Annotated in this window: 35 protein-coding genes and 1 pseudogene (1 of these 36 running past the window's edge); 16 read left to right on the top strand and 20 right to left on the bottom strand. The window is 76.0% G+C overall.

Annotated features, from left to right (window positions below):
• Positions 1-303: 303 nt before the first annotated feature.
• The 4 genes from Q0789_RS11245 to Q0789_RS11230 all read left to right on the top strand — a co-directional run bounded on the left by Q0789_RS11245 (position 304) and on the right by Q0789_RS11230 (position 5,166).
• Positions 304-2,676, top strand: coding sequence for a TIM-barrel domain-containing protein (locus Q0789_RS11245; RefSeq protein WP_298805177.1), 2,373 nt, complete (start codon positions 304-306; stop codon positions 2,674-2,676).
• Positions 2,677-2,794: 118 nt separating this feature from the next.
• Positions 2,795-4,213, top strand: coding sequence for a four-carbon acid sugar kinase family protein (locus Q0789_RS11240; RefSeq protein ID WP_298805175.1), 1,419 nt, complete (start codon positions 2,795-2,797; stop codon positions 4,211-4,213).
• 142 nt (positions 4,214-4,355) lie between these two features.
• A complete protein-coding gene (locus Q0789_RS11235; RefSeq protein ID WP_298805173.1) occupies positions 4,356-4,757 on the top strand; it encodes a nucleotidyltransferase domain-containing protein in 402 nt (133 codons plus the stop codon).
• Complete coding sequence (locus Q0789_RS11230) at positions 4,747-5,166, top strand: DUF86 domain-containing protein (RefSeq protein ID WP_298805171.1); 420 nt, start codon at positions 4,747-4,749, stop codon at positions 5,164-5,166. The genes Q0789_RS11235 and Q0789_RS11230 overlap by 11 nt, the downstream gene beginning before the upstream one ends.
• A 176-nt stretch (positions 5,167-5,342) precedes the next feature.
• On the opposite strand, the gene Q0789_RS11225 is transcribed toward Q0789_RS11230, so the two are convergent.
• From Q0789_RS11225 to Q0789_RS11200, 6 genes and pseudogenes are all read right to left on the bottom strand, one after another.
• Entirely contained in the window at positions 5,343-6,230 is an 888-nt protein-coding gene (locus tag Q0789_RS11225; protein WP_298805170.1) for a hypothetical protein, read from the bottom strand.
• A 105-nt stretch (positions 6,231-6,335) separates the two neighbouring features.
• Positions 6,336-9,392 carry a DUF3427 domain-containing protein gene (locus Q0789_RS11220; RefSeq protein WP_366917726.1) on the bottom strand — a complete coding sequence of 1,019 codons (3,057 nt, stop codon included), beginning with the start codon at positions 9,390-9,392 and terminating at the stop codon, positions 6,336-6,338.
• A 162-nt stretch (positions 9,393-9,554) separates the two neighbouring features.
• The gene (locus tag Q0789_RS11215) at positions 9,555-10,442 is read right to left on the bottom strand and encodes an HNH endonuclease (protein ID WP_298805166.1); all 888 of its coding nucleotides are present in this window, start codon (positions 10,440-10,442) and stop codon (positions 9,555-9,557) included.
• Positions 10,443-10,554: 112 nt separating this feature from the next.
• Positions 10,555-11,178, bottom strand: a pseudogene (locus tag Q0789_RS11210) (HNH endonuclease family protein); the annotation flags it as partial.
• 142 nt (positions 11,179-11,320) lie between these two features.
• A complete protein-coding gene (locus Q0789_RS11205) occupies positions 11,321-12,436 on the bottom strand; it encodes a DUF1524 domain-containing protein (RefSeq protein WP_298805163.1) in 1,116 nt (371 codons plus the stop codon).
• Between the two features lie 71 nt (positions 12,437-12,507).
• Positions 12,508-14,154, bottom strand: coding sequence for a methyl-accepting chemotaxis protein (locus Q0789_RS11200; RefSeq protein WP_298805161.1), 1,647 nt, complete (start codon positions 14,152-14,154; stop codon positions 12,508-12,510).
• Positions 14,155-14,534: 380 nt separating this feature from the next.
• On the opposite strand from Q0789_RS11200, the gene Q0789_RS11195 reads away from it, so the two are divergent.
• On the top strand, positions 14,535-14,882 hold the full coding sequence (locus Q0789_RS11195; protein ID WP_298805159.1) for a DoxX family protein: 348 nt from the start codon (positions 14,535-14,537) through the stop codon (positions 14,880-14,882).
• A gap of 40 nt (positions 14,883-14,922) precedes the next feature.
• Here Q0789_RS11195 and Q0789_RS11190 read toward each other — a convergent pair whose 3' ends face one another.
• From Q0789_RS11190 to Q0789_RS11160, 7 genes are all read right to left on the bottom strand, one after another.
• Complete coding sequence (locus Q0789_RS11190; protein ID WP_298805157.1) at positions 14,923-15,771, bottom strand: TSUP family transporter; 849 nt, start codon at positions 15,769-15,771, stop codon at positions 14,923-14,925.
• A gap of 89 nt (positions 15,772-15,860) precedes the next feature.
• Positions 15,861-16,607 carry a sulfite exporter TauE/SafE family protein gene (locus Q0789_RS11185; RefSeq protein WP_298805156.1) on the bottom strand — a complete coding sequence of 249 codons (747 nt, stop codon included), beginning with the start codon at positions 16,605-16,607 and terminating at the stop codon, positions 15,861-15,863.
• Positions 16,608-16,800: 193 nt separating this feature from the next.
• Positions 16,801-17,412, bottom strand: coding sequence for a hypothetical protein (locus Q0789_RS11180; RefSeq protein ID WP_298805154.1), 612 nt, complete (start codon positions 17,410-17,412; stop codon positions 16,801-16,803).
• A 103-nt stretch (positions 17,413-17,515) separates the two neighbouring features.
• Complete coding sequence (locus tag Q0789_RS11175; protein WP_298805152.1) at positions 17,516-18,562, bottom strand: sugar phosphate isomerase/epimerase; 1,047 nt, start codon at positions 18,560-18,562, stop codon at positions 17,516-17,518.
• Complete coding sequence (locus Q0789_RS11170) at positions 18,559-19,740, bottom strand: Gfo/Idh/MocA family oxidoreductase (protein ID WP_298805150.1); 1,182 nt, start codon at positions 19,738-19,740, stop codon at positions 18,559-18,561. The genes Q0789_RS11175 and Q0789_RS11170 overlap by 4 nt, the downstream gene beginning before the upstream one ends.
• Positions 19,737-20,864 carry a Gfo/Idh/MocA family oxidoreductase gene (locus Q0789_RS11165; protein WP_298805148.1) on the bottom strand — a complete coding sequence of 376 codons (1,128 nt, stop codon included), beginning with the start codon at positions 20,862-20,864 and terminating at the stop codon, positions 19,737-19,739. The genes Q0789_RS11170 and Q0789_RS11165 overlap by 4 nt, the downstream gene beginning before the upstream one ends.
• Positions 20,861-21,637: a sugar phosphate isomerase/epimerase gene (locus Q0789_RS11160; protein ID WP_298805146.1), complete on the bottom strand. Its 777-nt coding sequence runs from the start codon at positions 21,635-21,637 to the stop codon at positions 20,861-20,863. Before Q0789_RS11160 ends, Q0789_RS11165 begins: the two co-directional genes overlap by 4 nt.
• 106 nt (positions 21,638-21,743) lie before the next feature.
• On the opposite strand from Q0789_RS11160, the gene Q0789_RS11155 reads away from it, so the two are divergent.
• Positions 21,744-22,982 carry an ROK family transcriptional regulator gene (locus tag Q0789_RS11155; protein WP_298805144.1) on the top strand — a complete coding sequence of 413 codons (1,239 nt, stop codon included), beginning with the start codon at positions 21,744-21,746 and terminating at the stop codon, positions 22,980-22,982.
• Between the two features lie 63 nt (positions 22,983-23,045).
• On the opposite strand, the gene Q0789_RS11150 is transcribed toward Q0789_RS11155, so the two are convergent.
• Complete coding sequence (locus Q0789_RS11150) at positions 23,046-25,277, bottom strand: glycoside hydrolase family 3 C-terminal domain-containing protein (RefSeq protein WP_366917725.1); 2,232 nt, start codon at positions 25,275-25,277, stop codon at positions 23,046-23,048.
• Positions 25,278-25,434: 157 nt separating this feature from the next.
• On the opposite strand from Q0789_RS11150, the gene Q0789_RS11145 reads away from it, so the two are divergent.
• Positions 25,435-25,653 (top strand): hypothetical protein, encoded by a 219-nt coding sequence (locus Q0789_RS11145; RefSeq protein ID WP_298805140.1) that lies wholly within the window; start codon positions 25,435-25,437, stop codon positions 25,651-25,653.
• 20 nt (positions 25,654-25,673) lie between these two features.
• Here Q0789_RS11145 and Q0789_RS11140 read toward each other — a convergent pair whose 3' ends face one another.
• From Q0789_RS11140 to Q0789_RS11125, 4 genes are all read right to left on the bottom strand, one after another.
• Positions 25,674-26,672 carry a formylglycine-generating enzyme family protein gene (locus Q0789_RS11140; protein WP_298805138.1) on the bottom strand — a complete coding sequence of 333 codons (999 nt, stop codon included), beginning with the start codon at positions 26,670-26,672 and terminating at the stop codon, positions 25,674-25,676.
• Between the two features lie 74 nt (positions 26,673-26,746).
• Positions 26,747-27,106, bottom strand: a complete 360-nt coding sequence (locus tag Q0789_RS11135) for a DUF202 domain-containing protein (RefSeq protein WP_298805136.1) — start codon at positions 27,104-27,106, stop codon at positions 26,747-26,749.
• A complete protein-coding gene (locus Q0789_RS11130; protein ID WP_298805133.1) occupies positions 27,103-27,465 on the bottom strand; it encodes a DUF202 domain-containing protein in 363 nt (120 codons plus the stop codon). Before Q0789_RS11130 ends, Q0789_RS11135 begins: the two co-directional genes overlap by 4 nt.
• Positions 27,466-27,558: 93 nt before the next feature.
• Entirely contained in the window at positions 27,559-28,764 is a 1,206-nt protein-coding gene (locus Q0789_RS11125; protein ID WP_298805131.1) for a cation:proton antiporter, read from the bottom strand.
• Positions 28,765-28,920: 156 nt separating this feature from the next.
• Between Q0789_RS11125 and Q0789_RS11120 the strand changes: the two genes are divergently transcribed.
• The gene (locus Q0789_RS11120) at positions 28,921-29,871 is read left to right on the top strand and encodes an ABC transporter ATP-binding protein (RefSeq protein ID WP_298805129.1); all 951 of its coding nucleotides are present in this window, start codon (positions 28,921-28,923) and stop codon (positions 29,869-29,871) included.
• Positions 29,868-30,752, top strand: a complete 885-nt coding sequence (locus Q0789_RS11115; RefSeq protein WP_298805125.1) for an ABC transporter permease subunit — start codon at positions 29,868-29,870, stop codon at positions 30,750-30,752. The genes Q0789_RS11120 and Q0789_RS11115 overlap by 4 nt, the downstream gene beginning before the upstream one ends.
• A gap of 207 nt (positions 30,753-30,959) precedes the next feature.
• On the opposite strand, the gene Q0789_RS11110 is transcribed toward Q0789_RS11115, so the two are convergent.
• Positions 30,960-31,967 (bottom strand): EamA family transporter, encoded by a 1,008-nt coding sequence (locus Q0789_RS11110; RefSeq protein ID WP_298805123.1) that lies wholly within the window; start codon positions 31,965-31,967, stop codon positions 30,960-30,962.
• A 93-nt stretch (positions 31,968-32,060) separates the two neighbouring features.
• On the opposite strand from Q0789_RS11110, the gene Q0789_RS11105 reads away from it, so the two are divergent.
• The 6 genes from Q0789_RS11105 (at position 32,061) to Q0789_RS11080 (ending at position 39,740) form a co-directional block, all read left to right on the top strand.
• A complete protein-coding gene (locus tag Q0789_RS11105) occupies positions 32,061-32,627 on the top strand; it encodes a CGNR zinc finger domain-containing protein (RefSeq protein ID WP_298805121.1) in 567 nt (188 codons plus the stop codon).
• Positions 32,628-32,715: 88 nt separating this feature from the next.
• Positions 32,716-34,068, top strand: a complete 1,353-nt coding sequence (locus Q0789_RS11100) for an extracellular solute-binding protein (RefSeq protein WP_298805119.1) — start codon at positions 32,716-32,718, stop codon at positions 34,066-34,068.
• 125 nt (positions 34,069-34,193) lie between these two features.
• Positions 34,194-35,045: a sugar ABC transporter permease gene (locus Q0789_RS11095; RefSeq protein ID WP_366917724.1), complete on the top strand. Its 852-nt coding sequence runs from the start codon at positions 34,194-34,196 to the stop codon at positions 35,043-35,045.
• Positions 35,042-36,031, top strand: coding sequence for a carbohydrate ABC transporter permease (locus Q0789_RS11090; RefSeq protein WP_298805114.1), 990 nt, complete (start codon positions 35,042-35,044; stop codon positions 36,029-36,031). The genes Q0789_RS11095 and Q0789_RS11090 overlap by 4 nt, the downstream gene beginning before the upstream one ends.
• Entirely contained in the window at positions 36,028-39,150 is a 3,123-nt protein-coding gene (locus Q0789_RS11085; RefSeq protein ID WP_298805112.1) for a glycoside hydrolase family 2 TIM barrel-domain containing protein, read from the top strand. Before Q0789_RS11090 ends, Q0789_RS11085 begins: the two co-directional genes overlap by 4 nt.
• A 233-nt stretch (positions 39,151-39,383) precedes the next feature.
• Positions 39,384-39,740: a VOC family protein gene (locus Q0789_RS11080; protein WP_171203360.1), complete on the top strand. Its 357-nt coding sequence runs from the start codon at positions 39,384-39,386 to the stop codon at positions 39,738-39,740.
• Positions 39,741-39,788: 48 nt separating this feature from the next.
• Here Q0789_RS11080 and Q0789_RS11075 read toward each other — a convergent pair whose 3' ends face one another.
• Positions 39,789-41,486, bottom strand: coding sequence for a glycoside hydrolase family 13 protein (locus tag Q0789_RS11075; RefSeq protein ID WP_298805108.1), 1,698 nt, complete (start codon positions 41,484-41,486; stop codon positions 39,789-39,791).
• Between the two features lie 521 nt (positions 41,487-42,007).
• Between Q0789_RS11075 and Q0789_RS11070 the strand changes: the two genes are divergently transcribed.
• Positions 42,008-42,349: the start of a SulP family inorganic anion transporter gene (locus Q0789_RS11070; RefSeq protein ID WP_298805105.1), read on the top strand. 1,341 nt of this gene lie beyond the right edge of the window; the window shows 342 of its 1,683 coding nt (coding positions 1-342); its start codon is at positions 42,008-42,010; the stop codon falls past the right edge of the window.

Here is a 42,349-nt window from a genome sequence, read left to right as displayed (position 1 = left end):
TTCCCGGCGCGGCTCCGAAACACTAACCCAGATCCGCAGGCCCTCCGACCAACCCGATCCGGGCCCCACGCACACCCCACCCACCGGAACCCCCCAAGAGGGATGCCGGCCAGCCGGCCGAGCGAAGGAGCCTGACCCAGCGGGGACCGGCCACCGAGACGGTGTCCGTTCCTCCCTCCCGGGCGGCGAGGAAGAACGTTAGGCCAGACCGGCGGCACGTGCAAACCCGCGGTGGACCAGGGCGCCGGCGTCCCCCGACCGGCGGGTCTCGCCGTCGTCCGTCCCCGTCGGCAGACTCCGCCCATGCCGCTCCCCGAGGCCCTGCCGTCCCGCCCCGTCGCCGACCCGCGCGCCGTCGTGCAGGGGGACACCTACCGCTTCACCGTCCTCACCGATGGCCTGGTGCGGATGGAGCACTCGGCGGACGGCCGCTTCGAGGACCGGGCGTCGACCTTCGCGCTGAACCGCGAGCTGCCCGTCCCGGGCTACCGCGTGGTCGACAGCGGCAGCCACCTCGAGATCCTCACGTCGCGCTTCCACCTGACGTACGACAAGGGGCCGTTCACCACGAGCGGCCTGCAGGTGTCGGCGCTCGGCGGCATCACGCACCACGCGTCCGACTGGCGCTACGGGCAGGTGCCCGACGACCTCGGCGGGACGGCGCGCACGCTCGACGAGGCCGACGGCGCCATCCCCCTCGAGCCGGGCGTCGTCTCCCGCACCGGTCTCGCGCTCGTCGATGACGGCGGCTCCTTCTGCTTCGAGGCCGACGGGTGGGTGGCGGCGGACAGCGTCGGGCGCACGGACCTGTACCTCTTCACGTACGGGCTCGACCACGAGGACGCCCTGCGCGCGCTCCGGGACGTCTCCGGCCCCACGCCCGTCCTGCCGCGGTACGCCCTCGGCACCTGGTGGAGCCGCTACCACCGCTACACGACGGACACCTACCTCGCGCTCGTCGAGCGCTTCCGCGAGGAGGAGGTGCCGCTGTCCGTGAGCGTCATCGACATGGACTGGCACCTCGTCGACATCGACCCAGCCCTGGGGAGCGGGTGGACGGGCTACACGTGGGACCGCGAGCTCTTCCCCGACCCGCCGGCCTTCCTCGCGGCCCTCCACGAGCGCGGCCTGCGCGTCACGCTCAACGTGCACCCCGCGGACGGCGTCCGGCGGCACGAGGAGGCCTACCCCGCCATGGCGGAGGCGCTCGGGCGCGACGCCGCGGAGGGGCTGCCGATCTCCTTCGACGTCACCGACCCGGACTTCATGGCCGCCTACCTGGACGTCCTGCACCACCCCCTCGAGGAGCAGGGGGTCGACTTCTGGTGGCTCGACTGGCAGTCGGGGCCGCACTCGCGCGTCACGGGCGTCGACCCGCTGTGGGTGCTCAACCACTTCCACTTCCTCGACAACGGCCGCGACGGCCGGCGGCCGCTGACCTTCTCGCGGTACGCGGGGCCGGGGAGCCACCGCTACCCCGTGGGCTTCTCCGGCGACACGGTCATCTCCTGGGCGTCCCTGGCCTTCCAGCCCTTCTTCACCGCCACCGCGGCCAACATCGGCTACGGCTGGTGGAGCCACGACGTCGGCGGCCACTTCTTCGGCACCCGCGACGACGAGCTGACGACCCGGTGGGTGCAGCTCGGTGTCTTCTCGCCGATCACCCGCCTGCACTCGGGGGCGGACGCCTTCATCTCCAAGGCCCCGTGGGACTTCCCCGCCGCCGCCCGCGACGTCATGGTCGAGCACCTGCGGCTGCGGCACCGCCTGCTGCCCTACCTCCACACGATGAACCACCGCGCCGCCGTCGAGGGGCTCCCGCTCGTCCAGCCGATGTACCACCGCTGGCCGCACGCCCAGGAGGCCTACGGCGTCCCGAACCAGACGACGTTCGGCACGCAGCTCGTCGTCGCGCCCATCACCGAGCCCGCCGACCGCCGCACCCTGCTCGCCGCCACCCGCGCGTGGCTGCCCGCCGGCACGTGGGTCGACGTCATGACCGACCTCGCCTACGACGGCGACCGCGAGGTCGTGCTCCACCGCGACCTCACGACCATCCCCGTCCTCGCGCCGGCGGGAGCGCTCGTCCCGCTCGACGGCGACACCCGCCCGGGCAACGGCACCGCCAACCCCGACCACCTCGAGGTGCTCGTCGTCGTCGGCGCCGACGGCGCCTTCGCGCTGCTCGAGGACGACGACACCACCACCGGCGAGCCCGTCCGCACCCCGCTGTCCTTCGACCAGGCCACCGGCCGCCTCACCGTCGGACCCGCCAGCGGGTCGCTCGACGCCGTTCCCGCGCGGCGCACCTGGACGCTGACGTTCGTCGCGCTCGACGACGCCGCCACACCGGCCGTCATGGTCGACGACGTCGCCCGGGACGCCGTCGTGCGCCGCACCGCCACGCGGACGTCCGTCGTGGTCGAGGACGTGGCGCCGTCCTCGGTCGTGAGCGTCGACCTCGGCCCAGCGCCGACGCTCGCCCCCAACGACGTCCACGACCGGGTCTTCCGGCTGCTCGACCGCGCGCAGGTGGAGCACGTCGTCAAGAACCGGGTCCACGCCGTCGTCACCGCCGACCAGCGGGCGGCGCTGCGGGCCTCGCGGCTCCAGGCGCTCGACCTCGAGCCGGCGCTGCTCGCCGCCGTCAGCGAGGTGCTTCTGGCACGGGCGTGACCGGAAGCGAGCGCGTCGCACGGCAGGCCTCCGGCCGAGCGGTCTCGCGCCCGGGAGGCGGTGGGCGGGACCATGGCGTCCCACCACGGTAGGTCTTGCCCACCGACGAGGAGGAGCGATGACGCTCGACGACGTCCTGGCCGCCGCCGGCCCCGAGGCCGGCACCACGGCCGCCGACGTGGGGGACGCCCTGCGCGCCGCCGGCACCACGCTCGTCGTGCTCGACGACGACCCGACGGGCACGCAGTCCGTGGCCGACCTCCCGGTCCTGACCCGCTGGGAGACGGAGGACCTCGCGTGGGCCCTCGGTCGCAGCCCGGCGCTGTACGTCCTCACCAACTCGCGCAGCCTCGACGCGGCCGCCACCGAGGAGCGGACCCGCGAGGTGGTGCGGGCCGCGCTGGCGGCGGCCGCCGAGCGCGGCGCGCGCGTGACCTTCCTGTCCCGCAGCGACTCCACGCTGCGCGGCCACTTCCCCCTCGAGACCGACGTCGTCGCCGAGGAGCTCGCCGCCGCGGGCCTCGACCGGCCCGACCTCGTCCTGCTCGCCCCGGCCTTCCCCGACGCCGGGCGCATCACCGCCGGCGGCACCCACTGGACCCGCGAGGGCGGCGAGATGGTGCCGGTCGGGGAGTCGGAGTTCGCCCGCGACGCGACCTTCGGCTACCGCAGCTCGCACCTGCCGGCGTGGGTCGAGGAGAAGACGGGCGGCGCCGTCACGGCCGACGACGTCGTCGTCCTCGACCTCGCGACGGTCCGCCGCGGGCCCGACGCCGTCGTCGAGGTCCTGCGCGCGGCCCCGACGGGGGCGGTGGTCACCGTGGACGCCGCCACGCAGGTCGACCTGCAGGTGACGGCGCTGGCGTGCCTGCGCCTCGAGGGCGAGGGCCGCACGCTGCTCTACCGCACCGGCCCGGCCTTCGTGCGGGCCCGCGTCGGCCAGGACGCCCCGGACGTCGTCGAGCACGTGGACGTCGCCGACCGCTCCGGCGCGGGCGGCCTCGTCGTCGTCGGCTCGCACACCGGGCTGACGACCCGCCAGCGCGACCGGCTCGTCGCCGAGCGCCCCGGCACCGAGGTCGTCGAGCTGTCGGTGCCCGTGCTCGTCGACGACGAGCGCCGCGCGGGGCACCTCGACGAGGCCGTCGCGCGGGTCGTCGACGCCCTCGGCCGCGGCGACGCGCTGGTGCAGACGAGCCGCGACCTCGTCACCGCGGACGACGCCGCCGCGAGCCTCGCGCTCTCCCGGTCGATCTCGGACGCGGTGGTCGACGTCGTCGCCCGCGTGCTCGCCGAGCGGCCGCCGCGCTTCGTCGTCGCCAAGGGCGGCATCACGTCGCACGACGTCGCCGTGCGCGGCCTCGGGATCAGCCGCGCCACGGTCGTCGGCCCGATGCTCCCCGGCCTCGTGTCCCTGTGGCAGCCCGCCGACGGGCCCGCCGCCGGCGTGCCCTACGTCGTCTTCCCGGGGAACGTCGGGGACGACGACGGGCTCGCGCGTGTGGTCGGACGGCTGGCAGGCGTCGCAGCCGGCTGACGGTGACCTGCACACCGCGCGCTGGGCACCGCGCACGACGGACTCCCACCGCAGTGCTCTCCCGTCGCTCCCGTGCCGACAGCGGTTCGTGACGGTGGTTCGCGCCGCGTCGACCCCGGCCGCCGGTGCGACACTCGCCACCGTGGACGCCGACGCAGTGAGCGCGGGCACGGCGGGGCTCGTCGAGGACCGCGTCCTCGCGGTCCTGCGCGAGCACGGCGCCTCCTTCGCCTACCTCCACGGCAGCCGGGCGCGCGGGGACGCCCGTGACGACTCCGACGTGGACGTCGCCGCATGGTGGCCCGCGGACCCTCCGCAGGCCTTCGAGGTCCTGCTGCCGCCGAGGGTGGACCTGCTCGTGCTCAACACCGCGCCCCTGCTCCTGCGGGGACGCGTGGCAGTCGAGGGCCGGCTGCTCTTCGAGGAGGACGCCGCTGAACGGGTCCGCTGGGAGGCGACCACGCGGACGATGTACTTCGACGAGCTGCCCCGCCTTCGCCGGGCCGACGCGGAGTTCGCCGAGGAGGTGCTTCGTGGTCGATGAGACCCGCGTCCTGCGGCTGCTCCGGTCGGTGACGGATGACCTCGCGCGCCTGGAGAGCGAAGCGGACTCCGACGACGTCCGGCGCCAGGACCCGATGTGGCTCGCGGGCGTGAAGTACACCTTCGTCACCGCCATCGAGGCCTGCATCGACGCGGCGCAGCACATCTGCTCCGCCGAGGGCTGGGGGCCGCCGGCGGACAACGGCGACGCCGTCCAGCTGCTCGGGGCCCACGACGTCCTGCCCATGGCGATGGCTGACGCCGTGCGGCGCGCCGTCGGATTCCGCAACGTGCTGGTGCACGACTACGCCGATGTCGACGACGGTGTGGTCGTCGCTCGGCTCGCCGACCTCTCCGACCTCCGCCGCTTCGTCCGCGAGCTCGCCGCCTGGCTCCAGCGCGCCGGCTGAGATCGGCGGCCGGCCCGACGAGACCGCCGCCGACCACGACCAGCGCGGGTCGTGGCTCCGTGAGCGTCGCGGCGGTCGGTCGGAGGCGGCGCCGCACGCGTCGCCGCTCTCCACCTCAGGACGACCCGACGGCCGCGGAGGCCGCCGGGGCAGCGGCTCGACCGTCGCGCGGGCACTCAGCGGCGCAGGTCTCGCAGCGGCGTCCGCAGCCCGGAGGGTGTCGTCGCCCAGTCGTACAGCGACCCGCCGGCCGCGCCGGTCGCGCGCACGGCCTTCGCCATCGACCGCACGTCGGCAGCCGTGGTCGGCGAGCCGATGACGTGGACGGGGAGGCGGGCGTCACGACTGACCTCACGAGCCAGGCGGACGTCGCTCGCCGTGTAGGCGCCCGCCTCGACCTTCCCCTTGCGGTAGACCCAGTACGTCATCGTCGCGAGGGCGTCGACGTGCGGCCGGATGGCGGCGAAGGGGTAGTCGGGCCACCAGTCCTTCGGCGCGTACTGCGCGAGTCCGGTGGGGCTCGGCGTGATGGCGACGAGCGGCTTGGTCGTCACCGCCCGCGTGCGCTGCACGAGGCGCACGACCCGGCGGTTGCGCTCGGCGACCGACCGGACGGCCGTCGACTCGATGTCGACGCCCACGCCGTCGACCTTCTCGCCGGCGGCGGCGCGCAGGTGCCGGGCGTCCCGCTCCTCGTCGGTGTGCGTGGGCAGGTACCAGAGCACGACCTTCATGCCCCGGTGGTGGGCGCGGTCGACGAGGCTCCGCAGGCGCGCCGGGTCGGCGAGCGTGGCCGAGCCCGGCCGAGAGCTCTGCAGGTACACCGTCTGGACGCCGGCGCTGGCCATCGTGTCGAGGGTCGCCGCCGTGACGGCCGGACGCCGCGGCGTCCAGTCGTAGAGGTCGACCCACGCGCCGAGGCCGGCGAACGGCGAGCGGGGCGCGGCCTGCGCGGAGGTGGCGAGCAGCGCTGGTGTCGTCGCGGCGAGCGCGCCGGCGGTGAGCAGGGCGCGCCGGGACAGCACGGTCGGAGCGCCGGCCGGGGACGGAAAGGGGGTGCGCACGATGGCCTCCTCGGGCAGTCAGCGCACCATCGGTGGGACGGCGGCCCGGGTGTGGCGAGACCGCGACGCCTCACCCGCCTGCGCCCTGATCTGTGGGCAGTGCAGCTAGGCAGAGATGGCCGAGGCTGCCTGCACAACGCCCGGAGGCATCGCTCGGTCGAGCCGCCACGTGATGGCCATGGGCCGCTCGCCCCGGTGCTCGACGTACTGCGCCGTGCCGAGGCATGTGAAGGGGGCGGCGCCGATGGCGTCGGTAGGGGCGTCCCGCGTGAAGAGCACGACGTGCGAGCCGCCCTCACGGTGGGAGACGTACCGCCGACCGGAGACCGACGTCTCCGACGTCGCGTTCTGGCTCTCCCAGTGGAAGAGCGACGAGGAGAGCGCGTAGTCCCGGTACATCGTCGACGGCGTGAACGAGGCCTCGTCCTTGCGCAGGTTGATCATGAGGGCGTCGACCTGCTCGTCCTCCGACCAGGCGACCCCGGTGATGTTGCCCCGCGCCGACCTCTCCCACGTCGCCCATCCGAGGCCGGCGAGCAGCTCCTCACGCCGGTAGGTGGCGTGCGACAGCACCGGGAGGTGCCCGAGGCCGGGCAGCGGCCGGGCGACGTGCTCGGCGCGCGCGACCGCTCCGGCCATGAGCTGCCGGACCTCCGCGGCCACCGCCGGCTGGCTCCGGAGGACGGCGAAGCCGGCCTGGTAGGAGGAGGAGAAGTCACCCTTGTTCGGCCACAGCGCGAAGAAGAGCATCCTGGCCAGCGCCTGGTCTCGGGGGCCGAGCTCCTCGTAGCCGGGTCCGTCAGCGTCGGCCATGCGCGCGTAGAGGTCCGCGCGCTCGCGGTCGTCGACGTGCGCGAGCGCGGACAGCCGGCGGAGGAGAGCCGTCTCACCGTCTGCGCCCTCAGGGGCGGGCAGGGCGCTGGCCCGCAGCAGCTCCGTGTAGCTGCCTCCCTTGCGGTAGACGTCGCTCAGCGGCCTCCCACTGCTCCTGAGGAAGGTGTCGAGGTCCGGCGCACGACCGTCGACCGCGGCGGCGCGGACGTCCCGCACGAGGTCCTTCTTCGTCGAGCGGAGCGAGGAGCGCACGTTGTCGAGCACCAGCTGCTGCGCGACCCGGTCGAGGACGAGCTGCGACCCGGCGGGCAGATAGGGGAAGCCCTGCTCGACGTCCCGCTGCAGCTGCTCTCGCGTCGTTCCCGTGAGCGCTCGGTAGCGCAGCTCGTGACGGAACTCGGCGCGGTGGTGGCCGATGAAGTCGAGCACCGTGAGCACGGCCTTGCCCGGCGCTCGGCGGAGACCCCGCCCCAGCTGCTGGAGGAAGACGGTCGACGACTGGGTCGGCCGCAGCATGAGCAGGGTGTCGACGTCGGGGAGGTCGAGACCCTCGTTGAAGAGGTCGACCGCGAAGAGGCACCGGAGCTCGCCGGAGCGCAGCAGCGCGAAGGCGCGCTCCCGCTCGGTCGTCGGCGTCTCACCGGAGACGGCCGCCGAGGGGATGCCGGCGTCGGCGAATTTCCGCGCCATGTACTCGGCGTGGGCGACGCTCACGCAGAAGCCGAGCGCCCGCATGCGGCCGACGTCCGTTACGCGGTCGCGCAGGGCGGCGAGCACGATGCGCGTCCGCGCGTCGTTGCCCGTGTAGACGCCGTCGAGGCCGGCGACGTCGTAGGCGCCCCGCCGGTAGTCGACGCCGCGCAGGTCCGTCCCGTCGGCGATGCCGAAGTAGTGGAACGGGCAGAGGAGGTCGGCTTCGAGCGCTGACCACAGGGGCAGCTCGTACGCCGCCTCGCCGTCGAAGAAGGAGCGGACGTCGACGCCGTCGCCGCGCTCGGGCGTCGCCGTGAGGCCGAGCAGCTCTGCCGGTCGCACGCGCTCGAGGAGCCGCCGGTAGCTCGTCGCCTCGGCGTGGTGGAACTCGTCGACCACCACGACGTCGAAGTGCTCGGGGTCGAGCTGGGCCAGCACCTCGGCCGACAGCGACTGGATCGAGGCGAAGACGTGAGACCACCGGGTCGGCCGGCTGCCGCCGAGGAGCAGCTCGCCGAAGACGCCGTCGCTGAGCGCCTCGCGGTACGTGCGCAGCGCCTGCTCGAGGATCTCCTTGCGGTGGGCGACGAAGAGGAGCCGCGGCTCGCGGCCCTCCCGCTCGAGCCACTGGGCGCGCAGCCGGCGGAAGTCGAGGGCGGCGACGACCGTCTTCCCCGTGCCTGTGGCCGCGATGACGAGGTTGCGGTGCCGGCCACGGCTGAGGCGCTCGACGTCGAGCGCCTCCAGGATCAGCTCCTGGTGGGGACGTGCCATCACCTCGAGGCCAGAGATGGAGACCACCGCACCGCTGGACGAGGAGCCGCTCTCGGCCGCCAGAGCCCGGTCGAGCAGCTCGGCGTCGCGCTCGGGGTCGTAGTCGCGGAACCCCGGGTCGTTCCAGTACATGTCGAAGGTCGCCTCGAACTTGCGCACGAGCGTCGGCGTGGCCTCGGAGGAGATGCGCACGTTCCACTCGAGGCCGTCGACGAGCGCCGACTTCGAGAGGTTGGAGCTGCCGACGTAGCCCGTGTCGAAGCCGGACCCACGACGGAAGAGCCACGCCTTGGCGTGGAGCCGGGTCGTCTGGGCGTCGTAGCGGATCTTCACCTGGGCGCCGAAGCGCCGGACGAGCTCGTCGAGCGCCCGCCGTTCCGTGGCCCCTCGGTACGTCGTCGTGACGACGCGGAGGTGGGTGCCGCGGTCCCGCAGCGCCTGCAACGGCTCTTCGAGCACCCGAAGCCCGTGCCAGCGCACGAAGGCGCACAGCAGGTCGACGTGGTCGGCGCTGCCCATCTCCTGCCGGAGCTCCGCTCCGAGGTTGGGCTCGCCGCGGCTGTTCGTGAGAAGGGCGACGTCGGACAGCGGCGTGGCGGGCCGCCCCTGGGGCCAGCGACCCGCCAGTCCGGGCTGCCGCAGCTCCGTCAGCTGCTCGACCCCGTCGACGAGGTCGAGGTCGTCGCCCGACTCAACGGAGAGCAGGCTGTTGACGTACCCGGCACGGTCGGCGGCGGGCATGTCCGTCAGGCGCTTGCGCACGGCCTCGGCGACGTGGCGCGCGAGGACCTCTGGCGCAGCGGCGTCCGGGACGCGCGCGTACGCCGCTTCGAGCGTCGTCTCCTCCAGCAACCGAGCCAGGCGGCGCGTGACGAGCGACTCGTAGGCACCGGCGACGACGTCCACGGGAGGCACCGTGCCACGCGGAACGCCCGTCGTCCGCCATCTCGGACATCGGTGACCGCTTCAGAGCAGCTCGTGCACAACGACTGCTGCCGCGGCTGCTCCGCGTCGAGCGCCTCGCTACCGGCGGAAGGCCTCGTACCGGAAGGCGAGGGCGTCTCGATCGGGCCTGTCCTGCCGGCGCGCCGGCAGGGTCAGGGCGCGTCCGTGCATCTCCTGCAGCCCGTGCCGCAGCATCGGACCGTCGACCTCGGTGAGCAGCTCGTCGTCGAGCTGGACGACGTGGTCGGGAGTGATGCCGAGCAGGTTGGCGTCGTAAGCGGCGTGGTGGATGGAGCACAGGCTCAGTCCGTTGCTCACCACAGCGCGGCCCTCGGGGTGGCTGTCCGGGTAGATGTGGGCGGCCTCGAGCAGCCGGCCGTGGGCGAGGCTGCAGATGCTGCACCGCGTGGCGTACGCGCGGATGACCCGTCCGCGGAAGACGGGCTGGTGCAAACGCTGGCGAGCCGTCCGGACGGCGTAGCGCCGCTGCTCCTCCGTCAGCGACGTCGGGTCCTCGATGTCGCGGAAGTCTTCGTCCAGCGCGATGACGAAGGTCTGCGTGCTCTCGTCGTCGGCCACGACGTAGACGGGCTGCACGGGCACCAGCACGTTGGGCTCGGTCTTGATGAAGAGGATGAGCGGAACACCCAGCTCCATGGCCCGGCGCAGCTTCGTGTTGTCTCCGCCACGACCCCCCTGGCGGTAGGCGTAGTGGAGGAGGCCGTCACCGAGCTCCCTGTCCTCGTACGGACCGCCGACCGAGGTGGTGATGGACAGTGTGGCCGCCATGTGCGCCGGGTTGCGGATGCCGCGGGAGTAGTCGATCAGACCCAGAGGCTCCGCGCCGTCAGGGCAGAAGCCCCGGAGCAGCTGGTCCCTGCTGATCCAGCCGCCGTTCTCCGCCGCGCGCTGCTCGACCCACGCCATCGCGCGCTCGCGGGTCACCCGCTCGACGACGCTGTCCACCAGCGCAGCTCACCACACGTCGGTGCCACGACTCGGAGACTCGCGGACACCTGACCTTGTCGTCGGCTCAGGAGGCCTTCCCGAGGGCCGGTACCTCCACGTCGCCCGCCGCTGGCACCGGCTCGCCGGGGCAGTCGGCCAACACCCGGGCGACGGCGTCCCGCTCGTCGGCGGTGACCCAGGCGCTGTAGGTGGCCTTCACCGCGACCTGCCGGGCGACGTACGCGCACCGGACGCTGCGCTCGGGCGGGAGCCAGGTAGCGGCGTCGCCGTCGCTCTTGGCCTCGTTGACGTCGCCGTCGACGGCGAGGAGGTTGAGCGGGTCGTTGGCGAAGGCCTCGCGGGTCTCGGCGTCCCACTCCCGGGCGCCCTTCTGCCAGGCGTCCGAGAGTGCGACCACGTGGTCGACCTGCACCTCGGGGCTCGTGTCGGGGCCGCGCTCGAAGTCGACGACGACGCCCGAGTAGGGGTCGACGAGCACCCCGGACCAGACGAGGCAGCCGTTGCGGCGGTCGAGGTCGACGTCGTCGAGGTCGCGCCGCAGGACGTCGTTGCGGGTGTCGCAGCCGTTGCCGTCGACGTCCGCCCACCGCTCGCCGAAGAGCTCGCGGTCGTAGCCGGCGCGCGGGTCGCGCTCACGGACCTCCAGCGTCGCGAGGACGTCGAGCGCTGGGCCGCTGACCTCCGACTGTTGCGGGGCGGCGCCGTCGAGGAGGCCACAGCCCGTCGTCGCCAGGACGACGGCGAGCAGCGCGGGGACCAGGCGGGCGGGCACGGGCGCCACTCTCGCGCGCCGGGCGCGACCGCGAGCCGAGGCGCGGCGGAGGTGGCAGCATTAGGACGGCTTCTAGCGCGTCGTCGTGCTGCCACCTCCGGCGTCAGCCCTCGCAGGCGACCCCGTCGCCGTCGCCGTCGCGGTACCAGTCGTACTCGGGGTCGACGCCGCGCACGTACTCGCCGTACCCGGCGTCGAGCGCGTCGCCGCAGGTGTCGAACCGCGGGTCGGTGCCGCCCCCGGCGGGTGCTGCGGGTGGCGCGGGCTCCGGCGCGGGGGCGGGCGCGGGCTCCGGCGCGGGAGCCGGCTCGCGCTCGGCGGTGCCGCTGATGTCGAGGCCCGCGCCGCGCGGGGGCGTGCCCGTCATCGCGGGCGTCGGCAGCGGCTCGCCGGGGCAGTCGGCGAGGACGCGGGCGACGGCGTCGCGCTCGGCCTCGGTGACCCACGCGCCGTAGGCAGCCTTCACCGCGACCTGCCGGGCGACGTAGGAGCACCGGACCGAGCGCTGGGGCGGCAGCCAGGTGGCGGCGTCGCCGTCGCCCTTGGCGCCGTTGGTCGGGCCGTCGACGGCGAGGAGGTTGAGCGGGTCGTTGGCGAAGGCCTCCCGCCGGGCGGCGTCCCACTGCTGGGCGCCCTTCTGCCAGGCGTCGGAGAGCGCGACGACGTGGTCGACCTGCACCTCCGAGCTCGTGCCGACGCCGCGGGTGAAGGCGAGCGTCGTCCCCGTGTAGGGGTCGCCGAGCAGGCCGGTGAGGACGACGCAGCCGCTGGTGCGGGCGTCGAGGACGACGTCGACGAGGTCGCGCCGCAGGACGTCGTTGCGGGTGTCGCAGCCGTTGCGGTCGACGTCGGCCCACGCCTGGCCGAAGAGGTCGCGGTCGTAGCCGGTCTTCGGCGCGCGGCCCTTGACCGGCAGCGTCGCCAGCGCGGCGAGCGCCGTCCCCGGTGCCGGGGCGGGCGGCTCCGGCGTCGCCGTCGGGGTCGGGGTCGGCTCGGCGGGGGGCTCGGGCGTCGCGGTCGGCAGCGGCTCCGCGGGCGCCGGCGTGGTCGGCGCCGGGCTGGGCGGAGCGCTCGTGCTCGGCGCGGGGACGGGCGCCGAGCTCGCCGGGGCCGCGCCGCCCGCCGGCGCACCGGCGTCGACCGGGACGCCGCACGCGGCGAGCGCCGCGACCGCGAGCGCGAGGACCGCGCCGCGGGAGCGGGAGGAGGACGAGGGCACGCCCGACCCTCGGCCGCGACGGCACCGCAGCGGGGCTGCCACGCCGGGGGCCGTCGTGCCCGTCACGCGCGTCAGTACGTGAACCGGCCGACCGTGCCGCGCAGGACCGCGGCGCGGCGGGCGAGGCCGTCGACGGTCGTGCGCGTCTGCGTGAGGGAGTCCGAGGTGACGGCGGCCGCCGAGGACACGTCCTCGATGGTCGCGGCGATCTCCGCGGACGACGACGCGGCCTCGGTGGCCGAGCGGACCATCTCGTTCGTCGTCGCCGTCTGCTCCTCCACCGCCGACGCGATGGAGGTCTGGTAGCTGTCGATCTGCTCGATGACGGCGCCGATGCGCCCGATGGCGTCGACGATGCCGGCGGTGTCGCCCTGGATGCCGTCGACCTGGCGGGCGATGCCCTCGGTGGCGCGGGCCGTCTCCTGCGCGAGGTCCTTGACCTCCGCGGCCACGACGGCGAAGCCCTTGCCGGCCGCGCCTGCCCGCGCCGCCTCGATGGTCGCGTTGAGCGCGAGGAGGTTGGTCTGCTCGGCGATCGAGGTGATGAGCTTGACCACCTCGCCGATCTGCTGGCTGGACTCGCCGAGGCGCACCGCGGTGGCGCTCGTGTCGGCGACGGCGCGCACGGCCTCGGCGGCCACGCGCGCGGCCTCGTCGGCGTTGCTGCTGATCTCGCGGATCGACGCGCCCATCTGCTCCGAGGACGACGCGACCGTCACGACGCTGCGCGTCACCTCGCCGGCTGCGGACGACACGACGGTGGCGCGCCCGCTCGTGGCCTCCGAGGACTCCGCGATGCGCGCCGACGAGCTCGAGAGCTCGTCCGAGGAGGCCGCGACGGCGTCCGCCGAGGCCGCGACCTCCCGCATGACGCCGCGGAGGTTCTGCACGGCCGTGTCCATCGCCGCGCTCATCTCGCCGAGCTCGCAGCGACTGCCGTACCCGCTGGCCTTCGTGAGGTCGCCGTCCGCGAGGGCGAGGGCGACGTCGCGGACGTCGCGCATGCCGCCCTCGATGCCGCGGGAGATGAGGACCGCCGCGGTGACGGCCAGCGCCGTCCCGCCGACGACCAGCACGGCGACGAGGACCTGCACCAGCCGCTGCTCCCCGGCGAGGTCGTCGGCCGACGCCCGGGCCTCGGCGAGGACGTCCGCGCGCAGGTCGTCGACGGCGGCGCTCGTCGTCTCGATGAGGGGGGCGACCTGCTCGTCGTTGGCCGCCAGCCAGGCCTCGTCGTCGCCGGCCACCGCGAGCGGGCCGAGCGTCGTCTCGACGAGGTCGACGTAGCCGTCGAAGCCGGCGACGGCCTCGTCGAGGGCGGTGCGCTGCTCGTCGGTCAGCTCGCCGGCGCGGACCTCGGCCGCGGCGGTGTCGAACTGCACCTGCAGCTCGCCGACCCGGTCGAGGGCCGCCTCGGCACCGGCGCGGTCGACGGCGATGACGGCGTCCCGCACCGCCACCCGCTCGTCGCCGAGCAGGGCGCGCATGTCACCGATGGTGCCGATGCGCTGGAGGTCCACGTCGGACAGGGTCTGCACCTGCGAGCTCGCACGGGCCGACGCCGTGAGCCCGACCGCGCCGACGCCGAGGGCCACGAGGGCGCCGAGCAGCGCCGTCGCGACGATCTTGCTGCGCGTGCGCTGGTCGTAGATCCACTGCAGCACGGGTGGACGGCGCGGGCCACCACCGGGCGCGCGGCAGGTGAGGTCGGCGCTCATGGGGCCTCCGGTGCTCGACGCGGCGCACGACCGGCTCGCGGCGCCACGCGCCGCGACGGGTGGGTGAGGTGCTCCGCGGTGTCCTCACACCCAGCAACTCCTTCGGCACCTCGGCCACCGCCTTGAGCGTGGACGCGTCGACGACGCCGAGCGGCGTGGCGGGACGGGCGCGGAGCTCGCGGGTCGGCACGCCGCGACGGCGGCGCGAGCGCGGACTTAGGGGGGCGGCGGACGGCGCGTCGGCCCGCGAAGTCCGCGGCCGCCGACGTCGGGGCCGCGGCGTCCGGGCTCGGACCCTCAGCCACCGCCTGGCGCGCGGAGGCCCGCAGGCGAGAGGCTGTGCCCGGCCGCGCAGGGTGCGCGCGCCGCGAGGAGGTCCGGTGTTCGTCGCCACGGTCGTGCTGTCGGTCCTGCTCGCCGCGATGCTCGCCTTCTCCGCCCGCGGGAAGCTCCTGCAGGACCGGGCGATCATGCGGACGATGCGCACCGTCGGGGCCTCCGACACGCTCGTGCGCGGGCTCGCCTACGTCGAGATCGCCGCGGCGGTGGGGCTCCTCGTGGGCATCGGCATCGCCTGGATCGGGTCGCTCGCGGCCGCCGGGCTCACCTTCTACTTCCTCTTCGCGCTCGTGGCGCACCTGCGCGTGGGCGACCGGAACGTCGTCCCCGCGGCGGCGCTGCTCGTCCTGTCGATCATCGTGCTCGTCCTGCGGTCGCAGACCGCCTGACGACGCAGCGGCCCCAGCCGCGCCGGTCGACGGCGCCCGCTCACCCGCCGAGGACGCCGACGAGCCCCTCGAGCGTGATGCTCGCGGCGCCCAGCACCGAGAGCACGAGCAGGCCGGTGCGGGCCGCCGACGCGGGCAGGCGCCGCACGAGCAGCTCGCCCGCCACGACCCCGACCGCGGCGGCGACGACGGCGCCCGCCCACAGCGTCCACGGCAGGGGCAGCAGGGCGTCCGGCTCGAGGCGCACCTCGAGCGCTGCGGCGACGAGCCCCACCACGACGAACCACGGCTGCACCGACGCCGTGAAGGAGCGCTGCGGCCACCCGCTGGCGACGGCGTGGACGCTCAGCACCGGGCTGCCGAGGCCCGCGGCGGCGTGCAGGACGCCGGAGCCCGCGCCCGCCGCGACGGCGCGGACCGCCGACGGCGGCGGGGCGGCCGGGGCGAGCTCCTCCCCGCCGTCGCCGTCGGGCACGAGCGCCTCGTCCTCCGGGGACGCCGGCTCGGCCCGCGAGTGGTCGCACCTGGCCCGGGCCCGCGCCAGGTGCGCCGACACCCCCAGCGCGGCGAGGACGAGGAGGCCGAGCACCAGCTCCAGCCACGCCGACGGCACCGAGCGGGCGAGCACGAGCCCGCCGGGCACCCCGACGAGCGCGGCGAGCGTCACCGGCAGGAGGCGCCGCGGCTCGACGTCGCGCCGCACGCGCAGCAGGACGAGCAGCGCCACGATCGCGCCCAGCACGTTGACGAGCACGACGCTGGGCGACGGCCCGACGAGCAGCACGAGCACCGGCGCCGCGACGACGGCGAAGCCCAGCCCCGTGACGCGCTGCGCGGCCGCCCCGACGACGAGGACGAGGGCCACCACGAGGGCCGCCGTCGTCGTCACGGCGTGCACCCTGCCACCGCCGCCCGGGAGCCCGCTGCGCGAGGCCGCCCGGCGCCGCCGGCCGGCCGGTCCGGCGCCGCCGTGCCCCGTCAGCCGGCGAGCAGCTCCACGAGCCCGCGCACGGCGATGGTCGCCGCGCCGGTGGCGGCGACGACGAGGAGGCCGGCGCGCGCCGTCCGCTGGCTGAGGTGGCGGGACACCCGGTCCCCGAGCAGGACGCCGAGGCCGAGGGCCGCGGCGATGCCCAGCCACACCCACCAGGCCAGCGCGGGCAGGGACGACGGGTCGATGGCGAGCTTGGAGCCGAAGGAGACGAGGCCGGTCGTGATGAACAGGGGCTGCAGGGTCGCGGCGAAGGACCGCTGGGGCCACCGGCTCGCGACGGCGTAGACGCTGAAGGCCGGGCCGCCGACGCCCGCCGTCGTGTTCATCGCGCCGGCCGCGAGCCCCGCGACGATGGCGGGCGCGGTCCCCGTGGCCGCCGGCGCCCGGCGCGCGACGAGCGAGGACGCGAGCGCCAGCAGCACGAGGACTCCGACGACGAGCTCGAGCCACGCGCTGGGCGCGGCCTGCGCGAGCACCGATCCGGGGAGGATGCCGACGACGGCCGCGCCGCCGAGGAGGGCGTACCGGCGCCAGGCGACGTCGCGCCGCACGCGCAGGAGGATGAGCGTGCTCGTCAGCGCCGCGCAGACGTTGACGACGAGCACGCCACCGACCGGGCCGAGGAGCAAGACGAGGAAGGGCGCCGTCACGAGCGCGAAGCCCATGCCCGTGACGCGCTGGCTCACCCCGCCGAGCACCACGGCCACGAGGAGGAGCACGGCGGTCGCCACGACCCGCCACCCTGCCACCCGCCCGGCGCCGCCCCCGACCGCGCCGTCCCCGCCGCGTCGAGCCTGTTCGTCGGACGTGACCGTGCACGGTCACGTCCGACGAACAGGTCCGCCGCGCAGGGCGAGAGCGGGGCCGGTCAGGACGCGGCGGGTCCCGGCGAGGCGGGGCGGAAGAGGGCTCCAGCGGGACGCGTCAGGGCCGCACGGACAGCCGCGCCGCCGTCCCGAGCAGCGACACGGCGGCGAGCGCGCCGACGACGTCGCGGACGACGTCGTACGGCGTCACCGCGATGAGCAGCGCGACGCCGGTGGCGCCGGCGAGCACGAGCCCGGCGCCGGCCCAGCGGTACTCGGGCTGGTCGAGGGCGTGGGCGGCCGGGATGCCGTGCACCCCCATGGCCGCCGCCGCGAAGGGCGCGAGCACCTGCGGCGAGTGCGTCGTCACCCCGAGGACGAGGACGACGGCGAGCACGAGGGCCAGGGATCCCGTCGTGCGGACGAGCAGGCGCCGCCACTCGGGCGGGTGGTCGCGCAGCCGCTCCGTCATGCCGCCGTCGGTGCGGGGCACGGGGCGGTGCGCCACGCCGGCGAAGAGCCCCGCGAGCACGAGCGCACCGCCCACGAGCCACAGCCCCCGCGGCAGCCCGAGCCCGGTCGCCGCGGCGGCGGACCACAGGACCCCGAGCGCCGAGAGGGCCAGGGCGCCGCGCCGCCGCAGGACGCGGCTCCACAGCTCGGCGGCCTCGCCGCTCGTCGGCACGTCGGCGTGCCGGCGCGCCCGGACCCGCCCCCAGGACGTCCTCACGGCGACGAGGGTGGCACCGCGGGCGCGGCGCGCGTGGGCGTCGTGCGGCATCGATCCGGTCACGGCACCCGTCCGGCGCGCCCGGCCGGCGCTCAGTCCCGGCTCAGTCCTGGCTGCTGAAGGCGGCGTCGAAGGACGCCGTCGGGCGGTCCCACAGCAGCGAGCGCACGAAGCCGACGGCCTCGGCCGCGCCCTTGAGGCGGTCCATGCCGGCGTCCTCCCACTCCACGGAGATCGGGCCGGCGTAGCCGATGGCGCGCAGGGCGCGGAAGGAGTCCTCCCACGGCACGTCGCCGCGGCCGGTGGAGACGAAGTCCCACGAGCGGCGCGCGTCGCCCCACGGCAGGTGCGAGCCGAGGACCCCGGCGCGGCCGTTGGCCGGGCGCAGGCGCGTGTCCTTGCAGTCCACGTGGACGATGCGGTCGGCGAACTCGGTGATGAAGGCCACCGGGTCGATGCCCTGCCACATCATGTGGCTCGGGTCCCAGTTGAAGGCGAAGGCGTCGCGGTGCTCGAGGGCCTCGAGCGCGCGCACCGTCGACCAGTAGTCGTAGGCGATCTCGCTGGGGTGCACCTCGTGGGCGAAGCGCACGCCCTCGCCGTCGAAGACGTCGAGCACCGGGTTCCAGCGGCGCGCGAAGTCCTCGTACCCCTCCTCCATGACCGAGGCCGGGACGGGCGGGAACTGGGCGACGTAGGGCCAGATCTTCGAGCCCGTGAAGCCGACGACGACGTCGACGCCCAGGCGTCGCGCCGTCCGCGCCGTCAGCCGCATCTCCTCGGCGGCGCGCTGCCGGACGCCCTCGGCGTCGCCGTCGCCCCAGACCCGCTTCGGGACGATCGCCTCGTGGCGGAAGTCGATCGGGTCGTCGCAGACGGCCTGGCCGGAGAGGTGGTTGGAGATGGCCCACACCTGGAGGCCGTTGCGCTCGAGGATCTCCCGGCGCTCGGCGAGGTAGGCGTCGTCCTCGACGGCGCGCTGCACGTCGAGGTGCGGGCCGCAGGCGATCTCGAGGCCGTCGTAGCCCCACGAGGCCGCGAGACGCGCGACCTCCTCGAGCGGCAGGTCGGCCCACTGCCCGGTGAAGAGGGTGACGGGCTGGCCGGCGCCGGGGGCGCCGGTGGTGCTGTCGGTGGGCTCAGCGGTCACGAGGCGGCTCCTGCAGGGCTGGGGAGGGGGGCGGTGCGGGGCGCGGGCACGTCGACCCAGCCGCCCGAGCGGTGGGAGGCCAGGACGGCGGCGGTGAGGTCGACGGCGCGGGCGCCGTCGGCGGCGATGGGCAGCGCCTCGGGGGCGGCCCCGCGGGCGGCGGCGTGGGCGTCGGCGACGAAGGCGTCGAAGGCGTCCTGGTAGCCCTGCGGGTGCCCGGCCGGGACGGCGCACAGCCGGGCGGCGTCGGGCGCGAGCTGGTCGGCGTCGCGCGGCACGAGCAGGCTGCCGGAGCGCCGGCCGACCCACAGCCGCTCCGGGTCCTCCTGGTCGAAGGCCAGGCTCTCGGCCGAGCCCGCGACCTCGAGGTGGAGGCGGTTCTTGCGGCCCGGCGCCACCTGCGAGACGAGCAGCGTGCCGACGGCGCCGCCCGCCGTCCGGACGACGACGGCGGCGGCGTCCTCCGTCGCCACGTCGCGGTGCTGCGCGCGGTGCGGGTGGACGGTCGACAGCGTCGCCGCGAGGGAGGACACCCGGTCCCCCGTCACCGTCTCGAGGAGGTCGACGAGGTGGGAGCCGATGTCGGCGAAGGCCCGGCTGGGCCCGCCGCGCTCCGGGTCGACGCGCCAGTCGTCGTCCTCGGGGCCGAGCATCCAGTCCTGCAGGTAGGAGCCAGCGACGGTGAGGACGCGGCCGACCTCGCCGGAGCGCACCCGCGCCCGCGCCTCGCGGACCATCGGGTGGAAGCGGTAGACGAAGGGCACGGCGACGACGACGCCCGCGGCCGCCGAGGCGTCGACGACGGCCGCGGCCTCCTCGGGGCTCGTGGCCAGCGGCTTCTCGCAGACGACGTGCTTGCCGGCCGCGACGGCCGCGAGCACCTGCTCGGCGTGCAGCGCGTTGGGCGTGCAGACGTGGACGACGTCGACGGCGTCGTCCGCGAGCAGCTCCTCCAGCGAGCCGTAGGCCCGCTCGTGCCCGAGCGCCGCGGCGGCGCGCCGCGAGCCCTCGGGCGTCGAGGTCAGCGCGCCGACGAGCCGGGCGCGGGCCGTGCGCGCCGCCCGGGTGTGGACGGCCGCCATGAAGCCGCCGCCGACGACGGCAGCGCCGAGCGGGCCCCCGCTCCCGGCGTCGCCGGGGGCGGGGGCGGGGGCGGGGGCCTCGAGGAGAGGGCTCACGAGGTAAGGGTCCGCGCGGTCGGGTCGAAGTCCTCGGGCAGGGCCGGGGCGACGTCGACCGTCGTCGTCAGCTCGACGGGGGCGCCGTCGGTGGCGGCGCGCGTCGTCGAGACCATCGCGTCGAGCACGTGGAGCGCCAGGTCGCCCGAGGCGCGCTCGGGCACGCCCGCGCGGATGGCCCGGGCGAGCTCGAGGACGCCGGTGCCGCGCGTCGTCGTCGCACCGACCGCGGGCTCGGCGACGAGGTCCTCGTCGAGGCGGTGGACGCCGACCTCGCCCTCGAAGGTGTTGGGGTCGGGCACGACGAGCGTGCCCTCGGAGCCCGCGACCTCGAGCTGGGTGCGCTTGACGGCCGAGTCGAAGCTGAAGAGGGCGACGGCGCTGGCCCCGCCGGCGAACTCGTAGAGCGCGCTGACGTGCGTGGCGACCGTGACGTCGAACTGCTGGCCGGCCTTGGGGCCCGAGCCGATGGTCCGCACCGGGCGGGCGACCGAGGACGTCGCGCTGACGCGCCGGATCGGCCCGAGGAGCTGGACGAGCGCCGTCAGGTAGTAGGGGCCGATGTCGAAGAGCGGCCCGGCGCCCTCGGCGAAGAGGAAGGCCGGGTCCGGGTGCCACGACTCCGGGCCGGGGCCCTGGAAGAGCACCAGCGCCGACAGCGGGGCGCCGACGCGGCCGGACTCGAGCACGCGGCGCGTCGTCTGCAGGCCGGCGCCGAGGAAGGTGTCGGGCGCGGACGCCGCGCGCAGGCCCGCCGCGCGGGCGGCCTCGAGCAGGCGGCGGCCGCCCTCGAGGTCGAGGGCGAGGGGCTTCTCACCCCACACGTGCTTGCCGGCCGCGACGATCTGCAGTCCCACCTCGACGTGCACGGCGGGGATGGTGAGGTTGACGACGACCTCGACCTCGTCGTCGGCCAGCAGCTCGGCGACCGTGCCCGAGCGGGGGACGTCGAACTCGGCCGCGCGCTCGGCGGCGCGGTCGACGTCGAGGTCGGCGACCCAGCGGACGTCGAGGTCCGGGAACGCCGTGAGGTTGCCGAGGTACTGGCGGCTGATCGTCCCGGCCCCGACGAGCCCGACGACGACGGGGCCGGTGCGGGCGCCGTCCGTGGTCGCGGCGCTCACGCCAGGCCCTGCTCGCGCAGGAAGGCCGCGCTGTCGGCGACGGCCTGCAGGCGGTCCCCGCGGGAGTCGTCGAGCTCGACGACGCGCAGGGCGGTCGGGGCGGCGGCGACGATGTCGGCCACGGGCATGCGCCCCTGGCCGAGGGCCACCTGGTCGGCCGTGTCCGTCGAGACGGGACCGTCCTTGAGGTGCAGCGCGACGACGCGGCCGCCGAGGCGCTGCAGCAGCGCCACCGGGTCCTGCCCGCCGACGGCCACCCAGTAGGTGTCGACCTCGAGGCCGACGGCGTCGTCGAGGGAGTCGGCGAGGACCTCGAGGGCCGGGCGCCCGTCGATCACGCTCTCGAGCTCGTGCGCGTGGTTGTGGTACCCGACGGCGACGCCGTGCCGGGCGCCGACGACCGCGGCCGCGTTGAGCTCGGCGGCGACGGCGGCGACGTCGTCCGCGGTGCCCCAGCGGTCGGCGCCGACCATCGGCTCGACGACGCGCCCGATGCCGAGCGCCGCAGCGGCCGCGAAGACGGCGTCGAGCTCGTCCTCGGACAGCCCGACGAGGTGCTGGTGCGTCGTCGGGGCGCTCAGGCCGGTCTCGGCGAGGGCGCGGCCGAGGTCGGCGCCGCCCTCGCCGAAGGAGGTGAAGGAGAAGGGCTCGACCTGGGCGAAGCCGAGGTCGGCGAGCGCCCGGAGGGTCCCGGTGAGGTCCTCCTGCAGCCGCTCGCGCAGCGTGTAGAGCTGGACGGACAGCAGGCCGTCGGCGGTCGGTGCGGTGGTCACGGGTCTCCTCGTCGAGTCGCTGGACTTCTGCCAGCAGTCAAGCACAAGTCGGCCGGACGGCGACACCCTTCCGCCGTGCGGGCGGCCGTGCTGGTTGACTGCCCCCGTGACCGCAGGTGGCGCGCCGCAGGACGCCGGGGCCCTCGTGCCCCCCGGCGCCGCGCCCGTCCTGCGGCTGCTGCGCTCCGGGCCGCCGCGCACGCGCTCGGAGATCGCCGCCGAGACCGGCCTGGCCCGCTCGACCGTGCAGGCGCGCGTCGACCAGCTCGTCGCCGCCGGGCTCGTCGCCCCCGCGGGCGAGGCGCCGTCGACGGGCGGCCGGCCCCCCGCGCGGGTCGAGTTCCGGCCCGACGCGCGGGTCGTCCTCGCCGTCGACCTCGGGGCGGCGCACGGGTCGGTCGCCGTCGCCGACCTCGCCGGCCGGGCGCTCGGCAGCCGCTCGCGCGCCCTGTCGATCGCCGACGGCCCGGGCCCGGTGCTCGACTGGGTGGCCGAGGCCGCGGCGGAGCTGGTGGCGGAGCTCGGCGGCGGGAGCGCCGCCGGGAGCTCGGGGGTCCTCGGGGGCGCGGGCGTCGGCCTGCCCGGGCCCGTCGAGCACGCCACCGGCCGACCGGTGCGGCCGCCGATCATGCCGGGCTGGGACGGCGTGGACGTGCCCGGCGAGGTGCGCGCCCGGCTGGTCGCCCGGGGCCTCGCTCCTCCAGCCGACGACCTGGGCAGGGACGACCTGCCCGTCCTCGTGGACAACGACGTCAACCTCCTCGCCCTCGGCGAGCACGCGAGCAGCTGGCCGGCCGAGGAGGACCTGCTCTTCGTCAAGGTCGCCACCGGGGTCGGCGCCGGCGTCGTCAGCGGCGGCCGGCTGCAGCGCGGCGCGCAGGGCAGCGCCGGCGACCTCGGGGCCGTCCACGTCGCCGGGCCGGGCGGCGCCGGTGCCCCCGGGGCGCCCGACGACGGGACGACGCTCGAGGCGCTGGCCAGCGGCACCGCCGTCGCCGCGCGTCTGCGCGCGCAGGGGCGGGCGGCGCGGACGAGCCGCGACGTCGTCGCCCTCGTCCGCGCCGGCGACCCGCTGGCGCTCGACCTCGTGCGCCAGGCGGGCCGCGACCTCGGCGAGGTGCTCTCGACGTGCGTCAACCTGCTCAACCCCGGCGCGCTCGTCGTGGGCGGGTCGCTCGCCCTGGCGGGCGAGGACCTGCTCGCCGGCGTCCGCGAGGTCGTCTACCGGCGCTCGACGCCGCTGGCGACGCGGCACCTCACCATCGCGACGCCGCGCGCCGGGGCCGACGGCGCGCTGCTCGGAGCCGCGCTCGTCGTGGCGCAGCACCTGCTCGACCCGGCCTGACGGGCGCCGTCGCGCCCGGACAGCCCCAGGCGCGACCGGCGCTCCGGCCGCGCCGCGTCCGCCTCAGCGGGCGGCGTTCGCCGCGTCCGCGAGCGCGGGCAGGTCGGCCTCGTCGACGGGGAACCCCGGGAAGCGCGTGAGCCGCACGAGCGGGATCGCCCGCATCATCCGGCCGTGCTGCGCGTCGTCGAGCATCGCGGCGGCGTCGCCCAGGCGGGACCGCAGGTCGGGCCCGGCGACGGGGTGCTCGAGCCACGTACCCGCCTCGGACCGCGGGGTGAGGAGCGCCACGAGGTCCTCGCCCTCGACGTCGACGACCGCCCGCTGGCGGACGTCGCGCGAGGACGCGCCGACGCGGACCTCGTAGCGGCCGCCCTCGAGCACCCAGCGGCGGTGGACCTCGCTCCAGTGGCCGAGGTCGCGGGCCGACAGCGTGAGCGAGACCTGCTGCGCCGCACCGGGCTCGAGGTCGACGCGGGCGAAGCCGACGAGCTCCTGCTCCGGACGGAAGACGCCGGCGTCCTGCGGCGCCGCGTAGACCTGCACGACCTCGGCGCCGGCGCGGTCGCCGGTGTTCCTGACGGTGAGGGTGACCGCGACGCGCGCGTCCTGGCCCGCCCCGGTCGCGCGGACGGCGAGGTCGGTGTGCGCGAAGGTCGTGTAGGTCAGGCCGTGCCCGAAGGGGAAGGAGACGGGCGCGCGACGGGTGTCGTACCAGCGGTAGCCGATGAGCAGGCCCTCGCGGTAGCGGACGACCCCGCTGTCGCCGGGGAAGGCGCCGTACGCGGGGGTGTCCTCGATCCGCACGGGGACCGTCTCGGCGAGGCGCCCGGACGGCGAGACGGCGCCGTAGAGGAGGTCCGCCGTCGCCGCGCCGCCGGCCTGGCCGAGCAGCCAGCCCTCGAGCAGGGCGTCGGCGTGGTGCGCCCAGCCGTCGACCGCCACGGCCGACCCGTTGGAGAGCACGACGACGACGCGGTCGCAGACGCCGCGCACGGCCTCGAGGAGGGCGAACTGGCCGCCGGGGAGGTCGAGGTGCTCGCGGTCGTAGCCCTCGGACTCCCACGACGCGGGCAGCCCGAGGAAGAGGACGGCGACCTCGGCGCCGCGCGCGGCCCCGACGGCCTCGGCGACGAGCGCGTCGTCGGCCCCCTCGCCCTCCGCGGGCTCGGGGACGTAGCCGGCGGCGAAGACGACCTCGCGGCTCGTGCCCTCGCGCAGGGCGGTGAGGGCGTCGTCGAGGCGGGTCGGGCTGACCTGGCTGGAACCGGCGCCCTGGTAGCGCGGGCTGCGCGCCATCTCCCCGATGACGGCGATGCGACCACCGGTGGTCGGGTCGAGCGGCAGGACCCCGTCGTTGGCGAGCAGGACGGCGCTCTGCTGCGCCGCCTCGCGGGCGAGCGCGTGGTGGGCGTCGGCGTCGAAGGTCTGGCCGGGCGCCAGGGCCGGGAGCGCGCGCTCAAGCAGCTGCAGGTTCCGCCGGACGACGACGTCGAGCTCCTCCGTCGACAGGTGCCCGTCCGCGATCGCCTCCCGGATGCTCGCGTCCCCGGACCCGCCCGAGGCGGGCATCTCGAGGTCGAGGCCGGCCGCGACACCGCGCCACCGCTCGTCGACGGCGCCCCAGTCGGAGACGACGAGGCCCTCGAAGCCCCAGTCCTCGCGCAGCACCTGGGTGAGCAGCCACGGGTCCTGGCTCGCGTAGACGCCGTTGACCTTGTTGTAGGAGCACATGACGGTCCAGGGCTGCGCCTGCGTGACCACGCGCTCGAAGGCCGGCAGGTAGATCTCCCGCAGCGTCCGCTCGTCGACCTCGGCGGAGACGCTTATCCGCTCGGTCTCCTGGTTGTTGGCCGCGAAGTGCTTGAGCGAGGTGCCGACGCCGCGGCTCTGCACGCCCTGCACGAGCGCAGCGGCCAGCTCGCCGGCGAGCAGCGGGTCCTCGGAGAAGTACTCGAAGTTCCGGCCGCACAGGGGGCTGCGCTTCATGTTGACGCCCGGGCCGAGGAGGACGGCGACCTGCTCGGCGCGGCACTCGTCGCCGAGCGCGGCACCGACTCGGCGCAGCAGGTCGGGGTCCCACGTCGACGCCAGGCCAGCCGCGGGCGGGAAGCACGTGGCGGGCACGCTGTCGTTGAGCCCCACGTGGTCGGACTCGCCGGCCTGCTTGCGCAGGCCGTGCGGGCCGTCGGTGACCATGACCGCGGGCACGCCGAGGCGCTCGACGCCCTGGGTGTGCCAGAAGTCCGAGCCCGAGGCGAGGGAGACCTTCTCCTCGAGCGTGAGCTGGGCCATGACGGCGTCGACGTCGAACGGCTGCTCCTGCGGCGTGCTCACGGGGTCCTCCTGCTCGCGCGCCCCTGTGCGACTGGGTGGGGCGGGTCCTGTCGTGGGGCGGATCGGGTCGTGGGGTGGGTGCCCGGCCGGACGCTAGCGCCGTACCGTCAGCGGGGTGCTGCACCGCCATCCCCGCGTGACGTCCTTCGTCGCCCGCTTCCTCGTCATCGTCGTCGTCCTCGCGGTCGTCGACGCGCTGGCGCCGGGGCTCGGGACCGTCCTGCGCGTCGTCGTCGCCGTCGCCGCCAGCCTCGCCGTCGGCGCGCTCGTCGACCGGCACCTCGGCCTCACCGGCCGGCGCAACCCGGGGGACGGGCCGCCCGGGCAGCACTGACGGCCGACCCGGGTCGGCCTTCAGGCCCGCCCGACCGTCCGGAACCCGGCGTTGCCCATCGAGGAGTCGGGCGTGTTGGCCGAGCGCGCGCTGTTGCGGTAGCGGTTGCAGTAGGAGTCGTGGCACAGGTACGAGCCGCCGCGCATGACCCGCTGGCCGGTCTCGCGCTCGGGACCGCGGGGGTCGCGCCGCGGCGAGCGCGCGTAGTAGCCCGGGTCCGACCAGTCCGCGCACCACTCCCACACGTTGCCGACGGTCTGCCACAGGCCGTAGGCGTTGGGCGCGTAGGAGCGCACCGGCGACGTCGTGAGGAAGCCGTCCTCCTCGGTGTTGCGCACCGGGAAGTCGCCCTGCCAGATGTTGCAGGCCCACGCCGCGGGCAGCTCCTCGCCCCACGGGTAGCGGGCGCCGTCGACGCCGCCGCGGGACGCGCACTCCCACTGCGCCTCCGACGGCAGCGAGCGCCCCGCCCACGCGCAGTAGGCGACGGCGTCGTTCCAGCTGACGTGCGTGACGGGGTGCTCCTCGAGACCGTCGACGTCGGACAGCGGGCCGCCGGGATGGCGCCAGTCGGCGCCGCGGACGCCGAACCACCACGGCGTCTGCGCCGGGCGACCGAGGACGTCCTCGTCCCGCGCGGCGAGGGCGAGGTGGAAGACGGCGGAGAAGCCGAAGACCTCGGCCTCCGTGACGTGCCCGGTCGCGTCGACGAAACGCGCGAAGTCGGCGACGGTCACCGAGGTGACGTCGATCGAGAAGGCGTCGAGCTCGACGGCGTGGACGGGCGTCTCGCCGTCGCCGCGCCGACCGTCACCGCGGGCGTCGCCCATGGCGAAGACCTGCGCGGGGACGGCCGCCTGCTCCACGCGGTGCTCGCCCGCCCCGCGGCCGGGCGCCACCGCCGAGAGCGCGCCGCCGCCGACGGGCGGGCGCGGCGGCGCCTGGGTGGGCTGCACGACGTCGGCCGCGGACGGCGCGCAGCACGCGCTCCGGGGGGCGTCGTGGTCGGGTCCGGCCATCTCCTGGTCCTCCGGTCGTCGTCCGGCCCCGTCGGTGCTCGCGTCCGGGCTCACGTCCGGGCTCACGTCCGGGGTCATGCCGCGACCGCGCGGGCGACGACGAAGGCGAGCGCGGCGGCGCCCACGAGCACCAGCGCGGCCGTCAGCGCGGCGACCGCCGGGCCCGGCGACGGCAGGGCGCCCCCGTCGTCGGACACCAGCTCTCGGCTCACGCGGTGGTACTGCCCGGCGGCACCGAGGTAGGCGGCGCCGCACAGGACGAGACCGAGGAGGCCGACCACGGCGACCACCGGTCCCAGCACGGGCGCGACGAAGCGGACCACCGCCGCGCAGCCGACGGCGAGCGCGAGCGTCGTCCGCCGCCAGGCCAGGAGCGTGCGCTCGGGCTGCAGGCCCGGGTCGAAGAGGTCGTCGACGGGCGCCGCCCGGCTCACAGCAGCAGGCCCACGACGAGCAGGGCGCTCGCGAGCACCACGCCGCCCGCGACGACGGGTGCCAGCGAGGGGGCGGGCAGGGGCGTCGCCCGGCGCATGGCGATCTCCGCGCGCGCCCAGCCCAGCCACGCCTGGGCCGCCGACAGCAGGCCGAGGACGACGAAGACCACGGCGGAGGCCAGGCGCAGCATCGGGTCCACCGGCAGGGCCAGCGCCTCGAGGGCGACCCCGGCGGCCAGCAGGGCGAGCGACGTCCGCACCCACGCGAGGAAGGTGCGCTCGTTCGCGAGGCTGAAGCGGGGGTCCGGCTCCTCGCCGCGGCTGTAGACGCGACGAGGGAACCTCGTGCGCTCAGCCACCCGTCGTCCTCCTCGCTCGAACCGACCGTTCGACGTCCTCACCCTGCCACCCGTCGGCGTCCCGACCGGCACGGCCTCCGGGAGGGCCGGGCGCTACCCCTGCGCGACCCGCCCGTACCGCCGCGTCGCCGGCGCGGCGGTGACGCCGAAGGCGAGCGTGCTCACGGCGACGGCGAGCGACCCGGCCGCGAAGAGGCGCGGGTCGGCGACGCCCTCGTCGAGGCTGTAGGCGAGGTAGAAGACGGCGCTGACGCCCATCGGCCCGAACCAGCCCGCGAAGGCGGCGTCGCGCCGCGACAGGCCGAGGGGCCGGTGCAGCAGCAGGAGCGCCGGCAGGCGACGGACCAGCAGCACGGCGACGGCGAAGACGGCGGCGCACCAGCCGAGGTCGGCCCAGTCCGCCCACGGCAGCACGACGCCGAGCACGAGGAAGAAGGGCAGGACGGCGTAGCGGTTGACCGCCTCGTCGAGGGAGCTCTGCGGCTCGCGGTCCGACGTCGGCACCACCCGGTTGTAGGCGAGCCCCGCGACGAAGACGGCGAGGACGCCGTCGGCGCCCGCCACCCGCGCCACGCCCAGCACGGCGACGGCCAGGAGCAGCGTGATGACGAGGCGGGGGCCACCGGCGAGCGTGCGGTCGTCGTCCGCGCGCGGCACGAGGCGCCCGGCGAGCGTCCCCAGCACGACGCCGACGACGACGGCGACGACGACCTCGCGGACCGCGTCGCCGACCGCCGTCCCGAGGCCCTCGTCGGGCAGCACCGCAGCCAGGCCCAGGAGGACGAAGGGCAGGCCGAGGCCGTCGTTGGCGCCGCTCTCGCCGGTGAGCACCTGCCGCAGCCGCGCCGGGAGGTCCTGCTCGGCCGGCCCGCCGGAGACGACGGAGGACGCGAGGACGGGGTCGGTCGGGGACAGGCACGCGCCCACGAGCAGGGCGAGCCCGAGGGGCAGGCCCATGGCCAGCGCCGCCGCCCCGCTGAGGAGCATCGCGAGCGGCATGACGAGGACGAGCAGGAGGACGACCGGTCGCACGACCGACCGGAACCCGCTGAAGCGGAAGCGCAGCGCCGCGGCCATGACCGACCAGGCCAGCAGCAGGCGCGTTCCCTCGAGCAGCAGGGGGTCGCGGACGTCGTCGGGCACGACGACGAGCCCGAGGACCGCCGGGCCCGCGAGGACGCCGAGCACCAGCGCGACGAGCGGCTCGCTCACCGGCGAGCGGCGCACCACCGTGCTCAGCAGCGCCAGCGCGACGCCGACGACGCCCACCAGGGCGTAGACGAGGTGCAGCTGCTCCACGGGTCCCCCTCGGCGTCGACCGGCCGCCCGGGTGCTCGCGCGGCCCCCGCGATGGTGGTGGAGGAGCCCGGTGCGCGCAGCCCCGCGACGGCGCAGGGCCGGAGGGCCCTGGTCGGGCGGAGCCGGACGCCCGCCCGGAGCCCCTAGCCTGGACCCGTGATCGAGGCCAGGGGCTTGACCAAGCGCTACGGCGCGAAGACGGCGGTCGACGACCTCTCGTTCACCGTGCGGCCGGGCTCCGTCACCGGCTTCCTCGGGCCGAACGGCGCGGGCAAGTCGACGACGATGCGCCTGCTCCTCGGCCTCGACCGGCCGACGTCCGGCGAGGCGCTCGTCGGCGGCAAGCGTTACCACGAGCACCGGGCGCCGCTGCGCGAGGTCGGGGCGCTGCTCGAGGCGCGCGCCGTCCACCCCGGTCGCAGCGCCCGCGCGCACCTGCTCGCGCTGGCGCGCACGGAGGGCATCCCGGCCCGCCGCGTGGACGAGGTGATCGAGCTCGTCGGGCTCACCGGCGTCGCCCGCAAGCGCGTCGGCGGCTTCTCCCTCGGCATGGGCCAGCGCCTCGGCATCGCGACGGCACTGCTCGGGGACCCGGCCGTGGTCATGCTCGACGAGCCGGTCAACGGCCTCGACCCCGACGGCGTCCTGTGGATCCGCACCCTGCTCAAGGGCCTGGCCGCCGAGGGGCGCGCCGTCCTCGTCTCCAGCCACCTCATGAGCGAGATGGCGCAGACCGCCGACCACCTCGTCGTCGTCGGCCGCGGCCGGCTGCTGGCGGACACGAGCGTCACCGAGCTCACCGCCCGCACGCAGGACGCCGCCGTCACCGTGCGCTCGCCGCAGGCCGCGCGCCTCGCGGTGCTGCTGCGCGGCGTCGGGGCGCGGTCGGCCACCACGGGCGACGCCGACCGGCTCGAGGTGCACGGCGCCACCGCCGCGCAGGTCGGCGAGGTGGCGGGCCGCCACGGCGTCGTCCTCCACGAGCTGCACGCGCGGACCTCGACCCTCGAGGAGGCCTACATGGCCCTCACGCGCGACAGCCGCGAGTACCGCACCGACGACGAGGACCAGCCCGACGGGACCGCAGCCGAGGGAGCCGCACGATGAGCAGCACGAGCACGGCGGGCGGAGGGTCGCGCGGCACCCGCCGGGTCGCAGGGTCGCAGAGCACCGGGTCCGGCGGCGCGTCGCTGCCGCGGGTGGTCGGCGGCGAGTGGACGAAGCTCGCCACGCTGCGCTCCACGTGGGTCCTCGTGCTCGTCGTCCTGGTCCTCGGGATCGGCGTCGCCACGCTGTCCGGCTGGGGCGTGTCGCAGGCGCTCGAGGCCGCGGAGACGAGCGGGCAGGTGCCGCCCGGCGGTCCTCCCGGCGGCTTCCAGACCGGCCCGACGGGCCAGCTCGTGCCGATCCTGTCCTCCACGTCGCTCGCGGCGCTGCTCCTCGCCGTCCTCGGCGGCCTCGCCGTCACGGGCGAGTACGCCACCGGCACCATCACGGCGACGCTGACCGCCGTCCCCCGCCGCTGGCCCGTGCTCGCGGCGAAGGCGCTCGTGCTCCTCGTGCTCGCGGGCGTGGTCGCGCTGGTGGTCTCCTTCGCCGCACTGCTGCTCGGGGCGTCCTTCTTCCCCGAGGACGTGCGGGTCGGGCTCGGGGACGACGGCGTGCTCGGCGCCGTCCTCGCCAACGCGGCGGGGATGGTCGCGCTCGCGCTGCTGGGCCTCGGGGTCGGGGCGGTGCTCCGCAGCACCGCCGGCACCATCACGCTGCTCGTGGCGCTCGTCTTCGTCGCGCCGCCGCTGCTGCCCGTCTTCGGCGTCGACTGGCTGACGACGGCGTCGGAGCACACGCCCGTCTCGGCCGCGCTGTCCTTCGCCCAGCTCGACGGCTCGGCGCCGTACGGGTCGACGGCCGCGGTGCTCGTGCTCGTCGGCTGGGCCGTGGTCCCGCTCGTCGCCGGGCTCGTGCTGCTGCAGCGCCGCGACGCCTGAGCCGGAAGGCGACCTGCGCGACGGTCCTCCTCCGGCGACCACGAGGCCCTGACCTGCGGTGACGCTGCGCGAGCGCGCCTCGCGCAGGTCGCTGTGCGCGGACGGCTGCCGCCGGGGAGGACGAACCTCTCCGCTCGCGGCAGCGCGGGGCGCTGACCTGCGGTGACGTCCGCCGGGAGGTGACCTCGTCCTCCCCGGCGGCGCGCCTCAGGGGGCGGTCGGGCCCTCGACGGGGACGGGCGACCGGCGCCGAGCGGCGCGGCCGGGGCGCGCCGGGCGGGCGGCGCGGCCCTCGTCGGCGTTGACCGCGACGGCCCCGGCGACGATGAGCGCCCCGCCGAGCAGCTGCACCGGCACGGGGAGCTGGCCCAGCAGCACCCAGGCGACGAGCACGGCGAAGACGACCTCGGTGAGCCCGACGAAGGACGCCGTGCGCGAGCCGAGGCGCCGGGCGCCGGCCACGCCGGTGGCGTAGGCGACCGCGCCGGCCACGACGCCGAGCCCGAGGACCGCGACCCACCAGGGCACCTGAGCGCCGGCGAGCAGCACGTCGCCGCCCGAGACCGCGAGCGGCACGAGCCCCACGAGACCGGCCAGCCCGAGGACGGCGGCGCCGACGAGCAGGCCGCCGGTCGCGAGCACGAGCGGGGGCAGCCCCGCGCCGGGCCGGGCCGACAGCGCGAAGTAGGCCGCGAGGCCGCACGCCGCGAGCAGGGCCCACGCCACGCCGACCGGGTCCACGCGGACCGAGCCGGTGAGGTCGAGCACGAGGACGAGCCCGCCCAGCGCCAGGACCGTGCCGAGCGCCACGAGCGGGGAGGGCCGGCGGCCGCGCACCCACGCCAGGAGCACGAGGAGCGCCGGGGCGAGGTACTCCAGCAGCAGCGCGACGCCGACCGACACCGTCTGCACGGCGGTGAAGTAGGCGAGCTGGCACCCCGCCACGGCGATGACGCCGTAGGCGACGACGAGGCCGGCGTCCGCGCGCAGGAGGTGCCATCGCCCGCGGAGGACGAGCACCGCGGGCACGAGCAGGACCACGGCGCCGACGACCGCCCGCACGAGGACGGCGGCCCCCGGCGTCCAGCCCGCGTCGAGCAGGCCCTTGCCGAGGGTCCCGGAGGTGCCGAAGGCGAGCGCCGACAGCAGCGCGACGACGAGGCCGACGGCCCGGGTGCGGCCGCCGGCGGGCGCCGTCGTCGTGGGAGCGCTCATGCGATCCACCTCCTCCGCCGGTCAGAGCCGGCTCGTCATCAGTCATTGGTGCGTACGCTGGTGACGTTAGGTCCGACGACGTCAGGAGTCAACATGGTCTTCGCCCATGACACGGAGGTGTCGCTGACGACGGCGGCGGCGCTCGCCAACACCGCCTCCCCGGCGGCGCCCGGGCACCGGCGGGGGGGCGTCGACCAGCTGGCCACCCCCGGTGACCTCGACGCCTTCGTCGAGGAGTGGGACTACACGGGGTCGCGCACCCACGACGCCGCCGAGCTGGACGCCGTCAGGGCCCTGCGACCGCAGCTGCGGCGGCTGTGGACGGGCGAGGAGGAGGAGCAGGTCGCCGGCGTCAACGACCTCCTCGCCCGGGCGCGGGCCCTGCCGCAGCTCGTGCGCCACGACGGGTGGGACTGGCACCTGCACGCCACGACGCCGGACGCGCCCCTGGCCGAGCGGATGGCGGTCGAGGCGGCGATGGCGCTCGTCGACGTCCTGCGCTCGGGCGAGCGCTCGCGGCTGCGCACGTGCGCGGCGGAGGACTGCGACGACGTCCTCGTCGACCTCTCGCGCAACCGCTCCAAGCGCTTCTGCGACGGCGGGTGCGGCAACCGCGCCGCGGCTGCGGCGTACCGGGCGCGGGTGGCCGACCGGGGGTGATCGGCGCCGACCGGAACCGTCGTACCGGACGCGAACGGGGTTAGCGTCGTCGCGATCGGTCGACGGCGACCGGACGGGGAGGTGCGACATGACGACCCTCAGCCGCCGCGCCCTGCTGAGGGGAGGTGCGCTCGGCGCCGCCGGGCTCGCCGGCCTCGCGGGGTGCGGCACCGTCGGGACGGCGCCGGCAGCGACCGGCACGATCCCCCCGAAGGCACCCGGCGAGGTGGTGAGGCTGCAGTACTGGGCCTGGCTCAAGGACCTGCAGCAGGTGTGCGACGTGTGGAACGCGCAGCGGCCCGACATCCAGGTCGAGGCGGTCTGGATCCCGGGCGGCAACACGGGCGGCTACCAGAAGCTCTTCGCGGCCATCGCCGCGGGCAGCGGGCCCGACCTCGCCCAGGTCGAGATGCGCAACGTCCCGAGCTTCCTCCTGCAGAGCGGGCTCGTCGACGTCTCGCGCTACGGCTTCGGCGCCGTCGAGGACCGGTACGACCGGGCCCTCGTCGAGCAGGTGACCTTCCTCGACGGCGCGTGGGCCGTCCCCCAGGACTCCGGGCCGATGGCGACCTTCTACCGCCCCGACCTCCTCGAGGAGGTCGGCGCGGGGCCGCCGGCGACGTGGGCGGAGTGGCTGGACACGGCCCGGGCCGTCCACGAGGCGGACCCGGACCGCTGGCTGGAGAGCTTCCCCGTGGGCGACACCTCGGTCTTCCTCGCCTACGCGGCGCAGGCGGGCGCCGTGTGGTTCACGCCCGAGGACGACCGCTGGGTCGTGCGCATGACGGACGACGCGACGATGGCGGTCGCGCGCCACTTCGACACCGCCATCAGCGAGGGCGTCGTCAACACCGCGCTCGCCCCGTACTCCCCCGGCTGGTTCGCGGCGGTCGGCGACGGGCGCATCGCCGCGCTGACGAGCGGCTCGTGGGGCGACGCCCTGCTCGAGGGCGCCACGGGCGCCGCGGGCAAGTGGCGGGTCGCGCCCATGCCGGTGTGGGCCGACCTCCCCGGCAGCTACGGCTCCAGCTACCTCGGCGGGTCGACGGCCGCGCTCATGGCCGGGTCGGAGCACCCGCACGAGGCGCTCGAGTTCGCGACGTGGATGACGACGAGCCAGGAGGGCATCGACGCGATGATCCAGTACTCGGGCATCGGCTGGTCGCCCGCCACCGACTACATCGGCGCGGCCCGCCAGGAGGGCTCGGACTTCTTCGGCGGGCAGGCGTACGGCGCGGAGGTCTTCGCGCCGGCGGCGCAGGAGCAGAACCTCGACTGGACGTGGCCGCCCATCGCCCAGCAGGTCATGGACGGGCTCGGCGACCGCTTCCGCGGGGTGCTCACCGGCGGGACCACGATGGTCGACGCCGTCGCCGCCATGGAGGGCGAGGTCGTCGAGATCTTCCGCGAGAAGGGCCTGTCGGCCGAGGTGGCGTCGTGAGCACCCCGGCGCAGGCCCGCCCGGGCCGGGCCGGCGGGGGCACGGCCGGCGGGGGCCGCGGCCAGGGCCGGGCCACGGGCGGCCGGGGCCGCGCCAGCGCGGTCCGCCGGGCGCCCTGGATCCTCATGGCGCCGTTCCTCGCGCTCTTCGTCGTCGCCTTCCTGCTGCCCATCGTCTACGCGGTCGGGCAGAGCTTCACGCGCGTCGAGCGCAGCGGCCTCTTCGGCGAGGCCGGCACGACGTCGGGCTTCGGCGGCCTGGAGAACTACCGGCAGGCGCTGCAGGGCACGGCCTTCGTCGAGTCGGTCGGGCGGGTCCTGCTCTTCGGCGTCGTCCAGGTCACCGTCATGATCGTCATGGCCACGGTCCTGGCCCTGCTGCTCGAGTCGGCGTCGGCGAAGTGGCCCGGCGCCTTCCGGACGATGTACTTCCTGCCCTACGGCATCCCGGGCGTCATCGCGACCATCCTCTGGTCGTTCCTCTACGTGCCCGGCCTCTCGCCGATCGTCGACGTCGCCGGGGCGGTGGGCCTCCAGGTCGACTTCCTCGGCCCGACCACGGTGCTGTGGTCGATCGCCAACATCGTCACGTGGGCCTACGCGGGCTACAACATGCTCATCATCGTCGCCCAGCTGAAGTCCATCCCCGGCGAGCTCTACGAGGCAGCGCGCGTGGACGGCGCCGGGCCGCTGCGCATCGCGTGGTCGCTGCAGCTGCCGCTCATCCGTCCGGCGCTGCTGCTGGCGATCGTCTTCTCGATCATCGGGACGCTGCAGCTCTTCGCGGAACCGCAGGTGCTGCAGAGCGTCTCCACGGCGATCAGCAACGAGTACACGCCCAACCTGGCGGCCTACAACTCCGCCTTCAACAACAACGACTACGGCGTCGCGGCCGCGCAGTCCGTGCTCATCGCGCTCGCCGCCTTCGTCCTCTCCGGGCTGTTCCTGGCCCTCACCGCGAGGAAGGACCGGTCATGAGCGTCGCGCCTCCCCCCACCGGCCGCAGCCGCAGCACCGACCGCGCCGGCACGACCGCCCGCGCCGCCGAGGACGGCCCCACCGAGCGCACCGCCGGCCGGGTCGCCACTCCGACCGACGACACCGGCGGTCGCGAGGGCCGACGCCGCCGCCCGACGACGACCATCCTCGTGACGGCCGTCCTCGTCGTCGCGGCCGTGTACTTCCTCGTCCCCGTCTACTGGGTGCTCGTCGCCGCGACGAAGTCCACCGACGAGCTGTTCACGACGAGCGGCTTCTGGTTCTCCGGCTCCCCGCAGCTCTTCACCAACATCGGCAACGTCCTCACCTACGACGGCGGGATCTTCCTGCGGTGGCTGCTCAACAGCCTTCTGTACTCCGGCGTCGGCGCGGTGCTCGCGACCTACCTCGCCGCCGCCGCCGGGTACTCCCTCGGCATGTACCAGTTCAAGGGCAACGGGCTCATCCACGGCGTCGTGCTCGGCGGGGTGCTCGTGCCCGCCACGGCGACGGCGCTGCCGCTGTTCCTGCTCTTCAGCCAGGTCGGCCTGGCGAACACCTACTGGGGCGTGCTCATCCCCTCGCTGGTCTCGCCCTTCGGGGTCTTCCTGTGCCGGATCTACTCGAAGGCGGCGGTGCCCGTCTCCGTCGTCGAGGCCGCGCGCATCGACGGCGCCGGGGAGCTGAGGATCTTCCACGTGCTCGCGCTGCGGGCCATGGCGCCGGCGCTCGTCACGGTGCTGCTGTTCCAGACGATCGCCATCTGGAACAACTACCTGCTGCCGCTCGTGATGCTCGCCGACAGCCGGCTGTACCCCGCGACGCTGGGCCTGACGACGTGGCGCGGCCAGGTGGACCGTCTGCCAGAGTTCTACCAGCTCACCATCGGCGGCGTGCTGGTCTCGGTGGTGCCCCTCGTCATCTTGATGATCGTCCTGCAGCGCTTCTGGCGCGGCGGACTGACCGAAGGAGCCGTCAAGGCGTGACCTCCCCGCACCGCCCGCTGCCCGTCCCCGCTCTCCCCGCGCACCTGGAGAGCACCGCCCCGGGCAGCGGGCGGCGCTGCGCGCCCCGCGCGCGCGTCCGCACCGACGCCCCCGAGCTCGACCTCTCGGGCACCTGGCGCTTCCGCCTGTGGCCCACCGCCCTCGGCGGCGGCGAGGACGACGCCGCCCTGGCCGCGCTGTCCGAGCCGGGCGCCGTCCCGTCGAGCGGTGCGGCGGAGGGCTGGGACGACCTGCCCGTGCCCTCCCACTGGGTGATGCACGGCGACGGCCGGTACGGGCGCCCCTGGTACACGAACGTCGTCTACCCCTTCCCCGTCGACCCGCCGCACGTGCCGACGGAGAACCCGACGGGCGACCACCTGCGCTCCTTCACGGTGCCGGACGAGGACGCGTGGACCGGGGCCGAGCGCCACGTGCTGCGCCTCGACGGCGTCGAGAGCGCCTGGCGCGCCTGGCTCAACGGCGTCGAGGTGGGCACCGGCACCGGCAGCCGCCTGCAGCAGGAGCTCGACGTCACGGGGCTCGTGCGCCCCGGCGAGAACGCCCTGCTGCTGCGGGTGCACCAGTGGTCGGCGGCGACGTACCTCGAGGACCAGGACCAGTGGTGGCTGCCCGGCGTCTTCCGTGAGGTCGCGCTGCTCGCCCGGCCCGCCGGGGCGCTCGACGACGTCGCCCTCGACGCCGGCTACGACCACCGCACCGGCGCGGGGCGCCTCGACGTCCGCGTCACGGCGGGGGCGGACGCCTACCCCGTCGTCCTGCGCGCGCCCGAGCTCGGCGTCGAGGTGACGTGGGAGAGCGCGGACGACGTCGCGCCCGTCGACGTCGACGCCGTCGAGCCGTGGAGCGCCGAGGTGCCGCGCCTCTACGACGTCGAGGTGTCCTCGCGCGGCGAGACCGCCTCCCTGCGCGTCGGCTTCCGCACCGTGGAGATCGCCGGCGACCAGTTCCTCGTCAACGGCCGCCGCGTCGTCTTCCGCGGCGTCAACCGCCACGAGGTGGCCGCCGACCGCGGCCGGGTCTTCGACGAGGCGCACGCCCGCGAGGACCTCGCCCTCATGAAGCGGCACGGGGTGGACTCGATCCGCACGAGCCACTACCCGCCGCACCCGCGACTGCTCGACCTCATGGACGAGATGGGCTTCTGGGTCGTCCTTGAGAACGACCTCGAGACCCACGGCTTCGAGCTGACCCCCGGCGCGCCGTGGCGCGGCAACCCCAGCGACGACCCGGCGTGGGAGGAGGCCTACCGCGACCGCGTGGCCCGCACCGTCGAGCGCGACCGGAACCACGCCTGCGTCGTCCTGTGGAGCCTCGGCAACGAGGCCGGCACCGGGCGCAACCTCGCCGCGGCGGCCGCGGAGATCCGCCGTCGGGACACCACCCGGCCCATCCACTACGAGGGCGACCACACGGCGGCCTACACCGACGTCTACAGCCGCATGTACCCGACGCTCGAGGAGGTCGAGGCCATCGGCTCCGGCGTCGGACCGGTGCGCTGGACGACGCCCGCGCAGGCCGCGGCGGTGCGCGCTCAGCCCTTCCTCATGTGCGAGTACGTGCACGCCATGGGCAACGGGCCCGGCGCCGTCGCCGAGTACGACGCGCTGACGTGGCGCCACCCGCGCGTCCACGGCGGCTTCGTGTGGGAGTGGCGCGACCACGGGCTCGCGCACCGCACCGAGGACGGCACCCCCTTCTTCGCCTACGGCGGCGACTTCGGCGAGCCGATCCACGACGGCAACTTCGTCACCGACGGGCTCGTGCTCTCCGACGGGACGCCCTCGCCCGGCCTCGCCGAGTGGGCGGCCGTCGTCGGCGCCGTGCAGCTGGCGCTCCACCCGGCCGGCCCCGGGGCCGGGCCGCTGCTGGAGGTCACCAACCGCCGCCACACGGCCAGCACGGCCGACCTCGCGCTGTCCTGGCGCGTCGAGCGCGACGGCGAGGTCGTCGCGTCCGGGGACCTCGAGGCGGCGCCGGTCGCGGCCGGCGGCGGCGCGGTGCTCGGGCTGCCCGACCCGGCCGCCGCGGCGGGGCCGACGCCGGCGGGCGCGGAGGACTGGCTCGTCGTGGAGGCCGCGCTCGCCGCGGCCACGGGCTGGGCCGACGCCGGGCACGTCGTCGCCCGCGCGCAGCTCGACGTGACGCCGCCGCGGGCCCTGGCGCCCGCACGCCCGGCGGGCGCCCCCGTCGTCGTCGCGGACGACGGGCTCACCGCCCGGGTCGGCGACGCCGTCCTCGACCTGCGCACCGGGCGGCTGGTGGCCGTGGGCGACCTGCCCGTCGACGGGCCGCAGCTCGAGCTCTTCCGCGCCCCCACGGACAACGACCGCGGAAGCACCCCCCACGGCTACGAGGACGTCTCCCCCGCCGAGAGCGCCGGCGAGGGCACGGACCACCCGTCGTCCGCCGAGCGCTGGGCCGCGCTGGGGCTGCACCTGCTGCAGCACCGCGTGCGGTCCGTCGACGTCGGCGAGCGCGAGGTCGTCGTCCGCTCGCGGGCGGGGCTGCCGAGCACGGACCTCGGCGTCGACGTCTCCTACCGCTGGTCGGCGAGCGCGGACGGCGCGGCCGAGCTCGCCGTCGAGGTCTCGCCCACGGGCCCGTGGACGGGCACCTGGCCGCGGGTCGGGGTGCGCCTCGACCTGCCGGCCTCGGTCGGGACGGCGACGTGGTTCGGCACCGGGCCGGAGGAGTCCTACGTGGACTCGGCCCGCGCGGCGGTCGTCGGGGCCTTCACCCGCCCCGTCGACGACCTCGTCGTCGCCTACAGCCGGCCCCAGGAGAGCGGCCACCGCCCCGACCTGCGGTGGGCGCAGCTGACGGGCGCCGAGGGCGGCCTGCACGTGGCCTCGCTCGCCGACCGCCCGGGCGAGGCCCGGGTCGGTTTCACGGCCCGGCGCTGGACGCCGCAGGAGCTGGCGGCGGCCGCGCACGACCACGAGCTCCCCGCCTCGGACCGCGTCGTGCTGCACCTCGACGCCGCGCAGCACGGGCTCGGCTCGCGGGCCTGCGGGCTCGACGTCCTGCCGCAGCACCAGCTGCGGCCCTCGGCGAGGGCTTTCCGCGTGGCGCTGCGGGCGGTGCCCCGGGACTGAGCCCTCGGTGCCCGGCGCACCGACCCGAGAGCACGTCGCCCCACCAGCCCGCCAGGGCGATGTGTGGCCATGTCGCCCCGCTCGCGACCGGGAGGGGGCGACATGGCCACACGTCGCCCCCTGAGGAGGGGGCGGGGTGGGGCGGGGCGCTTCCTCCGCGTCCTGCCGGTCGCTGCGCGTCGCCGACGGCGCACCGCCTCGCCGGGGGTCGGCGGGTGGGGCACGGTGAGGGCGTGAGCACCGTGGAGATCGCCCTCACCACCCCCGACCTCGAGCGCCTGGCCGCCTTCTACGCGGGCGTCCTCGGCGCCGACCCCGTCGGGCGCACGCCCGAGGACGGCCCGGCGGTGGCCGTCACCTTCGACCTCGACGGCGTCGCGCTGAGCCTCGTCGCCGAGGACGGCGCCGAGCCCGGGGCGGGACGGACCGTGCTGACGCTCGGGGTCCGCGACGTGGCGGCGGCCGTCGGCCGGGCGGTCGACCTCGGCGGCGCGGTGCTCGCCGAGCCGCAGGACGTCTCCTGGGGCCAGCGCGTGGCCTCGGTCCAGGACCCGGACGGCGCCGCCCTCACGCTGGCCCAGGACCTCTGAGGCGGAGCGGCCGCTGGGTCGGGGCGGCCCGCCGGACGTCGCCCGCGGTCAGCGCCCCGCGGGCGCGGAGACCCAGACCGCCGTGCTGGCGGGCAGGCTCACCCAGCCGTCGCCGGCGGTGACCGAGCCCTCCGAGGCGAGGAGGACCTCGCCGTCGCACGGGACGGCGACGGCCTCGTGGCCCATGTTCACCCAGCAGGAGACGCGCCCGGTGGTGTCGTCGCCGCGGTGGACGACGAGGACGTCGCCCCGCCGCTCGAGGGAGGCCGGGCCGCGGCCGAGGGCGCGCAGCTCGCGGCGCAGGACGAGGGCGGTGCGGTACAGGGTCAGCGTCGACGCCGGGTCGGCCCCCTGCCGCTCGACGGACAGCTCCTCCCAGCGGGCCGGCTGGGGCAGCCACGGCTCCACGGAGGAGCCCTCGCCGGAGAAGCCCGCCGCGGGGCCGGTCGTCCACGGCAGGGGGATGCGGCACCCGTCGCGACCGGCGCGCAGCCCGCCCGAGCGGAAGAAGATCGGGTCCTGCTTGGCCTCGTCCGGGACGACGACCTGCGGCAGGCCCAGCTCCTCGCCGGCGTAGAGGTACGGCGAGCCGGGCAGCGCGAGCACGAGCATCGCGGCCGAGCGGGCCCGGGAGAGGCCGTGCGCGCCGCCGCCGAAGCGGGTGACCTGGCGGTCCTTGTCGTGGTTGCCGAGCACCCACGAGACGGGCGCGCCGACGCGCTCGAACGCCGTCAGGGCCGAGCAGACGCCCTCGGCGAAGGCGGCGGCGTCCCACGGCGACTTGAGCAGACGGAAGGCGAAGGACTGGTGCATCTCGTCGGGCCGGACGTAGGCGGCGACCCGGTCGAGGTCGGCGAGGCAGACCTCCCCGACGAGCATCCGCTTCCCCGGGTACGAGTCCACAAGCGCGCGCCAGCGCCGCCAGACGGCGTGGACCTCCGGCTGGTCCCAGGTGTGGCGCTGCTCGTCGCCGTGCCCGAAGAGCGTCGGCGAGTAGGTGCCCGGGTTGTCACGCAGGCCGGCGTCCTTGAAGAGGCCGTAGGCGACGTCGACGCGGAAGCCGTCGACACCCAGGTCGAGCCAGAAGCGGAGGGTCTCCTCGAAGTCCTCCGCGACGGACGGCTCGCGCCAGTCGAGGTCGGGCTGCTCGGGGGAGAAGAGGTGGAGGTACCAGCGGCCGTCCGGCGTGCGCGACCACGCGCTGCCGCCGAAGAGGCTGCGCCAGTTGTTCGGCGGCTCCTCCGAGGGAGGCGCGAAGACGTACTTGCGGGCGTGCGGGCCGTCCGGGTCGGCGAGCGCCGCTCGGAACCACGGGTGCTGGTCGGAGGTGTGGTTGGGGACGACGTCGAGCAGCACGCGCAGGCCCACGGCGTGGGCGTCCTCGACGAGCAGGCGCACGTCCTCGACGTCGCCGAGCTCGGGGTCCACGGAGCGGTAGTCGCAGACGTCGTAGCCGCCGTCGGCCCCGCCGGAGGGGTAGTGCGGGGTGATCCAGAGCGCGTCGACGCCCAGCCAGGCGAGGTGCGTCAGCCGCGACCGCAGGCCGGCGAGGTCGCCCACGCCGTCGCCGTCGCCGTCGGCGAAGGAGCGCAGGTACACCTGGTAGACGACGGCGTCGCGCCACCAGGCGTCCTCGACGCCCGGGGCCAGGTCGGGGCGGGGGCTCGAGGCCGGGGCGGCGCTGCAGCTCTGGCGCTGCTGCGGCAGGCGTCGCGTGGCGTTCGCGGGAGCGGCGGTCTGGGCCATGCGGGTGTATCGGCGGGCGGGTCGCCCTCCTTCACCCCTGTCGTCAGCCCCGGGGAGGTCCGGCCCGGGGGCCCGGCTCGCGGGGGCGGCGTCGGGGCCGGACGGGTCCGGCGGGGGCGGCGCAGGCGAGGGCACAGGCGCTCCAGGAGGGTGTCGAGGGCGGTGGAGACTCACCGTCGACCCTCCGTGTCGGTTTCAACTAGACCACGGGAGGCGTCGCGGCGACAGCCCGGCCGGCCGTTCCGCGGCCGCACCGGCCCGGCCGGGCTCGGGGCCTGACCGCGCCCCGCCGTGACGGACCAACCCTCGGGTGCCTGTAGAGTTCACGCCGACACGCCGGTCGACGACCCGGTGCGCCCCTGAGGCAGCACCGGCACGGCCGCCGCCCCCCGGCCTCCCCGGCGCGCGCGAGCGCGGCCGCGGACCGCCACCCCGACCTCTGCGCGACGACGCGCCCACCCGCCAGCACGTGACGAGCGGGCGCGCCCGCGCGAGCGGCGCCGCGCCCGGGACGGAGACGCATGAGCACGCCCACCACACCTCCCGGCACATCGCCCGGGACCCCTTCCGACGACCACCGGGGCGGCCCCGACGGCGGCGCCCGTCACGCCCTCGCCGACGCCACGACGGCCGACGGCGCGACCGTCGGCACCGTGCCGCCCGGCCCCGCGGAGAGCGCCGCCGAGTCCTCGGGCGGGCGCCGTCGCGTGTCCGCCCCGGCGCGGCCGCACGGCGGCATCTCCGTCCTCGAGGCCCTCAAGGACCCGCGCCGCCTGCGCATCGAGGTCCTCGCCGGCCTCGTCGTGGCGCTCGCGCTCATCCCCGAGGCCATCGCCTTCTCGATCATCGCGGGCGTCGACCCC

Source organism: uncultured Pseudokineococcus sp. (assembly GCF_947499845.1).
In the GTDB taxonomy this organism is placed as follows: Bacteria; Actinomycetota; Actinomycetes; order Actinomycetales; family Quadrisphaeraceae; genus Pseudokineococcus.
Note: the sequence above shows the minus strand (reverse complement) of the source record. Positions and strands in the feature narration are given on the sequence as shown.

Coding starts and splice junctions, on each gene's coding strand:
- Q0789_RS11075 (WP_298805108.1), bottom strand. CDS start 41,486: ATGGCCCAGACCGCCGCTCCCGCGAACGCCACGCGACGCCTGCCGCAG.
- Q0789_RS11110 (WP_298805123.1), bottom strand. CDS start 31,967: ATGAGCGCTCCCACGACGACGGCGCCCGCCGGCGGCCGCACCCGGGCC.
- Q0789_RS11140 (WP_298805138.1), bottom strand. CDS start 26,672: ATGGCCGGACCCGACCACGACGCCCCCCGGAGCGCGTGCTGCGCGCCG.
- Q0789_RS11095 (WP_366917724.1), top strand. CDS start 34,194: ATGGCGCCGTTCCTCGCGCTCTTCGTCGTCGCCTTCCTGCTGCCCATC.
- Q0789_RS11200 (WP_298805161.1), bottom strand. CDS start 14,154: ATGAGCGCCGACCTCACCTGCCGCGCGCCCGGTGGTGGCCCGCGCCGT.
- Q0789_RS11245 (WP_298805177.1), top strand. CDS start 304: ATGCCGCTCCCCGAGGCCCTGCCGTCCCGCCCCGTCGCCGACCCGCGC.
- Q0789_RS11100 (WP_298805119.1), top strand. CDS start 32,716: ATGACGACCCTCAGCCGCCGCGCCCTGCTGAGGGGAGGTGCGCTCGGC.
- Q0789_RS11150 (WP_366917725.1), bottom strand. CDS start 25,277: ATGGCCCAGCTCACGCTCGAGGAGAAGGTCTCCCTCGCCTCGGGCTCG.
- Q0789_RS11090 (WP_298805114.1), top strand. CDS start 35,042: ATGAGCGTCGCGCCTCCCCCCACCGGCCGCAGCCGCAGCACCGACCGC.
- Q0789_RS11115 (WP_298805125.1), top strand. CDS start 29,868: ATGAGCAGCACGAGCACGGCGGGCGGAGGGTCGCGCGGCACCCGCCGG.
- Q0789_RS11105 (WP_298805121.1), top strand. CDS start 32,061: ATGGTCTTCGCCCATGACACGGAGGTGTCGCTGACGACGGCGGCGGCG.
- Q0789_RS11240 (WP_298805175.1), top strand. CDS start 2,795: ATGACGCTCGACGACGTCCTGGCCGCCGCCGGCCCCGAGGCCGGCACC.